Annotated in this window: 56 protein-coding genes and 1 pseudogene; 31 read left to right on the top strand and 26 right to left on the bottom strand. The window is 58.9% G+C overall.

Annotation, left to right across the window (positions count from 1 at the left end; translation table 11 throughout):
• A pseudogene (locus NW828_RS03985) lies at window positions 1-438 on the top strand (hypothetical protein); the annotation flags it as partial.
• A gap of 256 nt (window positions 439-694) precedes the next feature.
• On the opposite strand, the gene NW828_RS03980 reads toward NW828_RS03985, so the two are convergent.
• Entirely contained in the window at window positions 695-1,849 is a 1,155-nt protein-coding gene (locus NW828_RS03980) for an AI-2E family transporter (RefSeq protein ID WP_414381705.1), read from the bottom strand.
• Between the two features lie 73 nt (window positions 1,850-1,922).
• Here NW828_RS03980 and xseA point away from each other — a divergent pair, with 73 nt between their 5' ends.
• The 3 genes from xseA to folD all read left to right on the top strand — a co-directional run bounded on the left by xseA (window position 1,923) and on the right by folD (window position 4,394).
• A complete protein-coding gene (gene xseA, locus NW828_RS03975) occupies window positions 1,923-3,203 on the top strand; it encodes an exodeoxyribonuclease VII large subunit (RefSeq protein ID WP_414381702.1) in 1,281 nt (426 codons plus the stop codon).
• Window positions 3,184-3,420, top strand: a complete 237-nt coding sequence (xseB, locus tag NW828_RS03970; protein ID WP_414357481.1) for an exodeoxyribonuclease VII small subunit — start codon at window positions 3,184-3,186, stop codon at window positions 3,418-3,420. The genes xseA and xseB overlap by 20 nt, the downstream gene beginning before the upstream one ends.
• A gap of 92 nt (window positions 3,421-3,512) precedes the next feature.
• Window positions 3,513-4,394: a bifunctional methylenetetrahydrofolate dehydrogenase/methenyltetrahydrofolate cyclohydrolase FolD gene (folD, locus tag NW828_RS03965; protein ID WP_414381700.1), complete on the top strand. Its 882-nt coding sequence runs from the start codon at window positions 3,513-3,515 to the stop codon at window positions 4,392-4,394.
• 263 nt (window positions 4,395-4,657) lie between these two features.
• On the opposite strand, the gene NW828_RS03960 is transcribed toward folD, so the two are convergent.
• The 4 genes from NW828_RS03960 to NW828_RS03945 all read right to left on the bottom strand — a co-directional run bounded on the left by NW828_RS03960 (window position 4,658) and on the right by NW828_RS03945 (window position 8,309).
• On the bottom strand, window positions 4,658-5,167 hold the full coding sequence (locus NW828_RS03960; RefSeq protein WP_414357482.1) for a hypothetical protein: 510 nt from the start codon (window positions 5,165-5,167) through the stop codon (window positions 4,658-4,660).
• A gap of 320 nt (window positions 5,168-5,487) precedes the next feature.
• On the bottom strand, window positions 5,488-6,105 hold the full coding sequence (locus tag NW828_RS03955; protein ID WP_414381697.1) for an Npun_F5749 family FMN-dependent PPOX-type flavoprotein: 618 nt from the start codon (window positions 6,103-6,105) through the stop codon (window positions 5,488-5,490).
• A 48-nt stretch (window positions 6,106-6,153) separates the two neighbouring features.
• Window positions 6,154-7,455, bottom strand: a complete 1,302-nt coding sequence (locus NW828_RS03950; RefSeq protein ID WP_414381694.1) for a GNAT family N-acetyltransferase — start codon at window positions 7,453-7,455, stop codon at window positions 6,154-6,156.
• A 200-nt stretch (window positions 7,456-7,655) separates the two neighbouring features.
• Window positions 7,656-8,309, bottom strand: a complete 654-nt coding sequence (locus tag NW828_RS03945; protein WP_414381692.1) for a DUF3386 domain-containing protein — start codon at window positions 8,307-8,309, stop codon at window positions 7,656-7,658.
• Between the two features lie 345 nt (window positions 8,310-8,654).
• Here NW828_RS03945 and murA point away from each other — a divergent pair, with 345 nt between their 5' ends.
• The 3 genes from murA (at window position 8,655) to sixA (ending at window position 13,041) form a co-directional block, all read left to right on the top strand.
• Entirely contained in the window at window positions 8,655-9,971 is a 1,317-nt protein-coding gene (gene murA, locus NW828_RS03940; RefSeq protein ID WP_414381714.1) for a UDP-N-acetylglucosamine 1-carboxyvinyltransferase, read from the top strand.
• Between the two features lie 104 nt (window positions 9,972-10,075).
• The gene (locus tag NW828_RS03935) at window positions 10,076-12,292 is read left to right on the top strand and encodes a transglycosylase SLT domain-containing protein (protein WP_414381689.1); all 2,217 of its coding nucleotides are present in this window, start codon (window positions 10,076-10,078) and stop codon (window positions 12,290-12,292) included.
• A gap of 137 nt (window positions 12,293-12,429) precedes the next feature.
• A complete protein-coding gene (gene sixA / locus NW828_RS03930) occupies window positions 12,430-13,041 on the top strand; it encodes a phosphohistidine phosphatase SixA (protein ID WP_414342649.1) in 612 nt (203 codons plus the stop codon).
• 61 nt (window positions 13,042-13,102) lie between these two features.
• Here the strand turns inward: sixA and NW828_RS03925 are convergent, their stop codons facing one another.
• Entirely contained in the window at window positions 13,103-13,393 is a 291-nt protein-coding gene (locus NW828_RS03925; protein ID WP_414381687.1) for a DUF3082 domain-containing protein, read from the bottom strand.
• Between the two features lie 84 nt (window positions 13,394-13,477).
• On the opposite strand from NW828_RS03925, the gene NW828_RS03920 reads away from it, so the two are divergent.
• Window positions 13,478-14,170, top strand: coding sequence for a J domain-containing protein (locus NW828_RS03920; RefSeq protein WP_414381684.1), 693 nt, complete (start codon window positions 13,478-13,480; stop codon window positions 14,168-14,170).
• Here NW828_RS03920 and NW828_RS03915 read toward each other — a convergent pair.
• The 3 genes from NW828_RS03915 to NW828_RS03905 all read right to left on the bottom strand — a co-directional run bounded on the left by NW828_RS03915 (window position 14,162) and on the right by NW828_RS03905 (window position 16,956).
• Entirely contained in the window at window positions 14,162-15,031 is an 870-nt protein-coding gene (locus NW828_RS03915; RefSeq protein ID WP_414350282.1) for an SDH family Clp fold serine proteinase, read from the bottom strand. The two genes, NW828_RS03920 and NW828_RS03915, sit on opposite strands and share 9 nt — an antisense overlap.
• 70 nt (window positions 15,032-15,101) lie before the next feature.
• Window positions 15,102-15,983: a hypothetical protein gene (locus NW828_RS03910; RefSeq protein WP_414381711.1), complete on the bottom strand. Its 882-nt coding sequence runs from the start codon at window positions 15,981-15,983 to the stop codon at window positions 15,102-15,104.
• Between the two features lies 1 nt (window position 15,984).
• Window positions 15,985-16,956 (bottom strand): fatty acid desaturase, encoded by a 972-nt coding sequence (locus NW828_RS03905; protein ID WP_414381682.1) that lies wholly within the window; start codon window positions 16,954-16,956, stop codon window positions 15,985-15,987.
• Window positions 16,957-17,313: 357 nt separating this feature from the next.
• Here NW828_RS03905 and psaK point away from each other — a divergent pair, with 357 nt between their 5' ends.
• Complete coding sequence (psaK, locus tag NW828_RS03900; RefSeq protein WP_011431775.1) at window positions 17,314-17,559, top strand: photosystem I reaction center subunit PsaK; 246 nt, start codon at window positions 17,314-17,316, stop codon at window positions 17,557-17,559.
• 236 nt (window positions 17,560-17,795) lie between these two features.
• Complete coding sequence (locus NW828_RS03895; RefSeq protein ID WP_414350277.1) at window positions 17,796-17,933, top strand: photosystem II reaction center protein K; 138 nt, start codon at window positions 17,796-17,798, stop codon at window positions 17,931-17,933.
• A 183-nt stretch (window positions 17,934-18,116) separates the two neighbouring features.
• Here the strand turns inward: NW828_RS03895 and NW828_RS03890 are convergent, their stop codons facing one another.
• Window positions 18,117-18,656 carry a DUF3611 family protein gene (locus NW828_RS03890; RefSeq protein WP_011431777.1) on the bottom strand — a complete coding sequence of 180 codons (540 nt, stop codon included), beginning with the start codon at window positions 18,654-18,656 and terminating at the stop codon, window positions 18,117-18,119.
• A 75-nt stretch (window positions 18,657-18,731) separates the two neighbouring features.
• A complete protein-coding gene (locus tag NW828_RS03885; protein ID WP_414381679.1) occupies window positions 18,732-19,076 on the bottom strand; it encodes a DUF4168 domain-containing protein in 345 nt (114 codons plus the stop codon).
• A gap of 388 nt (window positions 19,077-19,464) precedes the next feature.
• Between NW828_RS03885 and bchI the strand changes: the two genes are divergently transcribed.
• Window positions 19,465-20,523: a magnesium chelatase ATPase subunit I gene (bchI, locus tag NW828_RS03880; protein WP_414381708.1), complete on the top strand. Its 1,059-nt coding sequence runs from the start codon at window positions 19,465-19,467 to the stop codon at window positions 20,521-20,523.
• A gap of 3 nt (window positions 20,524-20,526) precedes the next feature.
• Here bchI and NW828_RS03875 read toward each other — a convergent pair whose 3' ends face one another.
• The 3 genes from NW828_RS03875 to NW828_RS03865 form a co-directional block, all read right to left on the bottom strand.
• Window positions 20,527-21,225: a cofactor assembly of complex C subunit B gene (locus NW828_RS03875; protein ID WP_414355440.1), complete on the bottom strand. Its 699-nt coding sequence runs from the start codon at window positions 21,223-21,225 to the stop codon at window positions 20,527-20,529.
• A 105-nt stretch (window positions 21,226-21,330) separates the two neighbouring features.
• On the bottom strand, window positions 21,331-21,864 hold the full coding sequence (locus tag NW828_RS03870) for a thermonuclease family protein (protein WP_011431781.1): 534 nt from the start codon (window positions 21,862-21,864) through the stop codon (window positions 21,331-21,333).
• 202 nt (window positions 21,865-22,066) lie between these two features.
• Complete coding sequence (locus tag NW828_RS03865; RefSeq protein WP_414328685.1) at window positions 22,067-22,195, bottom strand: hypothetical protein; 129 nt, start codon at window positions 22,193-22,195, stop codon at window positions 22,067-22,069.
• Between the two features lie 492 nt (window positions 22,196-22,687).
• Between NW828_RS03865 and NW828_RS03860 the strand changes: the two genes are divergently transcribed.
• Window positions 22,688-23,275 (top strand): lysostaphin resistance A-like protein, encoded by a 588-nt coding sequence (locus NW828_RS03860; protein WP_414328684.1) that lies wholly within the window; start codon window positions 22,688-22,690, stop codon window positions 23,273-23,275.
• 174 nt (window positions 23,276-23,449) lie between these two features.
• Window positions 23,450-24,241, top strand: coding sequence for an alpha/beta hydrolase (locus tag NW828_RS03855; protein WP_414381677.1), 792 nt, complete (start codon window positions 23,450-23,452; stop codon window positions 24,239-24,241).
• Window positions 24,242-24,320: 79 nt separating this feature from the next.
• Here the strand turns inward: NW828_RS03855 and NW828_RS03850 are convergent, their stop codons facing one another.
• The gene (locus NW828_RS03850; RefSeq protein ID WP_414381674.1) at window positions 24,321-25,376 is read right to left on the bottom strand and encodes a hypothetical protein; all 1,056 of its coding nucleotides are present in this window, start codon (window positions 25,374-25,376) and stop codon (window positions 24,321-24,323) included.
• 293 nt (window positions 25,377-25,669) lie between these two features.
• Between NW828_RS03850 and NW828_RS03845 the strand changes: the two genes are divergently transcribed.
• Window positions 25,670-26,320, top strand: a complete 651-nt coding sequence (locus NW828_RS03845; RefSeq protein WP_414381671.1) for a peroxiredoxin — start codon at window positions 25,670-25,672, stop codon at window positions 26,318-26,320.
• A gap of 103 nt (window positions 26,321-26,423) precedes the next feature.
• Here the strand turns inward: NW828_RS03845 and scpB are convergent, their stop codons facing one another.
• Both scpB and NW828_RS03835 read right to left on the bottom strand, forming a co-directional pair.
• Entirely contained in the window at window positions 26,424-26,921 is a 498-nt protein-coding gene (scpB, locus tag NW828_RS03840; protein ID WP_414374371.1) for an SMC-Scp complex subunit ScpB, read from the bottom strand.
• A 171-nt stretch (window positions 26,922-27,092) separates the two neighbouring features.
• Window positions 27,093-29,249 (bottom strand): NAD(P)H-quinone oxidoreductase subunit 5, encoded by a 2,157-nt coding sequence (locus NW828_RS03835; protein ID WP_414381668.1) that lies wholly within the window; start codon window positions 29,247-29,249, stop codon window positions 27,093-27,095.
• A 336-nt stretch (window positions 29,250-29,585) separates the two neighbouring features.
• Here NW828_RS03835 and NW828_RS03830 point away from each other — a divergent pair, with 336 nt between their 5' ends.
• Window positions 29,586-29,942 (top strand): single-stranded DNA-binding protein, encoded by a 357-nt coding sequence (locus NW828_RS03830; RefSeq protein ID WP_414381665.1) that lies wholly within the window; start codon window positions 29,586-29,588, stop codon window positions 29,940-29,942.
• A 25-nt stretch (window positions 29,943-29,967) separates the two neighbouring features.
• On the opposite strand, the gene NW828_RS03825 is transcribed toward NW828_RS03830, so the two are convergent.
• Window positions 29,968-30,816: a cobalt-precorrin-6A reductase gene (locus NW828_RS03825; RefSeq protein ID WP_414381663.1), complete on the bottom strand. Its 849-nt coding sequence runs from the start codon at window positions 30,814-30,816 to the stop codon at window positions 29,968-29,970.
• Here NW828_RS03825 and NW828_RS03820 point away from each other — a divergent pair.
• Genes NW828_RS03820 through ispG form a run of 3 tightly spaced genes read left to right on the top strand, consistent with a single transcriptional unit; the run spans window position 30,815 to window position 33,476 of the window.
• A complete protein-coding gene (locus NW828_RS03820) occupies window positions 30,815-31,330 on the top strand; it encodes a bifunctional nuclease family protein (RefSeq protein ID WP_011431791.1) in 516 nt (171 codons plus the stop codon). The two genes, NW828_RS03825 and NW828_RS03820, sit on opposite strands and share 2 nt — an antisense overlap.
• 45 nt (window positions 31,331-31,375) lie before the next feature.
• Complete coding sequence (locus NW828_RS03815) at window positions 31,376-32,197, top strand: MOSC domain-containing protein (protein ID WP_414381660.1); 822 nt, start codon at window positions 31,376-31,378, stop codon at window positions 32,195-32,197.
• Window positions 32,198-32,246: 49 nt separating this feature from the next.
• On the top strand, window positions 32,247-33,476 hold the full coding sequence (gene ispG, locus NW828_RS03810) for a (E)-4-hydroxy-3-methylbut-2-enyl-diphosphate synthase (RefSeq protein WP_414381657.1): 1,230 nt from the start codon (window positions 32,247-32,249) through the stop codon (window positions 33,474-33,476).
• 69 nt (window positions 33,477-33,545) lie between these two features.
• Here ispG and NW828_RS03805 read toward each other — a convergent pair whose 3' ends face one another.
• Entirely contained in the window at window positions 33,546-33,974 is a 429-nt protein-coding gene (locus tag NW828_RS03805) for a hypothetical protein (protein WP_414381655.1), read from the bottom strand.
• 99 nt (window positions 33,975-34,073) lie between these two features.
• Here NW828_RS03805 and NW828_RS03800 point away from each other — a divergent pair, with 99 nt between their 5' ends.
• Together NW828_RS03800 and NW828_RS03795 are read left to right on the top strand one after the other, a co-directional pair.
• Entirely contained in the window at window positions 34,074-34,745 is a 672-nt protein-coding gene (locus NW828_RS03800; RefSeq protein WP_414381652.1) for a hypothetical protein, read from the top strand.
• Between the two features lie 205 nt (window positions 34,746-34,950).
• Window positions 34,951-35,247, top strand: a complete 297-nt coding sequence (locus tag NW828_RS03795; protein WP_414381649.1) for a DUF2470 domain-containing protein — start codon at window positions 34,951-34,953, stop codon at window positions 35,245-35,247.
• A gap of 11 nt (window positions 35,248-35,258) precedes the next feature.
• On the opposite strand, the gene grxC is transcribed toward NW828_RS03795, so the two are convergent.
• Together grxC and polA are read right to left on the bottom strand one after the other, a co-directional pair.
• A complete protein-coding gene (gene grxC, locus NW828_RS03790; protein ID WP_414381646.1) occupies window positions 35,259-35,519 on the bottom strand; it encodes a glutaredoxin 3 in 261 nt (86 codons plus the stop codon).
• A gap of 92 nt (window positions 35,520-35,611) precedes the next feature.
• Entirely contained in the window at window positions 35,612-38,407 is a 2,796-nt protein-coding gene (gene polA, locus NW828_RS03785; RefSeq protein ID WP_414381643.1) for a DNA polymerase I, read from the bottom strand.
• Window positions 38,408-38,746: 339 nt separating this feature from the next.
• Between polA and NW828_RS03780 the strand changes: the two genes are divergently transcribed.
• From NW828_RS03780 to cpdA, 4 genes are all read left to right on the top strand, one after another.
• Entirely contained in the window at window positions 38,747-39,430 is a 684-nt protein-coding gene (locus NW828_RS03780) for a polysaccharide deacetylase family protein (RefSeq protein ID WP_414350259.1), read from the top strand.
• Window positions 39,431-39,498: 68 nt separating this feature from the next.
• Complete coding sequence (locus tag NW828_RS03775) at window positions 39,499-40,257, top strand: PspA/IM30 family protein (protein ID WP_414381640.1); 759 nt, start codon at window positions 39,499-39,501, stop codon at window positions 40,255-40,257.
• A 308-nt stretch (window positions 40,258-40,565) separates the two neighbouring features.
• Window positions 40,566-41,090 carry a photosystem II reaction center PsbP gene (gene psbP / locus NW828_RS03770; protein WP_414381637.1) on the top strand — a complete coding sequence of 175 codons (525 nt, stop codon included), beginning with the start codon at window positions 40,566-40,568 and terminating at the stop codon, window positions 41,088-41,090.
• A gap of 323 nt (window positions 41,091-41,413) precedes the next feature.
• Window positions 41,414-42,208 (top strand): 3',5'-cyclic-AMP phosphodiesterase, encoded by a 795-nt coding sequence (gene cpdA / locus NW828_RS03765; protein WP_414381635.1) that lies wholly within the window; start codon window positions 41,414-41,416, stop codon window positions 42,206-42,208.
• Here the strand turns inward: cpdA and NW828_RS03760 are convergent.
• Window positions 42,205-43,029 carry an ABC transporter permease gene (locus tag NW828_RS03760; RefSeq protein WP_414330751.1) on the bottom strand — a complete coding sequence of 275 codons (825 nt, stop codon included), beginning with the start codon at window positions 43,027-43,029 and terminating at the stop codon, window positions 42,205-42,207. The two genes, cpdA and NW828_RS03760, sit on opposite strands and share 4 nt — an antisense overlap.
• Window positions 43,026-43,955 (bottom strand): ABC transporter permease, encoded by a 930-nt coding sequence (locus NW828_RS03755; protein ID WP_011431804.1) that lies wholly within the window; start codon window positions 43,953-43,955, stop codon window positions 43,026-43,028. Before NW828_RS03755 ends, NW828_RS03760 begins: the two co-directional genes overlap by 4 nt.
• Window positions 43,956-44,084: 129 nt before the next feature.
• Between NW828_RS03755 and NW828_RS03750 the strand changes: the two genes are divergently transcribed.
• Window positions 44,085-45,239 (top strand): homocysteine biosynthesis protein, encoded by a 1,155-nt coding sequence (locus NW828_RS03750; RefSeq protein ID WP_414381633.1) that lies wholly within the window; start codon window positions 44,085-44,087, stop codon window positions 45,237-45,239.
• Window positions 45,240-45,394: 155 nt separating this feature from the next.
• On the opposite strand, the gene csaB is transcribed toward NW828_RS03750, so the two are convergent.
• The 3 genes from csaB to psbU form a co-directional block, all read right to left on the bottom strand.
• Complete coding sequence (gene csaB, locus NW828_RS03745) at window positions 45,395-46,480, bottom strand: polysaccharide pyruvyl transferase CsaB (protein ID WP_414381631.1); 1,086 nt, start codon at window positions 46,478-46,480, stop codon at window positions 45,395-45,397.
• A gap of 190 nt (window positions 46,481-46,670) precedes the next feature.
• Entirely contained in the window at window positions 46,671-47,552 is an 882-nt protein-coding gene (locus NW828_RS03740; protein ID WP_414381629.1) for an Rpn family recombination-promoting nuclease/putative transposase, read from the bottom strand.
• A 51-nt stretch (window positions 47,553-47,603) separates the two neighbouring features.
• Window positions 47,604-47,972, bottom strand: coding sequence for a photosystem II complex extrinsic protein PsbU (psbU, locus tag NW828_RS03735; protein WP_041436072.1), 369 nt, complete (start codon window positions 47,970-47,972; stop codon window positions 47,604-47,606).
• A 193-nt stretch (window positions 47,973-48,165) separates the two neighbouring features.
• Here psbU and gcvP point away from each other — a divergent pair, with 193 nt between their 5' ends.
• The 6 genes from gcvP to NW828_RS03705 all read left to right on the top strand — a co-directional run.
• Window positions 48,166-51,132: an aminomethyl-transferring glycine dehydrogenase gene (gcvP, locus tag NW828_RS03730; RefSeq protein ID WP_414381627.1), complete on the top strand. Its 2,967-nt coding sequence runs from the start codon at window positions 48,166-48,168 to the stop codon at window positions 51,130-51,132.
• Between the two features lie 141 nt (window positions 51,133-51,273).
• Window positions 51,274-51,837: a hypothetical protein gene (locus tag NW828_RS03725; protein WP_414381624.1), complete on the top strand. Its 564-nt coding sequence runs from the start codon at window positions 51,274-51,276 to the stop codon at window positions 51,835-51,837.
• Window positions 51,838-51,839: 2 nt separating this feature from the next.
• Window positions 51,840-52,277: an SRPBCC family protein gene (locus tag NW828_RS03720; protein ID WP_414381621.1), complete on the top strand. Its 438-nt coding sequence runs from the start codon at window positions 51,840-51,842 to the stop codon at window positions 52,275-52,277.
• Window positions 52,278-52,314: 37 nt separating this feature from the next.
• On the top strand, window positions 52,315-52,896 hold the full coding sequence (locus NW828_RS03715) for a peroxiredoxin family protein (protein WP_414332206.1): 582 nt from the start codon (window positions 52,315-52,317) through the stop codon (window positions 52,894-52,896).
• Between the two features lie 45 nt (window positions 52,897-52,941).
• The gene (locus NW828_RS03710; RefSeq protein WP_414381618.1) at window positions 52,942-54,597 is read left to right on the top strand and encodes an ABC1 kinase family protein; all 1,656 of its coding nucleotides are present in this window, start codon (window positions 52,942-52,944) and stop codon (window positions 54,595-54,597) included.
• Window positions 54,598-54,656: 59 nt separating this feature from the next.
• A partial coding sequence (locus NW828_RS03705; protein WP_414381615.1) for a hypothetical protein occupies window positions 54,657-54,882 on the top strand: 226 nt, incomplete at its 3' end.

Raw genomic sequence — 54,882 nt, 5'->3', positions numbered from 1 at the left:
CGAAGACCGACACCTAGGCCCAATCCTACTCCGTCGCCACCTCCCAGCCCGACCTCACACCCCCCTCCTACTCCGACGCCAACGCCAACTCCGACACCCACGCCCACACCCACTCCGACGCCAACGCCAGAGGCGACGCCCACGCTTGCACCTCGTCGCCAGCCGCGCTTTCAACTGGGCCGCCCCCGTCCGACACCAGAGGGGATCCCGGCTGTTCCAACGCCACCGCCCGTGGTGGCCACTCCTGAACCTGAGCTTACGCCTGAGCCCAGCCCAGAGCCCTCTCCGCAAGCTATGCCCACTTCAACTCCCCAGCCTGTGGCTACGCCTTTGCCGCGCGTGACCCCCATTCCCTTCCAGGAGCGGCGGGTGCGACAGCAGGGGTTGCGGCTTTTCCCGCCGGGACTCCACAGTCCAACCTTGCCAGGTGAGCGATAGCGGGACAGAATCCTTGGTTGACAGAATGCCCTTCGCGCAGCGGGCCGTAGGTCTCACTGTTCTCCCAATGCCCCTCTGCCTGGGCGCACGGTTGCCAGTTGTCGCGTTCTCACACCGGTCAAGCGCGAGGAGCGTGGAGCGACGGGAAAGAATCCCCCGGCTCTAGCCGTGGGGAGAACGTCGATTCCTGCCCAATGGAAGGGCCGGTCGTGTGGCTAAGCTGATGGGGTTGAGCCAAGCCAGGAGCATTGCCCCCTCAACCTTCTCGCACCGATTGCGGTCGCGGAATGGGATCCTGGTTTTCCGCCTGGGTGGAGCTCTGGATCCCGTTCTCTCTGCTTTCCAACCTGAGCAAGGGCCGCAATCGGGATCCCTGCCAGGGATCCAGGACATCCCGAATTAGCACCTCCTGAATCCACACCTGCAGGATTGCTGCCAAAGGCACGGCCAGGAACAGGCCCAGCACCCCAAAGAAAAAGGCTGAAGTAACTTGAGCTACTAGGGTTAGGGCGGGCAGGAGCGACACCTGTCGGGACATAACGATGGGGGTGAAGACGCTGCTTTCCAACTGCTGGATCAGGATATACAGCCCCAGCACTGCCAAGGACTTCCAAGGGGCATCCGTGAGGGCTACCAGCATGGGGGCTACCACGCTTAAGGTGGGGCCGATGTTGGGGATGAAGTTGAACAATCCCGCCAGCACCGCATTGGCCAAGATCAGGGGCACCCCCAAAATCCACAGCCCGATCCCACTCAGCAGCATCACCAAGGTGCTGGTAAACAGGATCCCCATCAGCCACCCTCGCAGCGCCAGCTCACAGCGCTTGAGGATGTAGCGAATGCGGGGACGGTAAAAGGCCGGGAAAACTGAGACAAAAGCGCGACTGTAGGCTTGGGGATCCGCCAACAACAAAATGGTGAGGATGATTACAAACAATAGGTTGAGCAGGGTGCCAAAAAAGGCAGTGAAGGACTCGGAGAAAAAGTCGCGCACCTGTCGCACCAACTCGGTGGCCTGGGGTACCAAGCTATTGGCCAATTCCCGCAGCGTCGGCAGCTCAATATCCGTCGGCAAAGAGAGGATCAAGCTCTCGAACAGCCGCTGCGCTTGCACGATCCCGGCGGGCACCCCGTCGGTAAACAGCCGCCGCAACTGCTCTGCCAGGGGGGGCACCACGATTAGCCCCACCAAGATCGCGGCCACCAAAACCGTCAAACTGGTGATGACAATTGAGGGGCCACGCCGAAAGCCGTAGCGCTGTGGGATCTGGGCCAAGGTATCCAATGCTACTGCCAACACAATGGCCGCGAACACCAACAGCAGGATCTGCCGGATCTGCCAAAGCAGAACTAGCAGGCCCAACAGCGCCCCTAGCCCCAGCCACTGGGCGAAGGTCACCCGCCAGCTCACCTCCTCTCTCGCCCGGTTGTCGCCTATTCTAGATGGGATCCCGACAAGTCCCATCGCTATTCGAGAACCCTGGATGCGCGATCCTGTCCCTTCAGAAGTGACTTTAGCCGCCCGCAGCAGTGGGATGGAGTTTTTGCTCACGGATGAAGCTCCCCTGCTCTCGGTGGGGGGAGTGTCCCGTTATTTGAAATCGCTGCTGGCCGGGGATCCCTACTTGGTCAGGCTGTGGGTGAGCGGGGAAGTATCCAGTTGCCAGCGCAACCGCAATGGCCACCTGTTCTTGACCCTAGTCGATCCGGAAACCGGTGACGTTCTCAAGGGGGTGGTCTGGCAGGGCCAAACTTCCAGGCTCAGCTTCTGGCCGGAAGTGGGGCAACAGGTGCTTGCCCTTGGGCAACTTGGCATCTATAGCGGCGGCAGCCATTATCGCCTCGTCATCTGGCAATTGCTGCCTGCCGGGGAAGGGCTGTTGGCGTTGCGATTTCAACAGCTCAAGGCCCGCCTCAGTGCTGAGGGCTTGTTCGATAACCAACGACCTCTGCCTGTTCATCCCCAGTGCATTGCCGTCGTCAGTTCCCCCCACGCTGCCGGCTGGGGAGATATTCGGCGCACCCTCAACCAGCGCTACCCCGGGCTACGGGTGCTGTTCTCCCCGGCTCAAGTGCAAGGGGAGGCGGCCCCGGAATCAATTGTGCGGGCCATTCGCCGGGTGGAACAGGATGGGCGGGCGGAAGTGCTTCTTTTGGCGCGGGGCGGTGGAGCCAGCGAAGATTTGGCCTGTTTTAACGATGAGCGGGTGGTGCGAGCGATTGCCGAATGTCGGATCCCGGTGGTCACCGGGATCGGCCACCAGCGGGATGAAACCCTGGCGGACTACGCTGCCGACTACGCCGCCCATACCCCAACGGCAGCTGCCGAGCGGATCGTGCCGGATCTGGGGGAATTGCAGCGTCAGGGATCCCAGTTGCGCCAGAAGTTGATCGAACGCACTCGCCAAGCTTTGGAAAGGGCCCAGCAGCGTTTGCAGGAGGCCCAACACCACCTGGCTTACGTGCATCCAGAGCGGCTGTTGCAACAGGCTCAGGATCGCTTGACCCAACACCAACATCGCCTGCTCCAAGCCGTGCGCCATCGCTTCCAGCAACGCCAACAGCACCAACAGGCCCTGCAAGATCGCCTCCAAGCGCTCGATCCCGAAGCCATTCTGAAACGGGGCTATGCCTTGGTGCGAGATGAAGAGGGATCCCTGATCCGCACCCATCGCCTGCCTCCCCAAACCCGCCTGATGATACAACTGGCCTCGGGAAGCCTATGGGTACGAGTAGAGGAGAGCCATGAGCCGCCGCAAACGTGAGGAGCCGTGGCGCTATGAAGCAGCCATTGCCGAGGTGGAAACTTTGATTGCCCAGATTGAATCGGGGGAACTGGATCTGGCGGAAGTGGTGGAGCGCTTTCAACAGGCCGCCCAAACCCTGAAAACCTGCGCGGACTTTTTAGAGCAAAAGCGGCAGCAGGTGGAGATCATCATCGAGCAATTGGGCCAAGAGGAAGAAGACTCGCAGGCGTTCTAGGGATCCCACCTGATCATTCCCCCTGCACTGCTGTCGCCATTCTGCTTCACTATGGATGGTCGTTGGATGGTTGTCTTTATCCTTGCGCCCCCATGCCCGCAAAGATCCTCGATGGCAAAGCCTTAGCCGCCCGCTTGCAAGCGGAGATGGCCGCCCAAGTGCAAGCTTGGATACCCCAGGTGGGGCGGCCACCGGGATTGGCAGTGCTGCGGGTTGGAGAGGATCCCGCCAGTGCGGCTTACGTGCGTGGCAAAGAGCGGGCCTGTGAGCGGTTGGGCATTGCTTCTTTTGGCCGACATTTTTCCGCCCAAGACTCCCCTGCCCATTTGCTCGACACCATCGACCAACTCAATCAGGACGAGCGGGTGGATGGCATCCTCGTCCAACTGCCCCTGCCCCCCGGCTGGGATCCCATCCCCCCCCTTCTGGCCATCAATCCCGACAAAGATGTGGATGGACTCCATCCCCTCAACCTGGGCCGGCTGTTGCGCGGCGAGCCCGGCCTACGCAGTTGTACCCCTTTGGGCGTGATGCGCCTGTTGCAGGCAGAAGGGATCCCGATTGCAGGCCGAAAGGCAGTGGTGGTCGGTCGCAGCATCTTGGTGGGCAAGCCCTTGAGCTTGATGTTGTTGGCCGCCGATGCGACGGTCACCCTAGCCCACTCCCGCACCCCCGACTTGGCAGAAGTGACCCGCGCCGCCGACATTGTGGTGATGGCCGTGGGCCGCCCCCGCTTGCTGAGGGCAGACATGGTGAAACCCGGCGCGGTGGTCATCGACGTTGGCATCAACCGCATCGAGACCCCTGCCGGATCTGAGCAACTGGTGGGAGATGTGGACTATGAAGCGGTCAAAGAGCTGGCCGCTGCCATCACGCCCGTACCGGGCGGCGTAGGGCCGATGACGGTAACGATGCTGCTGGCCAACACCCTACAGAGCTATAAACTGCGCAGCCACTTGTGTAGTCATTATTAAACAGGAATGAAACATTTCTGTTGCATTGTTCCCTAACTTCCCTCTCTCTCTGGGAGAAGAGCTGGGGTTGGTCGCGGCAGCGGCACAGAGCGCTTGGGGAGTGTCTCAATCTAGCTTGAAATGACTATGGTTTGGAGACTGTTCTCAAAATGTTCTGTTGCTTGGATCCTCCCCCTTTGGCCCAGAAGAGTGAGGAATGGAGAAGTTGCCCCAGAGGAGTTTGAGGTGACCGCTGCAAATGTCCAAGCTGCGCGCGGAGCACCCTAAGGCTGCAAGATCATCGACCAGGAGCCGCTCTCCCCATCCCAAAACGGGGCCAGAGACTCTCCCACCACATTGGGCCCCCAATAGCGGCGGGTTCCATCCAGGGCGAAAGCCACCACAATGTCTCCGGGGCCGATTTGCAGCGGTTCCTCTCCCAAGCTCAGCAGCAATCCCTCGCTCCCCCCCTCTCCAGGGGCAAAGTCCCAGTGGGCCGTTTCCGGATTGATCATCCGTTCGCCGCTGCGCATCAAGATCACCAGCCGAACCGGATGGGGCGTGCGATTGCCGACCCGAAAGGGTCCCGTACGGGCGGAGGTGGGGACAGCCTGGGGGGGCAAGGCAGGTTCTGAGTGCAGAACAGGGACAACATTCCCCTCAACGGAATCCTCCAAGGCTTTCAGCGTCGGTTTCTCCAGAGTCTGTGCCCTCAATCCCTGCACGAGAACCCCTACCCCAACCAAAGCGACAGACAACACTAGGGATCCCTTGCCCCTCAAGGCCCTGTTCATGGATGGCCCACCAGCGAAAAGAGAGGCGACAGCCCGAGCAATGTAGGCAGAAAATGACCAGATCAAGACGCACATCGAGACCACTGCAAGCCCAAGTGATACGTGTCGATTAGAGGAAAGGCATCAGCCGTTGCCCTACCACCGATAGACCAGGCATGCGCATACAGAGTTCCATCTGAGGGCAACGCCCCCCACCGTGCAGAACAGGATTGTTCAGCTACGTTAACACGTCCATTCCTCTATTCTTTGGGCTTTCGGGGAACGTCAAGGAAAGAAGGGATCCCCCACTCCAGACCAGGCTAAGCAAGTTTGGATCCCTTTTAGGGATTCACAGCCCGACGCTGCCACCCTTGGGAGGTACGTTCGTACACTGTCCGCAATTGGGGATAGATCTGATCCCCCTTAAGCTGCAAGTGATCCACCTCTGTTGGCTCCAGCAGTAATGCCACAAAAGTCTGCGGGGGCAGCGGATCTTTCTCTTTCGGCAACTCTTGAATAAAAGCCTCTGGCGGGGCGAGCGGCCCTTTGGGTTCCGGCCAAAACCAGAGGAGCCGTCCTTTTTCCGATATCTGTTGCCACAACTGCTGCCGCTGGCGCTGAGCTTGGGGATCCGGATGATCCGCGGCGATGGCCTCAAGGGTGCCAGCAATGCGGAATTGTTCGCGGGTTTTGCAGAAATACCAGCAGATCTGAGCCTGGGAGCAGTGGGCAATTTGTCGGATCTTCTCGCTGCGACTATCCACCGCCAATTGAATGCGGTCGGTATCGCCCAAAAACCCCCGGAAAACGACCGTGCGGTTGCGCGGATGCCCCTGGGGATCCACCGTGGCCAATTGCAAATACCGCACACCGGGATCGCTACGGTTCCGGTGCAGTGCCGCCTGAATCAGCGCCCGCCAAGAGGGATCCGCAGTAGAATTGCCCTTCGGGTCTTTCATCCGTTTTTCGCAAGGTGCAAGCAAGCCAGGATTGGGGCTCTCTCTCCCTTAGCTAGGGGGTGGAGAAGCCTCAGATTGGGAGTCTCTGGAGAGCCCTGGTGAAGACTCCACACCGCTGACGCGACCAGAGCTGGGATCTGGCTCGGTTGGGCTAATGGGATGAAAGTGGTGCTCTACCCAGCCCTCCGGCGGCCCCTCAAACCGCTCCGGCACTGGCTGCTTCACCTGCAATCCCCGCAACACCGCGTTGAGATAGGCGCTATCCCAGCTAAAGAAGCGGCTTTCGCGGATTTTGTGCCACACCGAACGCGACATCAGCAACGTCCGCTCTACATCCTGGGCTCCCAGCTTCAGCAAGAACTCCTCCCGTTCCGGCTGGTAATCGGTGGAGGCCAAGGCCAGAGATTGCGGCGGATGAGCCTGAGTAAGCTGGGCCATCTTGGCCATGAGTTCGGGGTAAAGCCAAGTGTAGGCAGGGTGAACCGTAAGCTTGGCCACATGAGGTTGCTGCCCGGTGCGATCCAACTTCAAGTTGAAGTAGCCGATGGCGGTTTTGCGTTCGGGCTCGTAAACACACACTTCCACCCGCTCCGTCTGGCTAATGGCGCATTTGGCCTGCTCCAAAAGCCAATCCAGTGGGCTAGTGCGAAAATCGTTCACCTCACGGTCGTACACCTGGCGCACAGTGGCCGGCATGGATCCCGTATCCAGTTGGTAGATGGCATAGGCATCCCGGTTGGTCACCGGCACCAGGTTGGGCAATTTGGGCTCGTGCTGGCTGAGGGCCGCCAGAATATCGGCTGGAATCGACCAGTAGGTGATCTGAGCCAAGGGTTGGAAGCCGTTGCGCCGGTAGAGCGCCATTGCCCCCTTGTTGTGGATGTTCACCTCCAGGATCCAGGTGCGAGCTTCCCGAAAGTGCTCCATGCAGTGCTTGAGCAGCCGGGATCCCACCCCCTGTCGCTGGGCAGAGGGCGCCACTGCGATATGATCGACCCGCCAGGTGCTGCGGGAATGGTTGAAGGGAGAAACCTGAATTACCCCCTGAATCTTGCCCTTCAGCTCCGCCACATGCACTGTAAACATGTGCTGAAAGCGATTGGGAAACAGGGTCAGGGTTTTCAGGGGCCCATACCACTGGCGCAACCGCCGCACTTGGCGACGAATATCCACCGAGCGGCTGCTGTACTCTTCATCAAAGGCTTGCGCCAAAATCTCTTCCACAGCCTCCAGATCCCCCAGTTGGGCGGGGCGAATGATCAGGTCAGGGGCACCAATGGGGGCTTCGGCATCCGGGTCAGGTTTTGCTGTGGTGTTGTCCATGCCAATCGCAGGCGGGAGAATATTCAAAGCATAGCTCAGGCTCTCTTGCTTTTTCTAACTGGGAGGATCGTTCTGCAACAAAGCTTGAAAGCCTACAGATCGGCTTTCCCGTTATCGAGAAAGGCTTGGCCGCCAAGAAGGGCGTGAACTCAGCCTCCCGGTAGCTGCCCAACAGTGACGAACGGGAGAGCTGGCCCCCTACCCTGCTGGGGTCAATGCCGGGTCGCTCACGCCCCAGTGTCCAGCAAGGTCAAGTTGCTGAAGGTGAAGCGCTTCTCCACAGGGCCGGTTTCCGTCTCCGTCTGGATACGCCGCTCCGAGAGGATGTAATACTTGCCCACTTTTGTGTACAGATCCTCGAATTGGCTGCGCCCGCCTTTCTGCTCGCCCGTTTGGGGATCGTGATAGACGGAATCGTAGCGGTGGGAAAGATAGCCTTCGCCGGTATCGTGGCTGCTGAAGGTGTGGATGGTAACCACCACTCCGTGGATATGCCGGTGCACCATGGTAACCTGGTTATCGCGCACGTGGTAGCGATCCCCTTCTGCTTTGCCCCCCACCAGGATCTCCACTGTGCCATCGGGCAGGGTTTGGCCATAACGGAAGGTGTTGTTCCCATGGGTCTCGTCGAAGCTGCGGCGCACCCGGTGAACGGCAATCTCCCAGAGTTGGTTGTGAATGGCTTTTCGAGCTTCCTCATCTTCTACGCCGGTAACGGTGGCCTTTAGGTCTGCTCCCACTCGCACCTGCCCAACGAATGTGCGCTCCCCATCCCAATAGGTGACCTCGGCGCTGTAGCCTGGGAAAGCGGGATCCCAGGTGTAGCGGTTTTCATAGGCGGCCCGAAACAACTCTTGGGCAGAGACTTGAGTGGCAATCATCGGCTGTCTCCTTCCTGTTTTCCTTGCAAGCACTTCCCCTGAGCATCCATCATACCGCCCCCTGCTGTTGGGCTGCCCCCCAGTTGCCTTCGCTGAGAACCTGCATCTGGTGAACTGGCCTAGCCGCTCCCCTGTCCGCTGCTGCAGGATAGAAGCACGGCCATGGGAACTTCTTCCTCACACCCAATTTGGCTTGCGAGTTTAGCCGCTGCTGTGATCCCCAGAGTATTCTCTGAGAAGGGTTCGCCTATTTTTTGTGGGTGAGGAGGGAGATTGAAAGGTTTTGACAATCGCGTCAGCGGGGCGGATCCCCTAGAGCCTGGCCTGACGCCGCCCCAGACCGGCATGGCAACCGCGCCAGAGATGATGGGGCCAGTGCTGAAAATCATTGGCAAGCAGACCCTGAGTGGCCACATCCCTATTGGCGGGGCAAAAAACTCTGCCTTGGCGCTGATGGCCGGGGCCATCTTGGCTCCTGAGGCCTGTCGAATTCACAACGTGCCGCGTCTGCTGGACATTGAACGCATGGGGCAGATCCTGGCCACGCTGGGAGTTAAGGTTTCCCATGTTGGCAATACCCTGGACCTGGATGCCAGCTCCCTCAAAACCTCTCAAGCCCCTTATGAATTGGTCAGCCAGTTGCGGGCCAGCTTTTTCATCATAGGGCCTCTGTTGGCGCGGCTGGGGGTGGCCAGAGTTCCCCTGCCCGGTGGCTGTGCGATCGGGTCTCGTCCCGTGGATCTGCATGTGCGGGGTCTGCAAGCCTTGGGGGCAACGGTCCAAATCGAGCATGGGGTGGTTCATGCCTATGCCCGTAAACTGTTGGGAACCCGTATTTACCTGGACTATCCCAGCGTCGGTGCCACCGAGACCTTGATGATGGCCGCTACGCTGGCGGATGGAGAAACGGTGATCGAGAACGCCGCCCAAGAGCCGGAGGTGGCGGATCTGGCCCGCTTTTGTCAAGCCATGGGGGCCCGCATTCGCGGTATCGGCACCAATACGGTTGTGGTGGTAGGGGTGCCCCGCTTGCATGGAACAGAGTACACGGTCATTCCCGACCGCATCGAGGCCAGCACCTATCTCATTGCCGGGGCCATTACCCGCTCTCACCTCACAGTTGGCCCTGTTATTCCCGATCATCTGCGGGCGGTGATCGCCAAGTTGCAAGCCATGGGTCTGCGGGTGGAAGAAGAGGGCCCAAACCGGTTGCGCATTGCCCCAGCTCAACTGAGCTCAGGCTGGCTCTGTCAGGCAACTGATATTCAAACGCTGCCCTATCCCGGTTTCCCCACCGATGTGCAGGCGCCGATCATGGCCTTGGCCGCCTTGAGCGAGGGCAGTTGCACCATTGAGGAGACGGTGTTTGAAAACCGCATGCACCACATTCCCGAGCTGAATCGCATGGGAGCCGATATTCGCCTGAAGAACCGAGTGGCCCTGATCCGGGGGGTGCCGTCCCTTTCCGGCGCTCCGGTGGTGGCTACCGACCTGCGGGCGGGTGCGGCCCTGGTGTTGGCCGGTCTGGCGGCTGAAGGCTGCTCCACGATCCACGGATTGCACTACATCGACCGGGGCTACGAAGCCATTGATGAAAAGCTGCGCAGTGTCGGGGCCAAGGTGTACCGCAGCGAAAGCCCGACAGCGCAATTGGGGAAATGAGCCGTTTCACCGCCGTTTGAAGTTTGAAGAAATCGTTGCATCTCTCCCTGCCTATCGCCTGGCCACAATGCGCGGCGACCGCTTGCTGGGTGAGCTTTCCAGCCATGTTGCAAGTATCGAGTCGTCCGGTGGCTCAACGCAGTCGGGTTGAGTATCTTAGTTCAGAGGTGGTGGGGAGGCAAAGCATGGGGATCCTGACAGGCAGCAAACGACGCTGGATAAGATGGGCTGCCGGTGTGCTGGCAGCGGGAGCAGCTCTGGGTGGGGCCGTCTGGGGCTTCTACACCTCATCCTGGGCAGAAACCGTAGAAGTGGCCTCTGCACGAGAAGGCAGGGATCCGACGCAACTGCCTCAAACTTCCACAGTGGCCTTTTTGCAAGCCTATGCAGCGCTACAGGCCGGCCAAGCGCAATCTGCCTTGAAGCATTTGCAGGGGCTGGAAGAGAGCCTGCCGGTTCTGAGGGAAGAGATTTGGAAGCTCAGGGCCCAAGCCTATGAACAGTTGCAGGACAAGGAAACAGCCCAAGGGATCTGGTGGCCCAAGATTTTGCAGGAATATCCCCACAGCCCTGTCGCTGCCTATGCCCTCTGGGGGATGGGCCAGGTGGATCGGCTGCGGCAGCAATTTCCCACCCATCCGCTGACCGGACGTGCCCTCAAGCATTTGCTGGAGCTGGATCCCGACCGCTATGACCTGCTGCGGGATTTGGCCCAACATCACCCGCAAACCCCTGGGCTAACGCCGCTGCTGGATCGCTGGCGGCAGGCTCAGGAGGGATCCCTCACGGCTTCCGACTGGCAGATCCTCGCCGATGCCTACTGGGAGCAACGGGAGTACGGCAAAGCTGCCCGGGCCTATGGGCGTGCCCCCGCCACCTCTCAGAACCTCTACCGCTGGGGCCGCAGCCACCAGATCTCGCGGGAGTTTCCCCAGGCCAAAGCGGCTTACCAAGCGCTGCTGGCACAGTTTCCCGATGGGCCAGAGGCTTCTCTCACCCGCCGCCGTTTGGCGGAACTGAGCGACCTGCCGACGGCAATTGAACTCCTCCGACAGGTGGGATCCGGCTCAGATAAAGAAGCTCCAGAGGCGTTGCTTAGCCTCAGCCAGCTCTATGATCGCAACGCCAGCCCCCAATCGGCCCAAGCCACCCGGCAAGCCCTTTGGGATCGCTTTCCGGCCAGCGAAGCTGCGGCCAACGCCGCCTGGACGGTGGCCTGGAGCCAAGCGCAAGCAGGCAATCTCAGCCAAGCCATCGCCCTAGCTCAACAGATTGGATCCGCCCAGCGGGACACGGAAATGGGGGCACAACTGCTCTACTGGGCGGGCAAATGGCGGGAACAGCAGGGGGATGTCGCTGCAGCTCGGCAGACCTATCGGCAGGTACTGCGTCAGTTTCCCCACACCTACTACGGCTGGCGGTCGGCAGTGCAACTGGGCTGGCCGGTGGGGGATTTCTACAGCGGGCGCAAAAGGGTTGAGGTGGATTTTCAGCCGGTGCGCCAACCGTTGCCAGGGGTCTCTGCAGTTACGCAAACCCTGCATTTGATGGGAGCCAGCCAACTGGCCTGGGAACGCTGGCAGGGCGAAACTCCGGTGCAGCGGGATCCCCGCCAGATGAGCGTTGCCGAGCGCTTTGTCACGGGCATTTTGCGCAACAGCGCCGGAGATCACCTGCGGGGCATTAACCAGGTGGCTGCTTTGCGCTTTAGCGAAGAGCCGGATCCCTTGCTGGAGACGTTGAGGCAGCGCCAAGATTTCTGGCAGGCCATCTATCCGCTGCACTACTATGCCGGCCCAGACAATTCCTGGAGCGGGGATCCCTACGCCCAACCCGGCTTGGCCCACTGGTCACGGCAATTTAACCTCAATCCCTTGATGGTGGCGGCTTTGATCCGGCAGGAATCCCGCTTTGAGCCAGAGATCGTCTCGGCCTCGGGGGCTTTGGGCTTGATGCAGGTGATGCCCGCTACTGGCCGCTGGATTGCCCAGCAGATCGGCCTGGCCCAGTACAGCCTCACCAACCCCGCCGACAATCTCTACCTGGGATCCTGGTACTTCGACTACACCCACCGCACCTATCAAGACAACACCTTGCTGGCCCTGGCCAGCTACAATGGTGGCCCCGGCAATGTGGCCAGATGGCTGAACCGCTTTGGCTTCGGGGATCCGGACGTGTTTGTGGAGCAGATCCCCTTCCCCGAAACCCGGGGCTATGTGAAGTCCGTGTTTGGCAACTACTGGAACTACTGGCAGCTCTACACTCAGGAGGGGCGCACTCTGGTCAGCCAGCGACTGCATAACCCCTCGTCTTCTTCATGACTTCCGGTTTTGTCGCGGGAGTGCTGCCGTAGAGGGAGTGGGCTTTTTTCCCACAGTATTCTGGGAGAGTTACAGTTATTCCAAGATTTGGCAGTCAAGATTTGACAGTGCCGTTCGCGCTGACAGGACGGGGTTCTATGGTCTCTGGGTTTGAACAACAGGAGGGCGTTTGCGTTAGCGGTGCGGAGCACTATCGCGTTAGCGGTGCGGAGCACTATCAGGGTGCGGCAGAAAAGCAAGCTGCCCGGCAGGAGCTGGCTGTGGATTTTATTCGCCATGGCATAGCCGAGGAACCCCGGCCAGAAGTCGAGGATGCCTTTCGGGCCCTTACAGACGAAGGTCGCAGGCGCTGCCGCAAGATTGCCCGCCAGCTCAAGAACATGGGCTGGAGGTGGGATCTCCTGCTCACCAGTCCCTTGGTGAGGGCTCGGCAGACGGCTGAGATCTTTTTGGACGAGAACCTGGCCGAAGCTGTGGAGGTGTTTGAACCGCTGGCTCCGGGCGGCAGTTTTGCTGACCTGGTGCGCTGGCAAGCAGAGCGGGAACCTCTGGCGTCTTTGGCTCTGGTCGGTCACCAGCCGGATCTGAGCCTGTGGGTACAAGCGGCTGTTGGTCTAAACCCGGCCAACGCCCACGCGATCACCCTCAAAAAAGCGGGCCTAGCCCAAGTGCGCTTTGCCGAAGGCCGGATTGACTACCGCCAGGGATCCCTGACTTTGTTGCTCTCCCCCAAGGTGGTGCTGCGCTGAGAAGAAGCTGGCTCATCATGATAAACGCCCAACGAGTCGGCCAGAGGTTGTGCCCCTAGGTTCAGCGCTGAGAGGAGGTCAGCCGCTCTCCCAGCAATTGCACACAATAGGCCGCCAGCCCCAACCCCACCATGGCAAACATGAAGGCAATCAGGGAAACGGAACCGACCAGCAGGTAGCGCACCAGAATGCTGATTCCGCGGGCCAACGATCCAATCTCCACCTCAACTGGCGGCAACTTGGCCAACATCGAAAGCAGCAGTTGAAAGAACCCGTAGCCCAAACTGACGGCGATGGCGGCCCCCAAGAGGGCACTGAAAGGATGGGGGGATCCCTGTGGAGAAGAAGACATGGGGCAGCACCGGAAAACTCACCTTTATTCTAGGCTGCAGGTACAATGTGGAAGTTTCTTTTCTTTCCGGCAAGCCTAGGGGTTATGGAGAGCGGATCGGGAGTGGGATCCCACTACGAAGTTTTGGGCGTTTCCGTGGCGGCGACGGCGGAGGAGATCAAGTCTGCCTACCGTCGTTTGGTCAAGTACCACCATCCCGACAGCCTGCTGGCCAAAAAAGATCGGGCCACCGCTGAGCGCATCCGCCAGATCAACGCTGCCTACGCGGTGCTCAAAGATCCGCAATCTCGCCGCGACTACGACCGGCAATTGCACTCCAGCCGCACCTCACCCCGCCCCCAGCCGACGGGATCCCCCCGTGAAACCGTCAGCCACGAAGCCATCGCCCGTGCAGCCTGGATCCGACAGGTCTACACCCCTCTAAACCGAGTGTTGGGGCCCCTGCTGTCTTCCCTAGAGCCTCAGTTGCATGCTTTGGCGGCGGATCCCTTTGATCCCAACCTGTTGCAGTCTTTTGCTGACTATCTGGAAGAGTGTGCGCAGAAACTGGCCCAAGCCCAGCAGATCTTTGGCCGCCTCCCCAATCCCAGCAGCCTGGGGGGAGTGGCTTCTCGCCTCTACTACGCCCTCAACCACCTAGAGGACGCTCTAGAGGAGCTGCAGTATTTCCCCCTGAACTTCGACGACCGCCATCTGCACACCGGACAAGAGCTGTTTCGCCGGGCAGGGGGGCTGCGCCTGGAAGCTATGGAAGCTTACGCCAAGAGTTCACCCTAAGCCAGAGCGGGATCCCCCCCTGGGCAGAGAGGGGCGAGGATCATAGGGGATGGGGATGTACTGCACGGAAGGGCGGCCCATGGTGGCCTGTGGGTACAAGTCCATCAGGGCATAGATTTGGGGTGGCAACTCAGTAGAAATGGGCAGGCCCAACCTTTGGGCTTCTTCGGCAGTGATCGGGTAGTCGTGGGTAACTTGTCCACTGGTTAGGTACTGGATGAGGGGCTCGATGCGTTCGGGGGCAATTTTGCGCTTGGGCACATCGTCCTTCAGGAGATCCCGCACGAAGTTCTGTACCTGTTGCATCGCTTTGCGGGCCAGATCTGCCAGGATCAAGGTTTGGTCATCGATTTCGGCAATGGGTTTATCCGCCACCACCTGCAGAATACTGGCGGCAGCATACCCCCCCAACTGTGGATCCACCGGCCCCAGGACTGCATTGGCATCCATGACGATTTCGTCGGCGGCCAGGGCCAGCATCGTCCCCCCCGACATGGCGTAGTGGGGCACAAACACTGTCACTTTGGCCGGATGGCGGATCAAGGCGCGGGCAATTTGCTCCGTAGCCAGCACCAGGCCACCGGGGGTATGCAAAATCAAATCAATCGGGGTATTGGGTGGAGTGAGGCGAATCGCCCGCAATACCTGCTCGGAGTCCTCGATGCTGATGTAGCGGGAAACCGGGATCCCCAAAAAACTGATCGACTCCTGGCGGTGAATGAGCAGAATCACCCGGCTGCCCCGCTTTTGCTCCAACTCCCGAATGGCCATCAAGCGCCGGAACTCTTGGGCACGACGGTTCAGCAGAGGTTGCAAAGAGCTGAAGATCAGGAAAATCCAGAACAGGCTGCCCCAGTCCACTTTCGCACCTCAAGTGGGATCCCTTTGACTCCAGCATAGGGGATCCAAAATCTTCGGCGATCCCTGAGCCTCATGAGTTGGGTTCAGACGCCGCAAAAAAGCGATCCAAAGCCTGCAGCAAATCCGGTACGGAAGCTTGGTCAATCCAGGATCGAATATAAGCCTGCTGCTCCGCCAAGTTTTCAATGCGGCCCAACTTTTGCATGGCCAAGTAGCGGGTTTCTGCCTCGGCGCGATTGGTTTGCAAGTCCAGCCGCTGCTCCGGGGTCAGCGGATACTCTGTTTGGGCCAACAGGTGATCGGCCACCATCATGAACAGCAGAGGCCCCGCCAATTCCACCTGAGGCTCGGCTTCTGGCTCAGAATCAGCAACAGCGAGATCTTGGAGATCTTGAAAAAGATCCTGACCCAGTTGCAGCAGCTCCTCTGCTGAAGCCGCCCGCAGCACCGTCTCGGCAGCAGCCCGCAGCGGCTCTGGGGAAACCCTGTGGTGGATGGCCAATTCCGCCAGGGCCTGTTCCCATTGATCCCGTTGGGCTTGCACCACAGCCCGCTCTTCTGGAGAAAAGTCCAACCGCTCCAGCAACACCTGCAGAGCCACAGCCCCCACCAACAGGGGGGGGAAGCGCAGCACCGTAGAGGCGGATCCCGCCTGCTCCAAAAAGGCTTCCAAATCCGGGCCAGATCCCCTGTCCAGCAAGTCCTGCAAGTAGGCCAGCACCTCTTGGGGCGAGGTCAACCTGAGGATCCCTCGCACCTGTGCCCGCAAGTCTGCCGGGATCCCAAGGAGCTGCACCTGGGCTTCGGCCCGCGCCTGTGCTTCTGCAATCAACTCCGGCAAATCTGCCGTTGCCCGACCGGCCTGCAACAAAACCTGGCTAGAGTCCTGCAACAGGCTGGCCGCTTCCACAAACAGCAGCACCTGCGGGACTTGCAGCGTTGGCCAAACCATGCTAGCCAAGCTGTGGATCCGCAGGGGATCCCTCCGATTCTGGATTGGCTGGCGCAGCGGGGTGAGCTGAAGTGGGCTTGTGCCAGTGCAGACCGATCAGAGCATCGTACAAAAAGCCCCAAAACTCTCCCTTCTCCCAGATCCCCAGCGTTTGCTGGCAGTTGCGCGCGTCCAGCTCAGGTTTGGCTGCCCAGTAGGCTGCTTGGTATTTGTACCAGGGAACAGAAGGCCAGAGATGGTGGATCAGGTGATAGTTTTGCCCCAACAGCAGAATGTTGGTCAGCCATCCGGGATAGACGCGGGCATTGTACCACCGCTCTTGGGATTGAAAAGGGCGATGGGGCAGGTAGTCAAAAAACAAGCCCAGCAAGAACCCCATGATAAAGGCAGGGGGTAGCCAATAGTTCATGATGTAGTCAGTGTAGCCGAAGTAACCGGCCAGACCAAAGGTCAGGATAACCACCAGCCGACTCAAGCCCCACTCCAGCAGATCCCAGCGACCTTTCCGCCAGAGCTGCCGCTTAAAGAAAAACACCTCATGGTAGAAAAACCGCGGCGCGATCAGCCACAGCGGCCCTCCCGTTGAGACATAGTGATCTGGATCGTCTTCAGGATGGTTGACGTGGGCGTGGTGCTGCATGTGTACCCGCTTAAAGACGGGATAGACAAAACCCTGCAACAGGGCAGAGCCGTGTCCGAGTGCCTCGTTCAGAAAGCGGTTGCGGTGGGCCGAGCCATGGGAAGCATCGTGAATCACCGTGCCCAGAACATAGAGGGCCACAAAATTGAGCCAGAACACCATCCATTTGGGCCAGTGCCAAAAGGCGTACCCGCCAAAGCAAGAGGCCGAAAGCACCACCGCAGCCAAAAACATCAGCAAGGTGGGATTCCAAAATTCCGAGGGTGGCCCCAACAGCTCACGAGGCAATGCGAAAGGTTTTTGGGCTGGTTCAGCAGTAGCAGCAACAGTCATCGGCAGCCATCCTTAGGTGCGCACAGTGCAGACAGAGAGGATGGGTCGAGGCAGCGCGTCCCAGTCATCACACCGAAAAGAGATCGAAGAGATAAGTTTGTTAACTTTCGTTAGTATACGGCAGAGACCTGCCCAGCTTCTCAGCCCAAGCCTTATTTTCCTCACAACCCCAGCCATGGGGGCACCTTCCTCTCCTGGCCAAGGATTCCTGAAGGATCCCGGCAACGGCAAACTGCCCCTGAAGCCAGAGAAAAGCCGTAGTGTGAGGTTTTGTTGCAATTCATGTGCAGATTGCGAGGGGATCCCAGCAGGAGGGGTAATCTAAGGGTCGGTTAACCTGAGCTGAGGACGAAAACCATGATGCCTGTTGTTGCGCTGTTGGCTCTGACCGCTCAAACCAGCCCCTGGTCCCCCCTGAACGCCGTGATCATTCTGCTCTGCACAGGGCTGGCTTACTTGAGCTTCAAATCCTCCTCTGGAGTGGCCTCAGAGACTGGGCCGGTACTGGGAATGACCTGGCCAGAAGTCATCGGGGTTGCCAGCTTTGGCCATTTGTTGGGAGTGGGGGTCGTTTTGGGCCTCTCTAACATTGGCGTTCTTTAGGCTGACGCGAACGGAAGAGGGAACGCCTGGGGAAATAAGCACCGCTGTTGTGGAGGGACAACCCAACACAGTAAGTGCTGTCGCAGAACCAGGAACCAGAATCCCTTGCCTGTAGGCAGGGGGGTATGTCAAGTTTCTTGAACTTGGCCGGGATCCCTGCTTGGTGATGTTACACTCTATTTCGATTCTGAAAAAAGCAGTTCCTTCAGCCGCGTTTTCCCCTGAGGTTTGTTGCCATGTCAGCGATGATGCTCCTGGCCAGTTTGCCGGAAGGCTATGAATTGTTTGACCCGCTGATCGACATTTTGCCGATCATCCCTGTTCTGTTTTTCCTGCTGGCCTTTGTCTGGCAAGCGGCAGTGGGCTTCAAGTGAAGCCATCGCTCCTGCTGAGGTCTTGTCCGGAGGAAACTCAGGCAGGGCCGAGGTGCTTCCCCCCAGCTCCTCTCCCAGGTTGGGGGGTTTGTTGCTATACCCCGGCAAAAGCGACAAGCCGTCTTGTCACTGGTCAAAAACGTAAATGCCAATGACTCCCAAAACTGGGCCAGGGATCCGGCGCTAGGGCTCACGGTCGAGGACACCGGTAATCCAGAGAACCCCTGCCAAGCAGACGAAGTGGGCAAACGTCACGTTGATGTTGGCGGCCAGCAGCAGCACTCCTGTCACCTGGTTGGCCTGGGTGCGGGAAAACATGCGCGCCAACAGCTCGCCCACTTGGGCTTCCATACCAATCAGAGCGAGGAAGGCCCCAATGAGGCTGATATAGGTGACCAACTGCAACTGCTTGGGCAGATCCAATTGGCTTAAGGCATCGGCAGAAGCTGAGCGGCGCTCCGCGTGGAGCAAGTAGCGCCAGTTGAAGAACAGACCGGCTGCCAGGGTGAGCAACGTAAACAAGGTGAACCAGAAGGCGATGATAGCCCCCAGCGAGTCATCTCGATAGACGGTATTCTGGCCAATTAAAAAGCCGAACCACAGCAGCAGCGCCGTCGCCCCCAAGATCGCCTGGAACCAAAACCCGAAGCGACGAGTCAGGCGCAAGCGAGACTTCATCCGCTCGACAGCCGCCCGCACTGACGGCGACATGGGCTCGTTCATCTTTTTCCCCCGCTCGCCTGGATGAACAGCAACTTCCGCTTCCAGCCTATCTTTATCCTCTGGCCCCAGTCACTTTTATCGGGCTGGCGGTCGGGGATCCTCGCTTTGCAGGCGGAGAATTTCGGCCTCAATGCGCTGTTTCAAAGCTTTGCCCTCTTCGGAGCGGATCAAGAGTGTGATGCGGTTGTAGTCGGGCACAGTCATACCGTGGCGAGTGATGATCTCGGTCGCGGTGCGGATGAATTCTCGCCGGATTTGGTCTTTGCTGGCTGGGTCGTTTGTGGCTTGGGAGCGCTTTTGGGCCTCTTGCCGGTGGGGCTCCATCTCCAAGACGATACGGGCGTACATTGTTACCTGCTCATCGCTCAACACCACAGAGGTGGTGGGGGTTTGAGCCAAGGCCAGAGAGACAGTGAGCACAGGGATCCAAGTGCAAACCCAGATCAAACCCACCAGCCCTTTTTGGACCACGCTTTGGATTGGAAATGCCGTCCACCGTCTCCGACTTGCTTTGCCTGACACCGCTGATGTCTCCCCACCCGCCAACTGTTGCTCAGGTTGCCTAGGGTTTTTGTGAGCTTTCGGCCCCACGCCGGTTCAACACTCTGATGAACCCCGCGGGCTTCGATCCTATCTGCTCCTCTCTGTGAAAGCCCAGGGCGTCGTCCACGCTGACAACTGAGCTTGCTTTTCCATTTGACCGAAAACTGGTCTTTAGGTTCCAGTTCCAGTCCCTTTCCAGCCTATCTGACACCCAGAAGGGAGTGGCCTCTGGGATAATGGGGATGAATTGTTGGTTATTGCCCCTATGCATTTGGAACGTCGCCCGGTTTTCCCGTTTACGGCCATCGTCGGCCAAGAGGAGATGAAATTGGCCTTGCTCCTCAACGTGATCGACCCGCGCATTGGCGGGGTGCTGATCATGGGGGATCGCGGCACGGGCAAATCCACCACCATCCGCGCTTTGGCCGACCTGCTGCCCCAGATCGAGGTGGTGAAAGGGGATCCCTTCAACAGCCACCCGCGGCAGCGGGACTTGATGAGCGATCAAGTGTGGGAGCGCCTGCAGGCGGGAGAAACGCTGGAAAGCACTTGGATCCAGGTGCCGATGGTGGATCTGCCCTTGGGGGCAACAGAAGACCGAGTGTGTGGCACTCTCGACATTGAGCGGGCCCTAGCTCAGGGGGTGAAGGCTTTTGAGCCAGGGCTACTAGCCAAGGCCAATCGAGGCATCCTTTACGTGGATGAAGTCAATTTGCTGGATGACCACTTGGTGGATGTGTTGCTGGACGCGGCGGCCTCAGGCTGGAACACCGTGGAACGGGAAGGCATTTCCATTCGTCATCCGGCTCGGTTTGTGCTGGTGGGATCCGGCAACCCGGAAGAGGGGGAATTGCGGCCTCAACTGCTGGATCGCTTTGGCATGTTCGTCCAGATCGAAACGGTGCGAGATGCTGCCCTGCGGGTGCGGATCGTGGAGGAGCGCAGCCAGTTCGACGCCGATCCCCAGGCTTTTTTGGCCAAGTATGCCGATTCCCAGCAGCGCCTGCGGGAGCGCATCGAAAAAGCCCAACATCTTTTGCCCAACGTGGCAGTGGATCCCGACTTGCGCTTGAAGATCTCTGGGGTATGCGCGGCTTTGGAGGTGGATGGACTGCGCGGAGACATTGTAACCAACCGGGCTGCCAAAGCCCTGGCAGCTCTAGAGGGGCGCAGTGAGGTCACCGCCGCCGATATCCGTCGGGTGATCAGCCTGTGTTTGCGTCACCGCCTGCGCAAGGATCCCTTGGAAACCATCGACTCCGGCTACAAGGTGGAAAAAGCCTTCAGCGAAGTGTTCCAGGTGAGCCTAGAGAGCGCCGCCTAGCCCTCACCCCCCAGCCCCTCTCCCAGGGGGAGAGGGGAGTAGGGTGGCTGCTAGCTTGTCGGCAATGGCGGCAATCCAGGTTTGCTCCTGCCGGCTGAAGCTGCGTGGGGTATCGCTCCCCAAAATCAAGCACCCTCGCTGGCCGATGGGCTGGCACAGCACGGCCTGGGATCCGGGGGGCAACAGGCCATCGAACTCGGCGCGGGCCGGGAACAGCTTGAGATCCACCAAATACACGGGCCGCCCCGTCTGCAAGACCCGCTGTAAAACGCTCTTGGGCTGAATGGAGGGCATCTGGCCGGGGGTGGCTAGGATCCCCCGTTGCAGGAGGGTTCGCCCACCCACCCAGATCACCACGGTGCGGGCGGCGGTGGTGCTGAGCAGGGTATGGGAGGCCCAAGCCAGCTCCAGTTTCTCGCTTTCGGAAAGATCGGGATGCCAATCACAGCCGGGGATCCCCTGCAGGGGGGCCGTTTGGGGTGGAAGAGGCTGGATCTGCTGCCACAGCAGGCCGGTCAGGATCAAAACGGCGCTGAGGAGGATCCCCAAGGCATCTGAACGGGACTGGCTGGTAAGCAATTCCGGCGTAAAGGCCAGTCGATTAATAACCAAAAGGACGCTGCCCAAAAGGCCGGTCACCAGAGGCAGCCGCCTCACCCAGCGATTGGGATCCCTGGGGGCTGGAGTGGGTTCAACCGTCAAGGCAGGCTAGGCATAACCTAGAGGAAGTAACGGGAGAGAAGGGAGAAGCTCTTTCCTCTCTGCTCCCTTGAAGATTAAAGAACTGAAGTTCAGTATAAAGCCAACTCAGAGACGGCTCCAAATGCCAAGGCGCTCCTGCTGGGCTTTTTCTTGTAGGCCACCGTAGTAGCTGTCGTACTTGATGTTGTGGCTGTAGGGGATGATGCGGGCCAGGCCATTGCGCACCAACATGGCGTTCATCTGATGGCCTTCTAACCAGACATAGGCCTCCACCAAGCCCGTAGCATCTACGTTGCGCAGCAACTTATCCCCTTCCAGCTTGACGGTGCGGTAGAGGATGCGCTCCCGCATCAGTTCAATGGCTTGCTGGTAATAGGGGTTTTCTTCCGGGCTGAGACCCTCGATCCCGGCCAACCGGATTAGGCGCATCTTCTGTTCCCCTTCGATTTGCACTACTAGGGTGTCGCCGTTGACCACCCGCACCACAACCGCATCTGGGTAGCGATCGAAGCGGTGGTTGTCGAAGTAGAACGGGGTATCGGGAACGACCCGGGGCTCTCCAAACCCGTGGCTGGGAAGGACGGGTATGGCCAGAAGCAATCCCAATGCAGCAGAGCCGAGAGCAATACGCTGGAACATGACCTTAATCCCCCACTTTGGACGCAGCCCCCTCTTCTTTTCCCGCCGGGGAGTTTCCGGTGGCAACGCTCAAAGTGTAATGGTAGCGGCAACTCTCCAGAAAACAATCCCACCGCAGATTTGAATTGGCCAGCAGTAGATCCGCCGTTGGTTGGGTTGCCCAAGGCTCCCAGGCGACTGAGCCATTCCTGCTCGCTTTTCTTCAGTTCCCCGGCTCTCCCCGCAGTTGCTGGGCAAATTTGTCGGCGAACTTGTCGCTGTCGAAGCGAGCCTGCGCGTTTTGAATGGCTTGGTGAATGCGCCGCTCGGTCGCGTCCGTGGTGCGGAGCACTTTGCACCCATCTCGGGTGTGGGTATTTGGGGTATAGCCGGGCTGAGGGTAAAAGCTTGGAAGCCCTTCTCTACTCTAAGCCTTGAATCACGTTTTTCTTTCTGCTTCTCCCAAGGCGGCTCCGGCGGTCGTTGCCAAGGTATTAAAAGTTCCACGGCTCCTGCTCTCTTTGGGAGACATTCTGAACTCAAAAAGAGGCTCTGGGGTGGTTATTTGTAGAACCCAAGCTACTACGCGGGTACAGCGGGGCAAGTTTCCGGAGAGGTTATCAAGCGCTACACAGAGGCTCAGAAGACAAAGCAAGGGGGCGATTGAGTCCCTTTGGTCACACTCAAGGCTCATATCCATGCTGGCTTACAAGCTGAGGCAGTTTTGAGGGACGCTCTGTAGCTGCTGTCAACCTGCCGTGAACCTAGGACCGCTGAGATAAACGATGATAAAAACAGCAGTTGCTGTTAACCCTCCGGAGTTCGAAGCCTAGGGATCCCCTCCATGACTTCCCAGATTCAGCCCTGCACACGCGAACAGATCTTGAATGGAATGGGCATCACCACCCTGTTTTCGGCTCTCATTGTGGGTCTCTGGATCTGGCTGGGATCCTCCTTTCCCGTGCCGTTTCGCTGGGATCCCCTAGCCTTGGCGTGGGGGGCAGGGCTGGGACTGGGGGTGGCTCTGCTCAGCGGCGGGGTTTACCGGCTCTGGCCAGCCTATCGTCGGGCAGCCACTGCCTACTTACACTGGGTGGCGGATCCCTTGCAGTGGGGAGATATCCTTTGGGTGGGCCTGCTGCCGGGCTGGAGCGAGGAATGGCTGTTTCGCGGTGTGCTGCTGTCAGCTCTGGTGGCCAGCCCCTTAGGGTGGACAGGCGGGATCCTGCTGAGCGGCCTCTTGTTTGGCGCCTTGCATTGGCTGGGATGGCAGGGCTGGCCCTATGCCGTCTGGGCCAGCGGAGTTGGTATCCTCATGGGGATTGGCTTGTGGCTGTCGGGAAACCTGCTGGTCACCATTGTCGCCCACACCCTTGTCAACTGGATTGGGGTTTGTGCCTGGAAATGCTTTTTCTCTCAAGCGGAGCCCTGAAGGATGCAGTTTTCCTGCTCCCCTCTTCCCTTATGGGAAAGGGGTTGCCTGTAAGCAGCGCAGAACCTTGGGCAAGTGCCGCAAATTGAGCTTAACTTACTTGTCGATGCCTTCCTGTCAATGCCCCACCGAGATCTCCTACAACTAGTTTGGGGATCCTTCCCATGGCTGCGCGTGGGGCGATCCTTGCTGCTGGTCGGGCTGGTGGTGTACGGCTACCTGCTCTGGCTGGGCTGGTTTCAATCGGAGCGGCTGATCTTTCTGCCCCAGCCCGCCAGCTATCGAGATGGGGACGCCATTCTCAAGCTCACGACCTCTGATGGGCTGCAGATTTCAGCGGTATATCTGCCCAATCCGGCTGCTGCTTATACCCTCCTCTATAGCCATGGCAACGCTGAAGACTTGGGGGATATCCTGCCCCGCTTGGTGCACCTGCAGCAGGCTGGGTTTGCCGTCTTGGCCTACGACTACCGCGGCTACGGCACCAGCGAAGGGATCCCTTCCGAGGCCGGCGCTTACAAAGATATCGAGGCCGCTTACACTTACCTAGTTGCCCAAGGGATCCCGCCGGAGCGGATCTTGGTCTATGGAAGATCAGTAGGGGGCGGGCCCTCGGTTTACCTGGCAGCGCAAAAACCAGTGGGCGGCCTGATCCTGGAATCTACTTTCGTGACTGCCTTCCGCGTCTTGACGCGCATCCCGCTGCTACCTTTCGATCGCTTCGACAACCTCAGCCGCATGGCCAAGATCAATTGCCCGCTGCTAATTTTGCACGGTACCCAGGATCGTCTAATCCCCTTCTGGCATGCTGAAGCCCTTTACCAAGCAGCACGGGATCCCAAACGCTTGGTGCCCATCGAGGGAGCCGATCACAACAACTTGCTGCAGGTGGCCAGAGAGCGCTATGTCGCCATCCTGCACCAATTCGTGGCCGAGCTGGTGGATCCCAAGCTGCAGGCAGGCTGAGCAGCAACTGCCAATGTTCCCTTCCTTGCGTAACTGGGAGGTCGCGAGCGGGAATAGGAATGGTGGCGTTAACTGGCCTTTAAGCTTTTTGAGCCAGCAATTCTTGCAACAGATTCTGCGCCGTCTCCATAAAGCGCATCACATCGGGATGATGGCTCCAGATGGGGTCATTTTCAGGAAAAACCTCCAGCGAGAACATACCCTGCACTGCCTGGAGGTAGGGCAGCAGGATGGCATAGCTGGCCTGGCTGAGACCAGACCTCAGAACCTTATCCAAGAGCTTGAGCATCTGCCGTACCAGCTCCCAGCTCACTTTCAAAGGGGGGTAGAGCATCACACAGAGGGGAAACAGCTCCTGCTGGATAGCCGCCATGCTGCCTTCTAGGGCACAGAGGCCCAAGTACACCTGAAACATCTCCACATCGCGGATGCTGGAAATCCGCACGTTCAGATCTGTCAAGGGACCGCTTTCGCAGTGATAGTCCGGAAAACGTTGGGCTACCTCGGCACAAATGGACTCTGCCACGCTGGTAACCAGGGGCAAGAGCTCTTGAATAGCAGCCAAAGGCGCAGAAAAGTGATCGCCTGCCTGGGCGGCAGCGGCCTCGTACATCCTCTGCAAAGGCATGTACAGGTGGTCATCCATAACCTTCAAGTAGGGGTGGAAGAGACCCCGCTCCTGGGGCAGCAGAGCCTGCAGGACCATTTGCCCCGTGTAGTGAAATTGCATGCTTAAAAAGCCAAGTACCCGCGGATCCGGCTTGCTGTAGCGAGCCCGCAGCTGGCCACAAGATGGCGCGATCTTTACCGAAAAGCGGGCTGGTGAGAGGCCCTCCCCACAACTTGCTGCTGCCTTTTCAAATAACTCCTGGGAATCCTCGGCAATTTGCCAGGGATCAATCAAGTCCGGATCCAGCCGCTGCCTCGGTATTTCAGCAGCCAAGAGCCGCTCCGTCTTCGCCCAGGCCTGGGAGCTGGCAAAGCGCAAAGATCCCTTCACCTTGTCAGCTAGAGGGGCGCCTGGCAGCTCGCCCAAGGCAGCCTGTGCCCGTAGCTTGTCTACATATTTTTGCGCCCACAGGGTGGCCAAGCTGCAAGGTGTAACGGTTTCTGCGTCTTGCCTCAATTCTTCCATGGCCTACCTTACGTCAGAGGATCTAGTGTTACCTAGCATACTTCTAGGGGGCTACCGCTGCAGCAAAGAACTTAAGGAACGTTAAGATCCGCGCAGCAATTGTTTACGTTCTGCCTAGGCGCAAGGCGTCAGGGAAGAGGAGGAGCAACTCCCTCCCGCCAGCAAGAATCTTAAAATCACCTGCAATCCGCTCGGAAAAGTGGAGTTATGTGGCAAGATCGGGAGGGATCGGGTCGAAGGATCCGGATCCCTGTCTCACCGGACTGAACCCTTTTACGGAGGATCAAGAGCGTATGTCTCTCCGACTTGGCGATACTGCTCCCAATTTCACGCAAAAGTCTACCCACGGCGAAATCGATTTCTACTCTTGGGCCGGGGATAGCTGGGTGGTGTTGTTCTCTCACCCCGCCGATTACACGCCGGTCTGCACCACAGAGCTAGGCACCGTTGCCAAGCTGATGCCCGAATTTGAAAAGCGGGGTGTGAAGGTGATCGCCCTCAGTGTGGACGATGTGGACTCCCACGTGGGCTGGGTGAAAGACATCGAGGAAACCCAGAACACCACCCTGAACTATCCCATCTTGGCGGATGCAGACCGCAAGGTTTCTCAGCTCTACGACATGTTGGATCAAACCAACATCAACCAAGAAGGGCTGCCCCTGACGGTGCGCTCGGTGTTCATCATCGATCCCAACAAGAAGATACGCCTCATTCTTACCTACCCGGCCAGCACAGGCCGCAACTTCGACGAGCTCCTGCGGGTGATCGATGCCCTACAGCTGACGGATAAGTACAATGTCGTCACCCCTGCCGACTGGAAAGACGGTGACGATGTCATCATTCCGCCTTCGCTGAAAGATCCGGAAGTGCTGAAAGAGAAGTTCCCAAAAGGCTATCAGGAAATTAAGCCTTATTTGCGGGTCACCCCTCAGCCTAATAAGTAGTAAAAGCCCGAACACCAACTTTGACGGGCGCTTGAGAAGGGATCCCTTCGTCGGGTAAAGCTGGGATCCTTTTGGTCTGGATCCCCTTATCGGGGATCCTTATTTACTGTTCGGGGAAGGAGGCTGCCTCTGCTGCTTTTTTGGCCAGCTCATCTACTGTGAAGTAGCGATGAAATTTATCCGTCACGCGCAACCAAGGGGAACGGCAGCCTTCTTTGCGATAGCGGGTAACGAAGCCTTTTTCTACCAGCTCTGCCACGTGCTGATAAGCACCTTGACCGCGCAACTCCACCAAATCGGCTTGCGAGAGGGGGCCACGCAGAATGATTGTAGCCAGGGTACGGGTAGCACCCACCCCAATTTCAGGGGGTAAAAGCTGGTTGGCCAGCTCCAAAAACGGCTCCCGCAACTGCAGGGCAAACCCTTCCCCCACCTGTAGGACTTCCAGGGCAGAATCGCGATGGGCATAGTCTTCCATTAATTCCAGCAGCGCATCGTAGGCTTCGTCGCGACTGCAATGGGCCAACTGGGCCAGGGCGGATAGCTCCAGGGGCTGCCCTTTTAAGTAGAGGATCGCTTCGATCTGATTTTTCAGGGCCAAGACACGCTCCCTCTGACCTTGCCTTTCCGCCAACAAGGGATGCGAAATCGACTTAAGAGAACGCGGGGCCATTGCAACAAGGGATCCGCTCAACTTGCTCCGTAGCATAGCAGCAGTTCTAGGCTGAGGGATCCCTTGGCCAAGCGGGCCGGATCCATCCTCGCCTTCGAGCTAGAACCCTACCCCTGATGCCACCACCATCACCACCACCGCTGCAAAGATAATCAAAGCGTAAAACTGGGCCTTGCCGCTCTCCAGGTATTTCATCGCCTCGCCGCTCACCATGGTCACCAAGCCCGTCAGGTTGACCACACCATCCACAATGCGGCTGTCCACCTCCAGCGCCTCCCGTGCCACGAAGCGGGTGCCCTGCACAAAGACTCGCTCATAGAGGTCGTCAATGTACCACTTGTTGAGGGAGAAGTAGTAGAGCGGCTGCAGGCTTTGGGGGAAGGTGCCCGGGTCGATGCGCTTTTGCCAGTAGATCAAGCTGGCCAAAGTGATGCCGATCAGCCCAATGCCCACGGAACTACCCGCCATGATTAGAAACTCTGCCCAATCGAAATGGCCCGCCAGCACCTCCTGCCACTCTGCTGCCACCAGCGGTAAAATCGAGCCTGCCTCTGCCACAGACTCAGTCGGTGGGTGGATGAAAGCTTCAAAGAAGTTGGCAAAAGGGGTACCCACCAGGCCAATCAGCACAGAAGGGACGGCCAGAGCCAACAGCGGGAAGGTCATCGACCAAGGGGACTCATGGGGCTCTGAGGCGTGGCCATGCCCATCGTGTAGGTTTTCCTGAGCTTCAGGATGGCTGCTGGGCTGGGGTTTTTCTTGAATGTTCATGGCTCCGGGGCCAAAGGCCGGCTGTTTCCCCGCGAAAACATAGGCAAAAGCCGGCACAGGACGACCCGCGCTGACAGCCACCTCCTGCCGCAGTCTCAGGTTGGTGCCGCGAAACTCCCCTTCAAAGGTGAGGAAATAGATGCGAAACATGTAGAAGGCAGTGATGCCGGCGGTGAGGAAGCCCACCCCCCACAAAGCTGGGTTCCGTTCAAAAACAGCGCCCAAGATCTCATCCTTAGACCAAAAGCCGGCGAAAGGCGGGATCCCACAAATGGCCAACGTGCCGATCAAAAACGTGATGGCCGTAACCGGCATGTATTTGCGCAACCCCCCCATCAGGCGCATGTCTTGGGCCAAAACCGGGTCATGGCCGACCACCGCTTCCATGCCGTGGATAACTGAGCCAGAGCACAAAAAGAGCATCGCCTTAAAGTAGGCGTGGGTCATCAGGTGAAACAGGCCCGCCCCATAGGCCCCACATCCCATAGCCATGACCATGTAGCCCAGTTGGGAAATGGTGGAGTAGGCCAAGCCCTTTTTGATGTCATTTTGGGTGATGGCAATGGTGGCCCCCAAGAAGGCTGTGCCCGCCCCCGTCCAGGCGATGATGTCCATGGCCACCGGGATCCCTTCCAGCACTGGGAACATGCGGGCCAAGAGGAATACCCCAGCCGCCACCATCGTCGCCGCGTGGATGAGAGCCGAGATAGGCGTGGGACCTTCCATAGCATCCGGCAACCACACATGCAGGGGGAACTGGGCCGACTTGGCCACCGGCCCCAAGAACACCAACACCGCAAACAGGGCAATTAAGCTGCTGCTCACCGCTCCGGCAGCCAACATCTCCTGCAAGTTGCGCCCGATCTCGTCAAACGCGAAGGTACCGGAAATCCAGTAAAAACCTAAGATGCCCAACAGCAGGCCGAAATCTCCCACCCGGTTGACCACAAACGCCTTTTGCGCTGCTTCTGCCGCTGCCTGCCGGTCGTGCCAAAAGCCAATGAGCAGGTAGGAGCACATCCCCACCAGCTCCCAGAAGATATAGATCTGCACCAGGTTGGGGCTGACCACCAAGCCCAGCATCGAGGAGCTAAATAAGCTCAGGTAGGCGTAGAAACGCACATAGCCGGGATCGTGGGCCATGTAGCCATCGGAGTAGATCTGCACCAGAAAGGCCACCGTGGTCACCACCACCAGCATCATGGCGCTCAGGTGATCCACGACAAAGCCCATGTCCACCGAGAAGGATCCCGCCTGGGCCCAGGTGATGGTTCTGAGGACGGTTTCGTGCCCTTGCACCTGGCTGACCAAAAGGGCAAAGGCATGAACCATCGCCGTCCCGGTCGCGAACACGCTCAAAAAGGCAGCCAAAGAGCGGTTGGCCCTTGTCCAGGCGTTGAACATCAGGATGCCTAAGCCGAGTAGAAAGGCCGCCACCAAAGGATAGACGGGGATCAACCAGGCGTATGTGTAGATGAATTCCATGGGAAATGCTTCTGAATGCGTCCTCTCACAGCAACGAACCTGCTCTGCTAGCCCTGCAATTGGCCGGTGGGAGTGTCTGGTGGGCTGGCATTTGCTCAACTGCTTCTGCCATTGTAAACTTTTGCGACAGAGTGCGGATCCGGATCCCGAGCATCAAGTCCATCACAGCAGAGGCTTTTCCCGCAGATCAACCGGGATCCCCGCAGCTAAATCTGTAAATATCCTAAAGAATCGGCTCTGAGCCGAAGCCGACGGTCGCAGGCCAAAAGATGACAGGGATCCCTTGCGAGCGCTACAACGAAGGCTAGATCTACTGGCGGTCTGGAGAAACTACCCATGAGCTTGAACCTGGTGACCTTGGTGGGGCGAGCCGGCATGGATCCGGAGGTGCGCTACTTTGAGTCGGGCAAGGTGGTCTGTACTTTTAGCTTGGCGGTCAACCGATTCCGCAAAGGGGAAGACAAGCCCGATTGGTTCAGCCTAGAGTTGTGGGACCGCACTGCCGAGGTGGCGGGAGAGTATGTGCGCAAAGGCAGTCTTATCGGAGTAACGGGCAGACTGAAGTTTGATCGCTGGACAGACAAATCCACCGGAGAAGAGCGCCAGAGGCCCATCATCGCTGTGGATCGGCTGGAACTGCTGGGATCCCGTCAAGACCGCGACGCCAACCTGCCCCCCGAAGAGCCGTTTTGACTTGTCTGGCCGGAGCCGGGCAACCTCAAGGTTTGGCTCTGCCCAAGCATCGCCTGCATTCCTGCACCACTTCTGTCAAATCCTGGCTGCACCAGGGATAGTCCAACGGGGGTCGGCGGATCACCCACAGAGGGATCCCCAGGGTTTTGGCCACCGCCTGCTTGATCCCCAGCCCGCCTGCTTCCCCAGAGGCTTTGCTGATCACCACCTGAGGGCTGAGCTGTTGCCAAAGCTGTAGTTCCTGCTCCAAGCTGAGGGGCAAGCGCATCCCGATCACCCGCTCGGCAGGGATCCCCGTTTGCACCGCCTGGGAAACCGATTCCGGCAGCACCCGTGCCCACAGTTGGCAGCGATCTTGCCAAGGCACAAACAGGGGCAGCACCTTCACTCCCACCGTCAACAGCACCCGCCGCCCTGCCAGCACCGCATCTGTGAGCACCCCCTGCCAATCCGGCACCACCTGGACCCAGGGATCCAGCTCCAGAGGAGGGCGTTCGTAGCGCAGGTAGGGGATCCTCAGTTGAGCCGTCACCTGGATGGCCAGTTGCGAGATTTGCTGGGCAAAAGGATGAGAGGCATCCACCACTACGCGGATCCGGCACTCTTGCAGGAATTGTTCCAGAGATGGCGGCGAAAATCGGGTGACCACCACCTGACCAGGCAAATCCTGATACAGTCTTCTGGCCCCTTCGGTGGTGACGGTTGCCACCCAAGGGATCCCCTGCCGGCTGAGGGCGTCGGCCAAGCTGCGGCTCTCGCTGGTGCCCCCGATCAAAGCCACTTCAACTGGACTACCAACTGAGCTCATGGTGTGTTGCCAAACTTTGACGCCCGTAGATACGATCAAGATCACCGGCTGGAGGCAATTGCTCATGATCGAGATGCATGTGGCTGGGATTGCGGTCGATGCCGTCAACCAAAACCCCATTGTCATCCTGCGCGATGGCAGTGAGCGTCGTGCCCTGCCCATTTGGGTGGGAAAAGCAGAGGCCAACGCCATTTTGCAGGCCCTGGACGACCAAAAGCCACTGCGCCCCATGACCCATGATCTCATCCTCAATTCCTGGAAGACGTGGGGGATCAAGCTGGAGCGAGTCATCATTCACGCGTTGCTGGATAACACCTTCTACGCGGTGCTCGTCACCGTGAATGGTGACAAAAAACAAGAGATCGACTGCCGCCCCAGCGACGCCATTGCCCTCGCTCTGCGGGCCCATGTTCCCATCTGGACGGTGGAAGAGGTCATTGCGGAAGCCTCGATCCCCATGAACCAGGATGCCGACGAAGCAGAGCGGGAGGCCTTTCGCAAGTTTGTAGAAAATGTAACCCCCAGAGACTTTATCCGCAGCTACCCCATGACCGACCATCCCACCGAAGCCGACAGTTAAGCAGCTAAGGCGGATCCCACCCCCAGGGATCCCGGCAGACAGGCCATGCCCCAGGTTGCCAGGTTAACGGTCTATCCCATCAAGTCCCTGGATGGGATCTCTTTGTCTGAGGTGAGGCTGACGGCGGGGGGGACTTTGGAGGGGGATCGGCGCTACGCCCTGGTGGATGCGGAGGGGAAGCGGGTGAACGGCAAACGCCATGCTGCAGTCCACCGCCTGCGGGCCCGGTTTGATCCCCAGTTGGGCCAGGTGCAGTTGTGGGGGGATGGCAAGACGGCCCAGTTTGACCTGCAGCAGCAGCGGGATGCTTTACAAACTTGGCTCAGCCACTGGTTGGGCTTTCCGGTGCAACTGCTGGAGGATCCTGTCAGGGGATTTCCAGACGATCCCTATGCCGACGGCCCCACCCTGATCAGCACAGCCACTCTGGAGACGGTGGCCGGTTGGTTCCCCAACTTGACCCTGGAAGCGGTTCGGCAGCGCTTTCGCATGAATATCGAGCTGTCGGATTGCTCTGCCTTTTGGGAGGATCGTCTCTTTGCCCGCGCAGATCAAGGGGTGCGCTTTCGCATTGGGGAAGTGGAGCTGCTGGGCCTCAACCCCTGCGCCCGCTGTGTGGTGCCCACCCGGGATCCCCTGAGCGGAGAGGCCTATCCCGGTTTTCAAAAGCACTTCGTAGCGCAACGGCAGAAAACCTTGCCACCCTGGGCCGAAGCCAGCCGCTTTGACCATTTCTATCGCCTTGGGATCAATACGTGGATCCCGAGAACGGAGGCGGGCAAGCACCTGAGGGTTGGGGATCCCGTCGAAATCCTCGGGGTTGAACCCCTCAGCCTTTACCCTGAGCTGAATCGAACCCCAGGTTAGTTTCCGACCTACAATCAAGCTAGAGCAGCTCTTTTGGCTTGACCAAGCTATGCAAACCCTGGATCGGCCCAACGCCCCCACCCAGCAGCCCTACCCAGAACCGGTCTATCCCCGTCGCCCCACCCGTACGGTGGCCGTAGCTGATGTGTTGATCGGCAGCCAGCACCCGGTGGTGGTACAGTCCATGATTAACGAGGACACCCTCGACGTCGACGCGGCAGTGGCCGGGATCCGCCGTCTGCACGAGGCAGGCTCAGAGATTGTGCGGGTTACCGTTCCCAGCATGGCCCATGCCAAGGCGATGGAGGCAATTCGGGAGAAGCTGATCCAAACCTACAAGCCGGTGCCTTTGGTAGCCGATGTCCATCACAACGGCATCAAGATCGCCCTGGAGGTGGCCAAATACGTGGACAAGGTGCGCATCAATCCGGGGTTGTTCATCTTTGAAAAACCTCAGCCCGGTCGCACAGAATATACCCAAGCCGAATTTGAGGCCATTCGTAACAAAATCCGGGAAACCTTCACCCCCCTTGTCCAGACCCTCAAAGCCCAGAACAAAGCCCTGCGCATTGGGGTAAATCATGGATCCCTGGCAGAGCGGATGCTCTTCACCTACGGGGATACGCCTGAGGGCATGGTGGAGTCGGCCCTGGAATTTGCCCAAATCTGCGCCGAGCAAGACTTTCACAATGTGGTGCTTTCCTTCAAGGCTTCCCGCCCGCAGGTCATGTTGGCGGCCTACCGTCTAGCAGCCCGTCGCTTCGATGCCCTGGGCCTAAACTATCCCTTCCACTTGGGCGTCACCGAGGCCGGAGACGGGGAATATGGCCGCATCAAGTCGGCGGTGGGGATCGGAACCCTCTTGGCTGAAGGGATCGGCGACACGATTCGGGTTTCTCTTACGGAAGCGCCGGAAAAGGAGATCCCGGTGGCCTACGGCATTTTGCAAGCTCTGAACCTGCGCAAAACCATGGTGGAGTATGTGGCCTGCCCTTCTTGTGGCCGCACCCTGTTCAATTTGGAGGAAGTGCTGCAGAAGGTGCGTGCTGCAACTCAGCATCTGGTGGGGTTGGACATTGCCGTGATGGGCTGCATTGTCAATGGGCCGGGAGAGATGGCCGACGCCGACTACGGCTATGTGGGTAAAACGCCAGGGGTGATCTCCCTCTACCGCGGCAAAGAGGAAGTGAAAAGGGTGCCGGAATCGGAAGGCGTGCAGGCGCTGATCGATCTGATCAAAGCCGATGGGCGCTGGGTGGATCCCCCTTCTTCCCATTAACTCTGCTTCCCCCTCAAGAGGCGACCTGCCCAGCCATCCTGCCGCGCTCTTGCTTCGCTCAGAAACTGGCTAGTGGCGTTTGCCACGCAGAGCTTTGGCGCGGTTGTTCACCTGTCTTACAAATAGAGGCAGCAGGTGCGCCTGGATATATTCAAACGCTGCTTGTAGACCTTCTTTTTCGTAAATCAGGCCGATTTCCGCCTCAACCTGCGTGGGATCCCTGAAGGCCGACAAAAATTGGTTGGAGGTCAGCCAAGTGAAGAGTTCTGCGCGATTCAGGTCACAACTGGGCGGGGAGGGCACTTGCCAGTCTTGAGGTGGCCCAAGCAGCCACTGCCGGGCAAACAAGCTCAACACCGCATCCCCCAGCCAAGCCTTGTCGCGACGGGATCCCTCGTCCAACTGGGCCACCTGCTGTCTGATGGCCTGGCCGGTCGAGGAGCAATGGGATCCTGTCAGCATGGAAATGGGAAGTGTGCAAGAACTGGCAGCAGACAAGCCCGGCGGCGAAGCAGCCCTGCCTCATTTTAAGATAAGGTCTGGCCCGCCCTCACCAGGGTTGCAGATGGAGTGTGGCATTGCGAGGATCCTTGGAGCATGTTGTTGGAGCTAACCCCAGAAGAATGCGAATCGGTGATTCCGGTGGTGCCAACGCGCCTTCAGTATGCGGCTTACTGGAGCGATGCCCTCAAGAGCACGGGCCGCATCATCACGGCCATTTTGGTGGGCGTGGCGCTGCTGGTTCTTTCCCGCGCTTTTGGCGAGGGATCCTTTCTGGGGGCAATCGCCTTCCTGCTCGGGATTCTCTCGTTGCTCTATCCCTTCCTGTGGGGGCCGCTCTATACCATCTCCCGCCGTCAGCTAGCCTTTCGCGAGATTCCCTATGGGGGATTGTTTTTTGGGCAGGTGTTGCGCACTCGCCGCTACGAGGTGGTGGTGGAAGAGCGAGAAAAGCTGGATGAAGAGGGCAACTTCTACATTGAAGAGGTGCGGGAGCGCCAGTTTGAGATGGAAATTGGCGATGAGACCGGAGTCGTCTATCGTGTGCGGGCCAAGGACGATCCCCGCTACAGGCGAATTGTCAAAAAGCAATCGGTGCTCGGGTTGGTGAAAGCCTATTCCCGCGATTTGCAGCGCCGGCCCACCTTGAGCGAGGTCTATGTGGTCAAGCTGGGGGAGTGGGTGGGAGATGTCTCCTATCTGGATCGGGAGGCTTTTTTGGATATGGCAGATGAGCTGTTGGAGCTACAGGCCCAAGGACAAGCTTGATCCCCTGGATCCCTGGTGTTCTCTGGGATGGAGGGGAAGGGATCCCTGCCTTTTTATTCTGAAACCTAAACGGCTGCCTATCCGGGAGCGCCGCTTTTAACGCTGGGTTAGCCGCATTATTGTACTGGCCAGGGGTAGGGTTGGGTAGTTTACTGTGGACTGGCGGGAGCTTTAAACTGAGGGCTGTAAGCTAAAAACAACTGCCATGGGCGATCCTCTCACCCCCCAAGTTAGCGAGCGCATCTGCAAGCACATGAACGAAGATCATGCCGATGCAATAGCCCTCTACGCCAGGGTCTTTGGCCAGGTGGAAGGAGTTACCCAAGCCCGCATGCAGGCCATTGACCCGGAAGGGATGGACTTGCGGGTGCAGGTCGACGGGGCCGTACAAACGCTGCGGATCCGCTTCGACCACCCCCTGCGGGACTCTGAGGACGCCCATCACACCTTAGTTGCCATGGTAAAGCAGGCCCGTGCCCAAGTTAAGCAAGCTATGAAGTAATGGAGACGGGATTAGCTGACCTGTTGCAGGAGCCGATCCAACTGGCCTCGGGACTCAAGGGCATAAAGATCGTCGCAGCCGCCGATGTGCTGGTTGTTGATGAAAATCTGCGGCACCGAACGGCGGCCGTTGGCCCGCTTGGCCATTTCCGCCCGTGCTGCCTCGTCTCCATCGATGGCGTACTCGATATACTTCACGCCTTTGCGATCCAGCAGTTGCTTAGCCCGGATGCAAAAGGGACAAAAACGCCAGGTGTAAATCTCAACAGTCATAAGAAAACAACAAACGCTTTTACATAGCTTAACATTTTCACGGAGCCGGGATCCCTTTCCTTGCAAACCTGGGGTTTTCTGCCTCCCATGGTCTAGTTGGCTTCCTTCCAGTTGTGGCCGATTTGGATATCCACAACCAGCGGTATGGAGAGGGGCACCGCTCCTTCCATTTCCCTTTGGATCAGCGGTTTTAGGGCCTGCCATTCCGAGGGATCCACCTCAAACACCAGCTCATCATGCACTTGCAGGAGCAAGCGGGAACGAAAGTTCTGCAGCTTTTGCCGCAGGCGCACCATTGCTACTTTGATAATGTCCGAGGCGGATCCCTGAATGGGAGCATTCACAGCTGCCCGCAATTCCGCTTGTTTGCGATGGCCTGTCAGACGAGACAAATTGGGAAAATAGCGACGGCGACCCAAGATCGTTTCTACATAGCCATGCTTTTCCACAAAGGCTTCAGTGGAGCGCAGATAGGCAAAAATGCCGGCGTAGCGCTCGTTAAATCGCTGTAAAAATTGCTTGGCTTCCGACAAAGAAACCCCCGCAGTGCGGGCAAAGCGCTGCGCTCCCATGCCATAGATCACCCCATAGTTGATCGTTTTGGCCAGGCGGCGTTCTTCGCTGGTTATTTCCTGTTTTTCCAGGAGCAGGCGGGCGGTCAGGGTATGCACATCTTCTCCTGAGCGAAAACCTTCCACCAGGGCAGGTTCTTGGCTGAGATGGGCCAAAATGCGCAGCTCAATTTGAGAGTAATCTGCTGCCGCCAATAGCCATCCCTCTTGGGGAATAAAAGCTTGTCGAATCCGGCGACTGAACTCGGTGCGAATGGGAATATTTTGCAAGTTGGGGTTTGAGGAGCTGAGCCTGCCGGTGGCAGTAACGGTTTGGTTAAAGTCGGTGTGGACTCTGCCGGTATCGCTTCTTACCAGGGCAGGCAGAGCATCCACATAGGTCGATTTCAGCTTGGCCAAGGTGCGGTATTGCACGATGGTTTCGATGAGAGGATGATCCCCCTCTAGCTTTTCTAAAACTGAGGCATCAGTGGAATAGCCAGTAGCCGTTTTGCGGGTTTTGCGAATGTCCAATTTCAGCTTTTCAAAGAGCAGGGATCCCAGTTGTTTGGGAGAATTGAGGTTGAAGGTCTCTCCGGCCTGGGCATAGGCTTTCTGCTCCAAACTTTGCAGCTCTTGTTCCAGCTCTTGGGAAAATTGCCTCAGAAACTCGGTATCAACACGAATGCCGATCCACTCCATCTCTTCCAAAACTTGGGCCAAGGGCAGCTCGACTTGAATAAAAAGATCCCACAGGCGTGGATCGGTTTTCTGCAGCTTTTCGGTGAGGATTGGCACCAGACGATAGGCACAATAGGCGTCGGTTCCACAGTATTCTGCAACTTTGGAAATCGGGATATCGGCAATGGACTGTTCCTTGCCCAGCAACTTTTTGTAGCTGGTGGTTGGCAAATTCAAATGGGTAGCTGCCAAATCGGCCAAGTTGTGGCTGGCTTCTGGATCCAAAACGTAGCTGGCCAACATGGGATCAAACTGGATCCCTTGCAGGCGGATCCCGTGGGCGCGGAAAATGCTCAGGTCGTACTTACAGTTTTGTAGGCTTTTGGGTCGGTTGGGATCTTCCCAAAGGGGTTGCAGGCTTTGTTTAACCAGCTCCCAATCCAGGTTGGATCCCTGGCGGTGGCCGATGGGCAAGTAGGCGATATCTCCCTCTGACCAACAACAGCCGATCCCCACCAATTGGGCATCCCGTGGATCTAGACTGGTGGTTTCAGTATCCCAAGCTACAATCCCTGGGCAGGCCAGCAGCTCTTGCCGCAACAGCTCCAGTTGCTCCGGCGTATCGATGATGCGCACCGCCGGCAGAGAAGGGACGGGATCGAGGGCAAAATCAAACCACAGGGCTTCGTCAGGAGCGTTTGCAGGAGCCCCGGTGGGATTAAAAGCGCCGACCACCTCTGCCTCGGTTGGGATCCCCCCCAAAGCCGTTTGTATTTTGCGCACTTGGGCGATGAAGCTGTGAAACTCCAATTTTTCCAGCAGCGGCAGCAATTCTGCTTGATCAAACCCGGTTAATTTCATGCTCTCCCAGTCGGGAGAAAGAGGAACGTCGCATTTGATCCGAGCCATAAATTGCGAGTGATGGGCCGCCGGGATCCCTTCTTTGAGGTATTGCTGGACTTTTCCTTGGATCTCGTCCAGGTGGTCGAAAATTTCATCCAAACTGCCGTAGCGCTCCAGCAGCTCCACAGCTCGCTTGGGGCCGATCCCTTTCACCCCGGGAATGTTGTCAGAAGGGTCACCACAGAGGGCCTTATAATCCACCACCTGCCAAGGCCAGATGCCCAATTTTTCTTTCACTTGTTCGGGGCCAAACTCGCTGATGCGATCTTTGCTGTTGAGGTGCAAAACCCGAACTCTTCCATCGGTATCGATCAACTGGAACAGATCTTGATCGCCACTTAAGATCTGCACCCGGTAATCTTGGGGGGCTAGCCTACTGAGGGTGCCCAAAATGTCATCGGCTTCAAAACCAGGCACCACCAAAATCGGGATGCGTAGTGCCGTCAACACCTGCTTCAGGTTCTCCACATCTTCGATAAACTCCGGCGGCGTTTCCGGGCGGCCTGATTTGTAGGTTTCGTCGGCCTCGTGGCGAAAAGTGGGCTGCCGTGTATCAAAGGCAACGGCTACATGGGTAGGGGTGTATTTGTCCAAGACTTCTAACAGCGATTTCAAAAAGCCAAAGCTGACGCTGGTGGGGATCCCAGTGGAAGTGCGCAACCCCCCCTCGCGGCTGTAGGCAAAGGCGTAGAAGGAGCGATAGGCCAGAGAGTGACCATCCACCAGCAGCAGTGTTGGAGTTTGCCAAGCCATCAGCTGATACCTTGAGGGTGAATCTAGCCTATCGGATCTGGGCTATGGGCAGAAGGGATCCCACATCCGTCTCAAGAACTCGAGCGGCGGGCTGCTGCCGACACCCAATGGCAACTTCTGTAATCACAATCTGTAGGCACAATCTGTAATCACAACTGGCTAGGACGAGATCCAAAAGCCCACCGACGGGCCCGCCAACCCTGATTTCCGTTTTGCGGGCTACAATGCTCATGCCCATTTTTTCAATTGGTTGGCTCAATCGGCAATACCTAAATTTGTTACCCAGTTGATCACCCAAAGCATTGCCCTCTGGTTCTGGACAAAATACAGCCCGCCACAATGCTCTTCTCTTCTCAGCAAATCCTGCCTCCATCTCTCTACCCACCCCTGCATTGGGGCCTCAAGACCCTCTTTCCCGACGGCCTGTGGGAGTTGCCGGCAGATCCCCATACCCAGCGGGTGGCTCTGACCTTTGACGATGGCCCTCACCCTGAGTACACCCCTGCTTTGTTGCAGGTTTTGATGGATTTTCAGGTGCCGGCCACGTTTTTTGTGTTGGGAGAACGGGTGCAGCGCTGGCCCCACCTGGCCCGTCAGATCCGCCAACAAGGCCACCGCATTGGCCTTCACGGCTGGCAGCATCGCCCTTTTACCGAGCTTGCCCCTGGAGAGCTTTATCAGAGCCTGAAGCGCAGCCAAACCACCCTCGTGGCTGCCTGTGGCGGGATCCCTGACGATTATCGGGCTGTGCGCCCGCCTAATGGCTTGTTTTGGCCGCAGACGCTTGCGGATTTGCGCCGTTGGGGCTTTTGTCCGGTGATGTGGAGCGTGGTGCCTGAGGATTGGCTGATCCCACCGGTATCGGTGGTAGTGGAGCGGGTGCTGGCACAGGTGCGGCCTGGCTCCTTAATCGTGCTGCACGATGGGGTACAAGGAGGAGCCCAAGTGGTTGAGGTAACGCGGCAGTTGATCCCAACTTTGAAGAAGCGGGGATTTGAATTTGTCCACTTGCCGGATCCCTGAGATCTTTACCAGTTGGGGAGAAATAAATTAAATACAGTAGAGGCACGCGTAGGCAGGAGGGTCAAGCCATGGGCGCACGCAAGATCATCTACGGCATTTTTGGGCAACGGGCCGGCAGCGTTATCGTCGGAACTTGGAACTGGCTGTGGGGGATCCCGGTGGAGAAAGGTGGCACAGAGGCGGTGATGGTGGCGGAAGAATCCCTACGCACGATGCAGGAGACGGTTCAGCGTCTCACGGAAGCCGTTGCCACCCAAGTAGCCGCCTATCAGCGGGCTGAGCAGAAGTACATGCAAAAGGTGCGGGAGTACCAGGCCCTGGAGAACAAAGCTCGCCTGGCCGCCCAACGGGGCGATCAAGAGGCTGCCCGCCTGGCTATGTCCCAAGCGCTGCAAATTGAGGCCATTCTCGGCCCCCTTAAGGAGAACGTGGAAACTGCCGAGCGCTACGTCAACGCCGCCAAGCAAAAGCTGGCCCGCGAGAAAGAGCGATTGGCCGCTTACAAGAGCGAGCTGAGCAACCTCAAAGACATCAACGAGGTGAACCAAGCTCTGGAGCAGATGACCCGCATCAACAATTCCTACAACATCGACTCGGCCAAGTCCCAATTTGAGGCGGCAAAGAATGCTATCCAGGCTCGCCAGCTCAGATCCCGAGCCATGAGCGAGCTCTCGGAAGATCGCAGCGAGCAGATTGCTGCCCAATTGGATGAAATGGCCATGGACGATGAAATCTCCCGCCGCTTGGCAATGCTCACCGGCCAAGGAGGTGCCCAGGCCAACCTGCCGCTACCGGATCTGGATTTCGAGAAGCGGCTCCCTCAATAGCGGCAGTTGCTTTTAGGCCGGTAGGATCCCCTGTTTTCAGTCTCAGCCGACATCGGCGACCACGCTGCTGAGCCGGAGTTTTCCGTGGGCGCAGTCCGGCCAACTGGGCTGGATACTCAGGCCTGAGCACGCCCGGCACCCAGGCCAAGGGGTTAGAGCTGGCGCGCTCGTACTAGGATGATAAAGGAACAATAGGCAACCCATCTGAGGAGAGGATCCCAGCAATGTCAGCAGCACGAGGCGCGCATTCTGCCCGATCAGGCCTGTGGCCCACTTACGCAACCAGCCCGTGGCTGTCTAGAGCGCTGTTGCTGCTCTGTGTCTGCCTCAGCTTGGTGGTCGGTGCCTGTTCCGCAGGCTCTAACCTACGGGCCTACAGGGATCCCAGCGGAGCCTTTGCTTTTGCCTACCCCAATGGCATGGTGGCGGTCAATCTTGGGCCGGGAAAAGGGCCAGTGGTTCTCCTGCGCGACCTGGTGTACGAGACCGAGAACGTCAGCCTGATGATCGCCCCGTTTGACAAGGGGGAGACGATTGCCGATTTGGGCAGCCCGGATGAGGTGGGGCAGTTGGTGGCGGAGAAGATCATTGCTCCTGAGGGATCCGGTCGCTCGGCCAAGCTGTTGGCTGCCGAAGCCTTTGAGCGGCAGGAGCACCCCTATTACCTGCTGGAATACCAAACCGATATGGGATCCCAGCTTCGTCATGAGGTGGTGACGGTAACCGTTCGGCACCATCGCCTCTATACGCTGACGGCCTCTACCCAGGAATCCCGCTGGCCTCAGGTGCAAGCTGCCTTTAGGAACGTGGGCCGCTCTCTGAATGTTTCCTAAAGCTTTTCCTGAGAGGATTTTCTCAAGGGATTGAACCGGGTTGACGGACTTGGGTAGGTTAAGGTTGAGCCCTTTAGGGCTGAGTTATGGTCATTTTAGGTTGGGGGCGAGACGCCTGGGCTACTGAGAAAAGCCTTGTGGTTCTGGGGATTATTGCTCCGCAACGCTGACGCGAAGACGCGACCAACGTTTTGGGTGTGGGTGCAGTGTCCTAGCTTGAATCGAAATGACCCTACATACGGGTTCCAGCCGGGCCATCTGGTGCTAGAACGGTAGTGTTTTGAACCTGCGGAGATGGGATCCCACCCTCTTGGGCCTGCTCTATGACCGTATACGTGGTTCAGATCAGCGACCTGCATCTGTTTGCCAAGCCCCATCACCGGCTGCTGGGGGTGGACACGGAAGCCTCTTTCCTGCAGGTGCAAAAGGCCATTGCCGCTCTGGATCCCTTGCCCGATCTGCTGCTGCTTACCGGAGATCTCTCTCAAGATGGCAGTGCAGCATCCTACGCTCGTTTGAGAGCCCATTTGCAAACTCTCCCCATCGATACTTACTGGTTGGCGGGCAACCACGATCGCCTGCACACCATGAACCAAGAGCTTCATGCCGAGCGGCTATTTGGGGACAAGAGCTTCAGCCGGGAAAATTGGAGCTTTATTTTGTTGAACTCCCTCGTGCCCGGCAAAGATAGCGGTTACCTGACGGAGCGCACGCTGCTGTGGCTGAAACAAGAATTGCAGCGGAGCAAAGCCGCCCAACACCATGTTTTGTTGGCCCTGCACCATCCCCCTTTTTCGGTGGATTCTGCCTGGCTGGATCAAAGTGCCCTGCAGCAGCCGGAGCGGTTGTTTGGGGTTCTGGACGAGTTCGACCACATCCGCCTCGTTGTATTCGGCCATATTCACCAAGACCTGCACCGCCGGCGGGAGGGGGTTGATTACCTGGCTTGTCCCTCAACCTGTGTGCAATTTCGTCCCAAGAGCCCCCAGTTTGGCCTGGAGGTAATTCCCCCTGCCCTGAGGCAGATATGGTTGGAGCGAGATGGCAGCTTCAAAACTCAGGTTCAACGGGTGGGAGCTGCTCTGCAACGGCCCAACCTGGCCCTGAAGGGATATTAGCTCTCCCCCTCTTGAACCTCTGTGGGGGGTAGCCCGATGGCCTGCCCCAAACAGACGCTGGCCCCCAGCAAGGCCAACCACCCCGGCAGCAGCGACAGGAAGGCCACTGCAGCCACCAGGGTATTGTTTCCCCCTTGCAAAAGGCTGTAGAGCAGCATTGGCAGCGTGAGAACCCGCCCACCGCCGACAAAGAAGGTGAGCAAAAATTCGTTCCAAGAGATCAAAAAGGCAAATACCGCCCCAATGGCTGCCCCAGGGGCAATGAGGGGCAACGTCACCTGCCACCACACTTGCCAGGGATCCGCCCCCAAACAGCGGGCCTGCGCCTCGTAGCCGCGGTCGAAACGGGCGAACACACTGCCCATCACCAGAGCCATGTAGGGAATGGTGGGGATCAGATGCACCAAAACCACCGCCAGCAGGGTACTGTCCAGCCGCAGGCGAATCAGCACCCCTTGGATGCCCATCAATACGGCCAAAGGAGAGGTGATGATGGGCAATAGCAGCAGCAGGCGCAGCCAGGCAGGCACGGGACGGGTGCCCAAAACTCGCCCTGCCGGGATCCCCACCCCCAAGGCCAGCAGGGTGGTAAACAGGGCAATTTGCAAGCTCTGGCCGAAGGCTGCCCGGAACTGGGATCCCCAGCTCAGCAGTTGCTGCCAACCGGCTATGCTCCATGCCCGGGGCAGGGCATCGGGAAAATACCAGGCCCGCGTGAAGGCCCAAAGGGCCAGCACCCCAAAGGGCAAAGCCCAAAGGAGGGCCACTCCGGCCACCCCAAGGCGGAGCAGGGATCCCCCAATCCATCTGCGTCCTTTCACGGCTTTCTCCAAGGACTCCGTCCCGCTGAGCCAAACGGCAGCTGCAGAAAGGATACTCTGGCTGCAAACAGCCCTCCGATTAGGCTGACCACCGCTGCCGAGACAGCCAGCAGGATGATCCCCAGCGCCACCGCCTGCTGCCGCTGCTCCAGGTTGATGTGGGTGAAGCGCTGATAGATCAGAACGGGCAAGGTGCGCGGGTAGGTGGGCCCTAAGAGCAAGGGAACCTCAAAGGCGCTGAAGACAAAGCCGAAGATGAGAATCCCGGTGGCCAGCAGCCCCGGCCTCAGCAAGGGCAGCGTTACATACCAAAACGTCTGGGCGGCAGAAGCCCCCAGCAGCCGAGCCTGTTGCTCCAGCTCGGATCCCATCCCGCGCAGCAGCGTCAGCGCCACCAGAGCGGCAAACGGGATCTCCTTCCAAAGCCAATAGAGCAACACCCCCACATAGCCGCGGTCGTTCACCCACAAGGGAAAATCCTGATCCGAGGCAATCCAGCCCAGTTGGAAGGCCAGCCGCGCCAGCCAACCGCTGGGCCCCAGCAGCAGCAGCATCCCCGCCACCCCCACCAAATGAGGAATCGGCAGCGTCAACTGGCCGAGCCAGATGGCCCACCCCCCCACCCCCCGCAACAGCAGCGCCAGCCCCAGCCCCAAAAGCAGCGCCAACCCCGTTGCCAACAGAGCGATTCTGAGGCTGAGCAACAGGGATCCCCCGACTTCCGCATCCCGCAGCAGCTCCCCATACCCCTGCAGGGTAAACCCCCTCTCGCCCAGGCCGTAGAGGCCCACACTCTGGGCCAGAGCCAGCAGCAGCCCCCCGCCGTAGAGCAGGCCCACCAACCCCAACGCCGGCAAAAGCGGCCCATACTGCCGGATCCCCTTAAGCCCCACCGGCCCAGATCCCCGTCCATTTAAGCTATTCATTGAGCCAGTCCCAAGAGCTGCCTCACGAGAGAATTCAAGATGGGAGCGGATCCCTCGACGATCAAGCGATCAAGACTGCCTAGTGCTCCACACCGCCAACGCGACCAACCATTGCGATCTTTACATCCCATGGAGAGAACCCTAGACCAGATTAACCAACGCATTGCCAAAGGCCAGGTGCGGGTGTGGACGGCCCTGGAAGCCAAAGCCAAGCTGGCCACCTTGGGGATCCAGGAAGCCTTTGAGCAGGTGGATGTGATCACCACCGGCACCTTTGAGCCAATGGAGTCTTCAGGAGCCATTGTGAACCTGGGCCATACGGATCCGCCCATCAAGATTCGCCAAGCTTGGCTGAACGGGGTACCGGCCTATGCCGGATTTGGCGCGGTGGATCTTTACCTGGGGGCAGCCCAACCCAGCGAGCAAGCGGATCAAGCCTATGGGGGCGGCCATGTCATTGCCGACCTGGTGGCGGGCAAGCGCGTCCATTTGCGGGCCATCGGCCAAGTGACCGATTGTTACCCCCGCGCCGACTACGAGACCACCCTGACTCGGGATCAGCTCAACCAGTTTTACCTGTTCAACCCCCGCAATGCCTACCAAAACTTCATCGTCGGGGTGAACGGCGGGGATCGGCCTTTGTACACCTACTTGGGTCTGTTGGAACCGCATCTGGGCAATGCCGTCTATTCCAACCCGGGAGAGCTATCCCCCTTGTTGAACGATCCCCTGTTGCGCCGGGTGGGGATCGGCAGCCGCATCTTTTTGGGAGGCGGCATCGGCTACGTCGCCTGGGAGGGCACCCAACACTTTCCGCTGCAAAAGCGATTGCCCAACCAAACTCCCATCGGCCCGGCGGCCACTCTAGCCCTGATTGGGGATGCCAAGCAAATGCAGGCGGAATGGGTGAGGGGCTGCTACTTCCGCAACTACGGTCCCAGCTTGATGTTGGGGGTCGGGATCCCCATTCCCATCCTCGCTCCTGCGGATTTGGAGGCCATCGCCATCCGGGATGAAGAACTGGTGGCACCGGTGATCGACTTTTCCATTCCCCGCCGGGTGCGGCCCACCTTTGGCTTGGTGAGCTATGCCCAGCTCAAATCCGGCCAGATCACCCTCAATGGCCGCAAGGTTCGCACTGCCCCTCTGGCCAGCCTGCGCCGCTCCATGCAAATTGCCGAAATCCTCAAGCAGTGGATAGAAAGCGGCCAATTTACCCTCACCCAACCTGTCGCCCCCCTGCCCCTGGATCGGGAGTTTCTCCCCCAAAACCCTCTCAGGTGACGTCCTCCCCTCAATGAATTGGGGGCCTCCTCAAGCGGATGCACGCAGCGCTTTGGTTCGGGGACACCGTGCCTCCCTACTTTTGGGGTAAAGCGGCTCTCCAGAAGAACCGCTACCGGAATTCGCCCTGGCAGCAACTTCTCCAGGCAACCCCATCAACCCCACTTCAGGTGCTGTCTCAACAACTGAGCGTGCTGAGCCGATTGCCTCGCCCACAGGTCAGCTTGGGCAGGGCTGAGAGCTAGGCCCTCTGAGTAGCAGGCCAGCCAAGCTTGGTGTAAGGCTTCAGGATCGGTGGGCATCTCCTGCAGATCCCAGCCAGGCATGCCCAATTCCTGGAGCAGCGTTTTCACCTTGGGATCGTAGCTGAGACCAAAACAGGCGCAGCCCTCTGCCGCCGCCATCACCAATCCGTGGTAGCGCATGGTGATCGCCAGCCTGACACCCCGAAAGACTCCTTTCAATAGACAGGGATCCCGAATTTCCAGCACTTGGCTACGGTGGGGTAGGCGCTGCTGAAGCTGCTGAGCCAAGTGGTAGTCTGGCCCAAGGTCAGGGGATCCGGGAGGAGCCAGCTGAAAGGGCACGAAGAGAAGGTATGCCCCCGTGGAAGCCTGGAGACGCTGTAAACCCTGGCTCAAAGCTTCTAGACAGGCTCCAGTCAGTTGCGGATGCGGACGCAAGACCACAGCAATGCGGGGCTGAGGCCACGTTTCCCATTCCGGCAAGGTTTTGGACGGCAAACTCCAGACGGGATCCGGAGCCACCTGGTGAGGGATCCCCCACTCTTGCAGCCATTGGGAGGCAACCCCATCCCGCACACTGATGGCCGTGCAACCTGCCAACGAGCGACGGGCTAGTGCGCGAATCCACCCCCGCTGCAGCGGCCCGATCCCCTGGGCCCAGGCAAGGGTCTTCAGTCCCCAGCGCTGGGCTAGGCCCATCACCCCCAGGTAGTAGAGAGGGCTGCGCCAACTGGTGCGATCCTGCAGCAGGCCACCTCCACCCCAGATGAAAGCCTGGGCCTGGGCCAGATAGCGCTGCAAAGCCCAGCCGTCAAAGCGGGGGCAGGCCAGCACCCCATAGGTGGCAGCCGTTTCGGCAGGGCAAGGGGAGAGCACCACCGGCTGCACAGGGTCGGGCAACTGCTCTAGCTGTCGTAAGAGAGCCAGCAACAGGGCTTCGTCGCCAGCATTTCCGTAGCCATGGTAGCCGCAGATCAAAACCCGAGGCCCTTGCATAGAACCGGCTCGCTCAGGAAAGTCGCGCTGGGATCCTGCTGAGGTCAAGGTTGGGTTGCATTCAGCCCGGTTTATCGAGAACTCAGTTCAATCTACTGCTTTCTCTGGGAATCCAGACCGCCACCATGGCAGAGCTCCTCCCAGGAGAGAGATGCCGACAAAAATTGGGAAAAGGCCGTGACAGCAAAACCTAGGCAGATGCCAGCTCCTCTAGCCACTGGGTCAGGTCGGCCAGCGTCTGAAAGTCCAGCAGAGCCTCTGCCAACCCCTCCAATTGCTCGGTGGGCAGGCGGCGGATGGTCTCAGAGAGGTCTTCCGGCAGGGGCCCCAGCTTGCGCTGCAGTTGACTCAAGGTCAGTCGAGCAGCCTCTTGTTGCAGACCTTGTTGCAGACCTTGCTCTAGGCCTTGTTTCAGGCCCTCCTCTCGCCCTTCTTTGAGGGCTTCTGCTCGCCACATCTGATAGATGGTCGATTCCCGCACAGCCAAACCTCCCAGAACCCTGCTGATTTCCTCTGGCGTCCATGTTAATCCTGCTAAGACGGCAGTGGCCGCTTTCAACTCCTGCCGCAGCTTGGGATCCTCCATCTCAGCTATGGCTCTGGCCACCTGCCGCAGACGGGGTTCTGGATTGTCCGGCTCTGCCAGTACCGCCAAGGGCAAGAGGCCTGGGTATCGGGATAGCACCTCTGGATCTTGTTCCCACAGGCGCAAGACCTCAAAGCGATGAGAAAGGGATCCCCGTTGAAAAGAGGTTTGGTACGCCCGTTCTGACTGGGTTTTTCTTAGGTAGATGACAATCTGCCGCACCTCCTGGTCGGGATAGCGACGGAACAGGCGCAGGCAATAGTCGGCCATGCGGAAGGGGATATCGGGATCCGGGTCGGTTTGAAACTCCAGATGCAAAATTAAGTTTTGGGCCCGCAGCAGGATAAGAGAGTCCGCTCGAATGGGCTCGGTGGACAGCTCCGTCGGCTGTAGCTGAGCCAAGGAAACAGGGGATCCCAGCAGCCACCGGGCAAAGGACTCGGGGAACCATTCCACCAAGTACTTGCAGACGTTATCGTAGGCCACAGGATCCCTTTCCTACAAAAGCCGATTCTCCCGATGGCCCCTCTGCCGAGATCAGCCGTAGTACCCTTGGTTGATGCGGTTTTCCAGTTGGTTAGCCCCTTCCTGATACTCGCCAAACACGAAGTTCTCGGCGTTGGCTTTGATCAGGGCCTTTTGCTGCTCTGTCAGGCCTGAGATCTGCAACATGTCTTCCAGGCTCTTGTAGGGGGCATTTTTCACCAGGATGCGAGCTAGGGTGGGATAGAAGCCGGGCAGTTGGCGGTAGTTGCGCAAGATGGTGTTGTTCACGTCAATCGGAGTGTCCAAGTGCTTTACCGGGGGAAGCTCTGCGGCCCTGGCCACAACAGGGATCCCCAAAGGAGCGAAGCACAGACAGAGCACTAACACCACACGAACCAAGATGGACAGCAGCCAGCGCATAGCATCACTTCTCCAAGCAGAATCCAAAAGGCTCATCTGTATAGGTTGCTAACATTCTCCGACCATCTAGTGTCTCATCCCCTCCACCCCGAATCGAGGGCCAAGACAGGATTTGGATCCCGACAGAAACAATTTTTAACAACTATGATCAGGAGACAGTCTTTCTTGCTCTCCCTTTCTCGGCTATCGCACCATGTCCGACTTGGCCCTTCTCCACTCGACTCGACTTGACCCCCCCAGCCGGGATCCATCTCCAGGGATCCCACAACCCACGCCTTCTCCGGAGCTGGAGTTGCTGGGGCAGACCGAACTCTTTCTCAGACGGCACATTGGGCCGGATGCCCGGCAAATTGGGCAGATGTTGCAAGTGTTGGAGCTGAGTTCGCTGCAGGAGCTGGTGGAGAAGGCGGTGCCGCCGGCCATTCGCAGCAGCCAGCCTTTGCAATTGGGATCCCCTTGCCCTGAGCAGCAGGTGTTGGCGGAACTGCAGGCAATGGCGGCCCAGAACCAGGTGTGGCGCTCCTTTTTGGGCATGGGCTATTCCAACACCCTGACGCCACCGGTGATTCAGCGCAACATCCTGGAAAACCCTGCCTGGTACACCCCCTACACCCCCTACCAAGCTGAGATTGCCCAGGGACGGTTGGAAGCCCTGCTCAACTTCCAGACGATGGTGATCGACCTGACGGGGATGGAGATCGCCAATGCTTCCCTGCTGGACGAGGCCACCGCAGCCGCCGAAGCCATGGCTCTTGCCTACACCTTGGCAGGCAGGGGATCCCCAGTTTTCTGGGTGGATCGGGGCTGTCATCCCCAGACGATTGCAGTGGTGCAGACGCGGGCAGAGCCCTTGGGGATCCAGGTGCGCGTGACGGATCTGGCGGAGTTTTGCCCGGAGAAGGGCTTTGGGCTGCTGTTGCAATATCCCAGCACCTATGGGGAAATCCGGGATTACCGGCAGTTGGTGGAGCAGGCGCACCAAAAGGGGATGGTGGTGACGGTGGCTGCCGACCTGCTCAGCTTAACCCTATTGCAACCCCCAGGAGAGTGGGGAGCGGACATCGTGGTGGGATCCACCCAGCGCTTCGGGGTGCCCTTGGGCTATGGTGGCCCCCATGCGGCTTACTTCGCCACCCGCGAGGCCCACAAGCGGCTGCTGCCAGGACGGCTGGTGGGGATTTCTCAAGATGCTCAAGGCAAGCCGGCCCTGCGCTTGGCGTTACAGACCCGCGAACAGCACATCCGGCGGGACAAGGCCACCAGCAACATCTGCACTGCCCAGGTGCTTTTGGCGGTGATGGCTTCTATGTATGCCGTCTACCACGGCCCCCGCGGCTTGCGACACATAGCCGAGCGCATCCACCGCCAGGCCCATCACTTGGCCACCAGGATCCGTCAGTTGGGCTATGAGGTGGGGCCCGAGCATTTCTTCGATACCTTCTGGGTCAAGGTAGCTTCTCCAGAGCAGGTGCAGGCGATCCAGGCCGGCGCTGCCCAGCGACAGATCAACCTCCGCCAGATCGATGACCAGACGCTGGGGATCAGCTTGGATGAGGCTACCACCGCTCAGGATCTGCGGGATCTGTGGGAGATCTTCGCCGGAACCCTTCCCCGCAGCGGAACGGAGTCCTTACCGCCAGCTTGGGATCCCGACAGCCCAGAGCTGGACTTGGGCCAGAGCCTGCCGCCCCAGCTCCTGCGCACCACCCCCTACCTCACCCATCCGGTCTTTAACCGTTACCACTCGGAAACTGAGCTGCTGCGCTATATCCACCGCCTGCAAAGCCGGGATCTGGCTCTCACCCATTCCATGATCCCCTTGGGCTCTTGCACCATGAAGCTGAACGCCACGGTGGAGATGATGCCGGTCACCTGGCCGGAGTTTGCCCAGCTCCATCCTTTTGTGCCCCTGGAGCAGGCCCGCGGCTACCAAGCCCTCTTTGCCCAGTTGGAAAAGATGCTGGCGGAGATCACCGGCTTTGCCGGAGTTTCTCTGCAGCCCAATGCCGGATCTCAGGGGGAATATGCCGGCCTGTTGGCTATCCGCCGCTACCACCAAGCCAGAGGGGAAAGCCGGCGGCAGGTGTGCTTGATCCCCACCTCGGCCCACGGAACCAACCCGGCCAGCGCCGTGATGGCGGGGATGCAGGTGGTGAGCGTAGCTTGTGATGAAGCCGGCAATATCGACATTGAGGATCTGCGGGCCAAGGTGGAGCAGTACGGGGAGCGGCTGGCCGCCTTGATGATCACCTACCCTTCTACCCACGGTGTGTTTGAGGAAGGGATCCGCGAGATTTGCCAGATAATCCACGAGGCGGGGGGACAGGTGTACATGGATGGGGCCAACCTCAACGCTCAGGTGGGCCTCTGCCGTCCTGCCGAGCTGGGGGCCGATGTTTGCCACCTCAACCTGCACAAGACCTTCTGCATTCCCCATGGGGGAGGTGGGCCGGGGGTAGGGCCCATTGCCGTGGCCCGCCACCTTGTGCCCTATTTGCCTGGCCATCCTGTTTTGCCCGGCTGTAACGGCCCCGTCAGCGCTGCCCCGTGGGGCAGTGCCAGCATTTTGCCCATCTCCTGGGCCTACATTCGCCTTATGGGATCCGCCGGCCTCACCCTGGCCAGCCAAGTGGCCATCCTCAACGCCAACTACATCGCCAAGCGGTTGGATCCCTACTACCCGGTGCTCTACAAAGGGCCGGGGGGATGGGTAGCCCACGAGTGTATTTTGGATTTGCGCCCCCTGAAAAAAAGCGCCGGCATCGAGGTGGAAGATGTGGCCAAGCGCCTGATGGACTATGGCTTCCACGCCCCCACCATCTCCTGGCCGGTGCCGGGGACAATGATGGTGGAGCCCACCGAGAGCGAATCTCTGGAGGAGCTGGATCGCTTCTGCGAGGCGATGATTGCCATCCGCCAGGAGATTGCCGCCATTGAGCGAGGCGAGATGGATCCGGTGCGCAATCCCCTCAAGCTGGCCCCCCACACCGCCGAGGTGGTGGCTGCCGACCACTGGGATCGCCCCTATCCTCGCTCGCTGGCCGCCTACCCGCTCCCTTGGGTCAAGGCCCACAAGTTCTGGCCCAGCGTCAGCCGCATCGACAACGCCTACGGGGATCGCCACCTGGTGTGCAGTTGTCAGCCCTGGCTCGACGAATGATGGCTGCTCTGGAACTTGGCCCAGAAAGGGAGATTGGTTGTATCCAAAGGCGGGATCCGCTATAACCAGTCAGGGATCCCTGGCCAACGGATGAGAAAAAATCCCCGTCTTGAGCGGTTCACGTCAGTGGGGCCAAGTTCTTTGCCTATTCTTACTCGGCTAACCCTGGGGCTGTTGGCGGGATCCCTCGTGGCCTGCCGCAAGATGCCTGATCCGGTTGCTCAAGAAGTGGATCAGGATCCCGTGCGGCGTCACATCGGCAAAGATGGCACGCACTTTGAGGCTTCCCTGGGGGATACCCGCGCCCTTCCCCCCCAGTTTCCCCGTCACTTGCAGTTGCCCAACGCTGTCATCATCTCTTCGGGACAGATTCGGGATCGAGAGGGGGGCCTTGCTTCCCTGATCTTGCAGACCTCTCAGCCTCTGGAGGCGATTGCCGCCTACTACCGCCGCACCCTGTGGGGCCGGGGCTGGGACATCCTCTCGGACATCGAGCAGGCCAATGGGATCCGCACCTTGGTGTTCGAGTCTCCCCCCCACCCCAAAAAGCCTCTCCAACAGGCGGTGGTGCAAGTGGGATCCCCCCGTCGCGGGCCGGATCAGGTGGAATACCGCGATATCTTGATCTTGCTCAGCACCGTATCCCCCTCTGCCACGGCAGAAGACCTCTCTTCAGCCAAGCTCACTCCCCCAACTTCCCCCTGAGGATGCCCATCTATACCCAGTCGATTCAGATTGCGGCCAGCGTGGCCCAGGTGGATCGCTGCCTTACCGACCTGGAGTTGATGAAGCGCTGGCTCAACCCGCTGTTGGGCTGCGAGGCGGTGGGATCCCCTCTGGCGGAATTGGGCAGCCGCTACCGCTTTTTCCTTCGCTTGCCGTTTGTATCCCCCAGCTTGGATTGCGTGATTACAGAGCGGGCAGAAGGCTTGGTGCAGTGGCAGTTTAAGGGATTTTTTGAAGGAACCGACCGCTGGGAATGCCATCCCCAGCCGGGGGGTACCCTTCTAGTCAATTGCTTCAACTTCCGCATCCCCAGTCCCTGGGTGGCGGCAGGGTTTTACCTGTTGGCAGCAGGGCCGACCCAGCAGGATATGCGGGCCCAGCTCCGACGGCTGAAGGCGGTGGCCGAGGCTTTGGGTTAGGCTGGTGGCAAGTAGTAAAGAAACGTAAAAAACTGCAATGACCAGCAACAGCGGACTGTTTAACCGTCGCTTTGCCGACAACTTCATCCCCCAACCAGCCAACACTTCTCTGGAAATCGGCCAGATTGCCCCCGATTTTGAGCTGCCGCGCGTGCAAGGGGATCCCGTGCGGCTATCGGACTACCGCGGCCAAAAGCCGGTGGTTCTGGCTTTTACTCGTATCTTCACCGAAAAGCTTTTTTGCCCTTTTTGCTACCCCCACATCCAAGAGCTGAAAGCCCGCTACAGGGAGATCCAAGCTCTGGGGGCGGAGCTGCTGATGGTCACCAGCACTGATCCGGTTCAAAGCCAGCAGATTCAAGCAGACCTGCAGCTGCCTTACCCGCTGCTGGTGGATCCCGAGTGCAAAACCTTCCGCCTCTATGGGGTTGGCCAAGCTTTGGGAGCACCCCTGCCGGCCCAGTTCGTTGTGGATCGGGAGGGCAAACTGCGCTTCAAGCATGTTTTCTCCTTTGCCCAGCCCAATGCCGATACCGATGAGGTGCTGCGGGTGTTGCGGGAGGGGCTGCAAACCGGCTGGGATGGAACCCGTAGGGTGGCCCCTATCCCCTTTTTCTAGGGATCGGGCTTCTCTGCCATTGGACTTCCAGGGAGAGAGACTGCGATGTTTGCCCGTCTGGCCCAGAGTGGGGCGCGTCAGGCCGAGATCCTGGAGGTGGTTTTGCGCCACGGTTGGGACTACATGCGCCGCTTGCTCTCTTTTGGCAAGGCTGGGGAACCCCAACTGCCCCCCCCAATGGTGCTGCGCAACATTTTGGTGGATCTGGGGCCGGTCTATGTCAAGCTAGGCCAACTGCTGAGCACCCGTCCGGACCTGTTGCCGCGAGAGTACATCGAGGCCCTCAGCACTCTGCAGGCCGACGTACCTCCTGTTCCCTGGAATGCGGTGGAAATCCTGCTGCGGCAGCAGTTGCGGCAGCCGTTGGAGCAGGTGTTCAGCAGCCTGGACACAGAGTCGGTTGCGGCGGGATCCATTGCCCAGGTCCATCGGGCTTGTCTGGTCAGCGGCGAGTGGGTGGCCCTCAAGATCCAGCGGCCCGGGCTGGAGGCGGTGGTGGAGCGGGATACGCGGCTAATCCGGGGCATTGCCGAGCTGGTGGCGCAAACGGAGTTCGGCAGGTTGGCAGATGTGGTGGCCTTGGCGGATGAGTTCTGCCGGGCCATTCAAGCAGAGCTGGACTTTACCCAAGAGGCCCGCCACACCGAGCAGCTCCGCCAACAGTTGCAAAGGGGGCGTTGGTTTGATCCGGCCCAACTGGTGGTGCCGCGCATCCATTGGCCTCTCACTACGCCAAAGGTGTTGACGCTGGAGTGGATCGAGGGCCGGCCCCTGTTGGAGGCGGATCGCAGCGACGCGGACCCGGAAAACATCGCTCGCCTCTTGACCCGCGCCTTTTTTCAGCAGATCTGCATCGACGGCTATTTCCACGCCGATCCCCATCCGGGCAATCTGTTTTATCTGGGATCCGGTCGCGTGGCCCTGCTGGATTGCGGCATGATTGGGCGGCTGGATCCGCGCACGCAGCAGATTCTGCTGGAGCTGATGCTGGCCATTGTCAGCCTCGATGCCCAGCGCTGTGCCGAATTGACCCTAGAGTTGGCCCTGCCGGAAAGATCCACGGCCCGCTTGCGGGAGCAGCCGGTTAGCTTGGCCCAGCTCCAAAGCGACTACGAGCGTCTGCTGCGGCAGTACTACACCCTGAGCATTGCGGAGCTCAACTTCAGCCAGCTCTTTTCTGAGATCCTGCAGGCGGCCCGGCGCAACCAGATCCGCATTCCCGGCAATTTGGGCCTCTGTGCCAAGGCGCTGGCCAATTTGGAAGGGATCGCCCGCCAGCTCACCCCCGGCTACAACCTGCCGGAGCAGCTTCGCCCCCTGATGGCGGATGTGTTTCGGGCGCAATTGCTGGGGGAAGCCCCTCTGCCTTCGCTGCTGCGCACGGCTTTGGATTTGAAAAATCTCTCTCTGCAATCGCCGCGCCAGATGGAGCTGCTGCTCAGCCGCATCACCTCGGAAACCCAGCGCTGGAACTTGACCATCCAAGAGCTGGACGGGATCCGCAGCAGCCTGGATCAGTCGGCCAACCGCCTCTCCTACAGCATTGTGGTCGGCTCTCTGATCGTCGGGGCCGCCATCATCTCGGCTCAGACGCAGCGCTTCCAGGTCTTTGGGCTGAGCGAACTCCTCTTCGGCGCGGCCAGCCTGTTGGGGCTGTGGCTCGTCATCAGCATCCTGCGCTCCGGTCGCCTGCGCGGCTAGATTGGCTGAGGTTGGCTCATCAGTGGACTCAGGGCCCTACTGCCCTTGTCTGGATCTCGATGTTTCCAAAAGAACACCAAAACGGTATCAACGCCTCCGCGAGCGATCCGCCAAAAGCCGCAAAGGCCGATTCTTTCGTTCGATCCCTCGACGCCTTGCGCCACAAGGCTTTCCGGCTACAAAACCCCCTCGCCAAAACTCTTTTTGCCGACTTTTTTCCGGATCCCTCGCAAATGGGCCTTGCATTCCTTGCCCTGCTTGGGTTTAATAGGGGTGGAGTTCCCC

The organism is Synechococcus sp. W55.2, from assembly GCF_047461635.1.
GTDB lineage: Bacteria > Cyanobacteriota > Cyanobacteriia > Thermostichales > Thermostichaceae > Thermostichus.
The sequence above is the reverse complement of the archived record's forward strand: the minus strand, read 5'-3'. Positions and strand labels throughout refer to the sequence as shown.

Bases quoted from the DNA above. Each gene is read 5' to 3' on its own strand.
- xseA (WP_414381702.1), top strand. From the start codon at position 1,923: ATGCGCGATCCTGTCCCTTCAGAAGTGACTTTAGCCGCCCGCAGCAGT.
- xseB (WP_414357481.1), top strand. From the start codon at position 3,184: ATGAGCCGCCGCAAACGTGAGGAGCCGTGGCGCTATGAAGCAGCCATT.
- folD (WP_414381700.1), top strand. From the start codon at position 3,513: ATGCCCGCAAAGATCCTCGATGGCAAAGCCTTAGCCGCCCGCTTGCAA.
- NW828_RS03960 (WP_414357482.1), bottom strand. From the start codon at position 5,167: ATGAACAGGGCCTTGAGGGGCAAGGGATCCCTAGTGTTGTCTGTCGCT.
- NW828_RS03955 (WP_414381697.1), bottom strand. From the start codon at position 6,105: ATGAAAGACCCGAAGGGCAATTCTACTGCGGATCCCTCTTGGCGGGCG.
- NW828_RS03945 (WP_414381692.1), bottom strand. From the start codon at position 8,309: ATGATTGCCACTCAAGTCTCTGCCCAAGAGTTGTTTCGGGCCGCCTAT.
- murA (WP_414381714.1), top strand. From the start codon at position 8,655: ATGGCAACCGCGCCAGAGATGATGGGGCCAGTGCTGAAAATCATTGGC.
- NW828_RS03935 (WP_414381689.1), top strand. From the start codon at position 10,076: ATGTTGCAAGTATCGAGTCGTCCGGTGGCTCAACGCAGTCGGGTTGAG.
- sixA (WP_414342649.1), top strand. From the start codon at position 12,430: ATGGTCTCTGGGTTTGAACAACAGGAGGGCGTTTGCGTTAGCGGTGCG.
- NW828_RS03925 (WP_414381687.1), bottom strand. From the start codon at position 13,393: ATGTCTTCTTCTCCACAGGGATCCCCCCATCCTTTCAGTGCCCTCTTG.
- NW828_RS03920 (WP_414381684.1), top strand. From the start codon at position 13,478: ATGGAGAGCGGATCGGGAGTGGGATCCCACTACGAAGTTTTGGGCGTT.
- NW828_RS03910 (WP_414381711.1), bottom strand. From the start codon at position 15,983: ATGGTTTGGCCAACGCTGCAAGTCCCGCAGGTGCTGCTGTTTGTGGAA.
- NW828_RS03905 (WP_414381682.1), bottom strand. From the start codon at position 16,956: ATGACTGTTGCTGCTACTGCTGAACCAGCCCAAAAACCTTTCGCATTG.
- psaK (WP_011431775.1), top strand. From the start codon at position 17,314: ATGATGCCTGTTGTTGCGCTGTTGGCTCTGACCGCTCAAACCAGCCCC.
- NW828_RS03895 (WP_414350277.1), top strand. From the start codon at position 17,796: ATGTCAGCGATGATGCTCCTGGCCAGTTTGCCGGAAGGCTATGAATTG.
- NW828_RS03890 (WP_011431777.1), bottom strand. From the start codon at position 18,656: ATGAACGAGCCCATGTCGCCGTCAGTGCGGGCGGCTGTCGAGCGGATG.
- bchI (WP_414381708.1), top strand. From the start codon at position 19,465: ATGCATTTGGAACGTCGCCCGGTTTTCCCGTTTACGGCCATCGTCGGC.
- NW828_RS03870 (WP_011431781.1), bottom strand. From the start codon at position 21,864: ATGTTCCAGCGTATTGCTCTCGGCTCTGCTGCATTGGGATTGCTTCTG.
- NW828_RS03860 (WP_414328684.1), top strand. From the start codon at position 22,688: ATGACTTCCCAGATTCAGCCCTGCACACGCGAACAGATCTTGAATGGA.
- NW828_RS03850 (WP_414381674.1), bottom strand. From the start codon at position 25,376: ATGGAAGAATTGAGGCAAGACGCAGAAACCGTTACACCTTGCAGCTTG.
- NW828_RS03845 (WP_414381671.1), top strand. From the start codon at position 25,670: ATGTCTCTCCGACTTGGCGATACTGCTCCCAATTTCACGCAAAAGTCT.
- NW828_RS03835 (WP_414381668.1), bottom strand. From the start codon at position 29,249: ATGGAATTCATCTACACATACGCCTGGTTGATCCCCGTCTATCCTTTG.
- NW828_RS03830 (WP_414381665.1), top strand. From the start codon at position 29,586: ATGAGCTTGAACCTGGTGACCTTGGTGGGGCGAGCCGGCATGGATCCG.
- NW828_RS03820 (WP_011431791.1), top strand. From the start codon at position 30,815: ATGATCGAGATGCATGTGGCTGGGATTGCGGTCGATGCCGTCAACCAA.
- NW828_RS03825 (WP_414381663.1), bottom strand. From the start codon at position 30,816: ATGAGCAATTGCCTCCAGCCGGTGATCTTGATCGTATCTACGGGCGTC.
- NW828_RS03815 (WP_414381660.1), top strand. From the start codon at position 31,376: ATGCCCCAGGTTGCCAGGTTAACGGTCTATCCCATCAAGTCCCTGGAT.
- ispG (WP_414381657.1), top strand. From the start codon at position 32,247: ATGCAAACCCTGGATCGGCCCAACGCCCCCACCCAGCAGCCCTACCCA.
- NW828_RS03800 (WP_414381652.1), top strand. From the start codon at position 34,074: ATGTTGTTGGAGCTAACCCCAGAAGAATGCGAATCGGTGATTCCGGTG.
- NW828_RS03795 (WP_414381649.1), top strand. From the start codon at position 34,951: ATGGGCGATCCTCTCACCCCCCAAGTTAGCGAGCGCATCTGCAAGCAC.
- grxC (WP_414381646.1), bottom strand. From the start codon at position 35,519: ATGACTGTTGAGATTTACACCTGGCGTTTTTGTCCCTTTTGCATCCGG.
- polA (WP_414381643.1), bottom strand. From the start codon at position 38,407: ATGGCTTGGCAAACTCCAACACTGCTGCTGGTGGATGGTCACTCTCTG.
- NW828_RS03780 (WP_414350259.1), top strand. From the start codon at position 38,747: ATGCTCTTCTCTTCTCAGCAAATCCTGCCTCCATCTCTCTACCCACCC.
- NW828_RS03775 (WP_414381640.1), top strand. From the start codon at position 39,499: ATGGGCGCACGCAAGATCATCTACGGCATTTTTGGGCAACGGGCCGGC.
- cpdA (WP_414381635.1), top strand. From the start codon at position 41,414: ATGACCGTATACGTGGTTCAGATCAGCGACCTGCATCTGTTTGCCAAG.
- NW828_RS03755 (WP_011431804.1), bottom strand. From the start codon at position 43,955: ATGAATAGCTTAAATGGACGGGGATCTGGGCCGGTGGGGCTTAAGGGG.
- NW828_RS03750 (WP_414381633.1), top strand. From the start codon at position 44,085: ATGGAGAGAACCCTAGACCAGATTAACCAACGCATTGCCAAAGGCCAG.
- csaB (WP_414381631.1), bottom strand. From the start codon at position 46,480: ATGCAAGGGCCTCGGGTTTTGATCTGCGGCTACCATGGCTACGGAAAT.
- psbU (WP_041436072.1), bottom strand. From the start codon at position 47,972: ATGCGCTGGCTGCTGTCCATCTTGGTTCGTGTGGTGTTAGTGCTCTGT.
- gcvP (WP_414381627.1), top strand. From the start codon at position 48,166: ATGTCCGACTTGGCCCTTCTCCACTCGACTCGACTTGACCCCCCCAGC.
- NW828_RS03720 (WP_414381621.1), top strand. From the start codon at position 51,840: ATGCCCATCTATACCCAGTCGATTCAGATTGCGGCCAGCGTGGCCCAG.
- NW828_RS03715 (WP_414332206.1), top strand. From the start codon at position 52,315: ATGACCAGCAACAGCGGACTGTTTAACCGTCGCTTTGCCGACAACTTC.
- NW828_RS03710 (WP_414381618.1), top strand. From the start codon at position 52,942: ATGTTTGCCCGTCTGGCCCAGAGTGGGGCGCGTCAGGCCGAGATCCTG.